The organism is Janibacter sp. RAF52 (assembly GCF_052114035.1).
Taxonomy (GTDB): Bacteria; Actinomycetota; Actinomycetes; order Actinomycetales; family Dermatophilaceae; genus Janibacter; species Janibacter hoylei.
In genome coordinates this window covers 396547-442446 of record NZ_JBFRDY010000003.1, presented here as the reverse complement: position 1 = coordinate 442446, position 45900 = coordinate 396547, and the positions used below count along the sequence as shown (strand labels likewise).

44 protein-coding genes and 1 rRNA gene are annotated in these 45900 nt (G+C 72.3%); 34 read left to right on the top strand and 11 right to left on the bottom strand.

Going from position 1 to position 45900, the window contains the following annotated elements; all coding sequences use genetic code 11:
- The 17 genes from rrf to AB4Y78_RS06555 form a co-directional block, all read left to right on the top strand.
- A 5S ribosomal RNA gene (rrf, locus tag AB4Y78_RS06635) occupies nucleotides 1-96 on the top strand; the annotation flags it as partial.
- Nucleotides 97-468: 372 nt separating this feature from the next.
- Nucleotides 469-1209: a tetratricopeptide repeat protein gene (locus AB4Y78_RS06630; protein ID WP_259920815.1), complete on the top strand. Its 741-nt coding sequence runs from the start codon at nucleotides 469-471 to the stop codon at nucleotides 1207-1209.
- A complete protein-coding gene (locus AB4Y78_RS06625) occupies nucleotides 1206-2189 on the top strand; it encodes an HAD-IIA family hydrolase (protein ID WP_259920817.1) in 984 nt (327 codons plus the stop codon). The genes AB4Y78_RS06630 and AB4Y78_RS06625 overlap by 4 nt, the downstream gene beginning before the upstream one ends.
- A gap of 29 nt (nucleotides 2190-2218) precedes the next feature.
- Nucleotides 2219-2608 carry a hypothetical protein gene (locus tag AB4Y78_RS06620; RefSeq protein ID WP_441715105.1) on the top strand — a complete coding sequence of 130 codons (390 nt, stop codon included), beginning with the start codon at nucleotides 2219-2221 and terminating at the stop codon, nucleotides 2606-2608.
- On the top strand, nucleotides 2601-2786 hold the full coding sequence (locus AB4Y78_RS06615) for a hypothetical protein (RefSeq protein WP_007928216.1): 186 nt from the start codon (nucleotides 2601-2603) through the stop codon (nucleotides 2784-2786). The genes AB4Y78_RS06620 and AB4Y78_RS06615 overlap by 8 nt, the downstream gene beginning before the upstream one ends.
- 4 nt (nucleotides 2787-2790) lie before the next feature.
- Complete coding sequence (locus AB4Y78_RS06610; RefSeq protein ID WP_441715103.1) at nucleotides 2791-3597, top strand: TlyA family RNA methyltransferase; 807 nt, start codon at nucleotides 2791-2793, stop codon at nucleotides 3595-3597.
- The gene (locus tag AB4Y78_RS06605) at nucleotides 3594-4508 is read left to right on the top strand and encodes an NAD kinase (RefSeq protein WP_007928220.1); all 915 of its coding nucleotides are present in this window, start codon (nucleotides 3594-3596) and stop codon (nucleotides 4506-4508) included. Before AB4Y78_RS06610 ends, AB4Y78_RS06605 begins: the two co-directional genes overlap by 4 nt.
- 1 nt (nucleotide 4509) lies before the next feature.
- Complete coding sequence (gene recN, locus AB4Y78_RS06600; RefSeq protein WP_441715100.1) at nucleotides 4510-6240, top strand: DNA repair protein RecN; 1731 nt, start codon at nucleotides 4510-4512, stop codon at nucleotides 6238-6240.
- A 31-nt stretch (nucleotides 6241-6271) separates the two neighbouring features.
- Nucleotides 6272-7456, top strand: coding sequence for a putative cytokinetic ring protein SteA (gene steA / locus AB4Y78_RS06595; RefSeq protein WP_441715098.1), 1185 nt, complete (start codon nucleotides 6272-6274; stop codon nucleotides 7454-7456).
- Nucleotides 7453-8430 (top strand): copper transporter, encoded by a 978-nt coding sequence (locus AB4Y78_RS06590; RefSeq protein WP_259909387.1) that lies wholly within the window; start codon nucleotides 7453-7455, stop codon nucleotides 8428-8430. Before steA ends, AB4Y78_RS06590 begins: the two co-directional genes overlap by 4 nt.
- Nucleotides 8427-9224 (top strand): hypothetical protein, encoded by a 798-nt coding sequence (locus AB4Y78_RS06585; RefSeq protein ID WP_441715096.1) that lies wholly within the window; start codon nucleotides 8427-8429, stop codon nucleotides 9222-9224. The genes AB4Y78_RS06590 and AB4Y78_RS06585 overlap by 4 nt, the downstream gene beginning before the upstream one ends.
- Entirely contained in the window at nucleotides 9221-10834 is a 1614-nt protein-coding gene (gene murJ, locus AB4Y78_RS06580) for a murein biosynthesis integral membrane protein MurJ (protein WP_387356222.1), read from the top strand. Before AB4Y78_RS06585 ends, murJ begins: the two co-directional genes overlap by 4 nt.
- On the top strand, nucleotides 10831-11868 hold the full coding sequence (locus AB4Y78_RS06575; protein WP_387356220.1) for a glycosyltransferase family 4 protein: 1038 nt from the start codon (nucleotides 10831-10833) through the stop codon (nucleotides 11866-11868). The genes murJ and AB4Y78_RS06575 overlap by 4 nt, the downstream gene beginning before the upstream one ends.
- Nucleotides 11869-11879: 11 nt before the next feature.
- Nucleotides 11880-13625 carry a CTP synthase gene (locus AB4Y78_RS06570; RefSeq protein WP_441715093.1) on the top strand — a complete coding sequence of 582 codons (1746 nt, stop codon included), beginning with the start codon at nucleotides 11880-11882 and terminating at the stop codon, nucleotides 13623-13625.
- Entirely contained in the window at nucleotides 13625-14281 is a 657-nt protein-coding gene (locus AB4Y78_RS06565; protein WP_387356216.1) for an NUDIX domain-containing protein, read from the top strand. The genes AB4Y78_RS06570 and AB4Y78_RS06565 overlap by 1 nt, the downstream gene beginning before the upstream one ends.
- A gap of 79 nt (nucleotides 14282-14360) precedes the next feature.
- Nucleotides 14361-16181 carry an aspartate--tRNA ligase gene (gene aspS / locus AB4Y78_RS06560; protein WP_387356214.1) on the top strand — a complete coding sequence of 607 codons (1821 nt, stop codon included), beginning with the start codon at nucleotides 14361-14363 and terminating at the stop codon, nucleotides 16179-16181.
- A gap of 4 nt (nucleotides 16182-16185) precedes the next feature.
- Complete coding sequence (locus tag AB4Y78_RS06555) at nucleotides 16186-16824, top strand: HAD family hydrolase (protein ID WP_387356212.1); 639 nt, start codon at nucleotides 16186-16188, stop codon at nucleotides 16822-16824.
- Here AB4Y78_RS06555 and AB4Y78_RS06550 read toward each other — a convergent pair.
- From AB4Y78_RS06550 to AB4Y78_RS06540, 3 genes are read right to left on the bottom strand one after another with little or no spacing between them, the layout of a single operon-like run.
- Complete coding sequence (locus tag AB4Y78_RS06550; protein ID WP_387356210.1) at nucleotides 16821-17285, bottom strand: NUDIX domain-containing protein; 465 nt, start codon at nucleotides 17283-17285, stop codon at nucleotides 16821-16823. The two genes, AB4Y78_RS06555 and AB4Y78_RS06550, sit on opposite strands and share 4 nt — an antisense overlap.
- 1 nt (nucleotide 17286) lies before the next feature.
- Entirely contained in the window at nucleotides 17287-18999 is a 1713-nt protein-coding gene (locus AB4Y78_RS06545) for an FUSC family protein (protein WP_387356208.1), read from the bottom strand.
- Nucleotides 18999-19775 carry a GNAT family N-acetyltransferase gene (locus AB4Y78_RS06540; RefSeq protein WP_387356206.1) on the bottom strand — a complete coding sequence of 259 codons (777 nt, stop codon included), beginning with the start codon at nucleotides 19773-19775 and terminating at the stop codon, nucleotides 18999-19001. Before AB4Y78_RS06540 ends, AB4Y78_RS06545 begins: the two co-directional genes overlap by 1 nt.
- Nucleotides 19776-19793: 18 nt before the next feature.
- Between AB4Y78_RS06540 and AB4Y78_RS06535 the strand changes: the two genes are divergently transcribed.
- Nucleotides 19794-21212, top strand: coding sequence for a replication-associated recombination protein A (locus AB4Y78_RS06535; protein WP_387356204.1), 1419 nt, complete (start codon nucleotides 19794-19796; stop codon nucleotides 21210-21212).
- A gap of 4 nt (nucleotides 21213-21216) precedes the next feature.
- On the opposite strand, the gene AB4Y78_RS06530 is transcribed toward AB4Y78_RS06535, so the two are convergent.
- Both AB4Y78_RS06530 and AB4Y78_RS06525 read right to left on the bottom strand, forming a co-directional pair.
- A complete protein-coding gene (locus AB4Y78_RS06530) occupies nucleotides 21217-22251 on the bottom strand; it encodes an LLM class flavin-dependent oxidoreductase (protein ID WP_441715088.1) in 1035 nt (344 codons plus the stop codon).
- 48 nt (nucleotides 22252-22299) lie between these two features.
- Nucleotides 22300-22689 (bottom strand): nuclear transport factor 2 family protein, encoded by a 390-nt coding sequence (locus AB4Y78_RS06525; RefSeq protein ID WP_387356244.1) that lies wholly within the window; start codon nucleotides 22687-22689, stop codon nucleotides 22300-22302.
- 85 nt (nucleotides 22690-22774) lie between these two features.
- Here AB4Y78_RS06525 and AB4Y78_RS06520 point away from each other — a divergent pair, with 85 nt between their 5' ends.
- The 9 genes from AB4Y78_RS06520 to aroB all read left to right on the top strand — a co-directional run bounded on the left by AB4Y78_RS06520 (nucleotide 22775) and on the right by aroB (nucleotide 33535).
- Complete coding sequence (locus AB4Y78_RS06520) at nucleotides 22775-24301, top strand: HNH endonuclease signature motif containing protein (protein WP_387356200.1); 1527 nt, start codon at nucleotides 22775-22777, stop codon at nucleotides 24299-24301.
- Between the two features lie 136 nt (nucleotides 24302-24437).
- The gene (locus AB4Y78_RS06515) at nucleotides 24438-25337 is read left to right on the top strand and encodes a hypothetical protein (RefSeq protein WP_387356198.1); all 900 of its coding nucleotides are present in this window, start codon (nucleotides 24438-24440) and stop codon (nucleotides 25335-25337) included.
- A 174-nt stretch (nucleotides 25338-25511) separates the two neighbouring features.
- A complete protein-coding gene (alaS, locus tag AB4Y78_RS06510) occupies nucleotides 25512-28193 on the top strand; it encodes an alanine--tRNA ligase (RefSeq protein WP_387356196.1) in 2682 nt (893 codons plus the stop codon).
- 7 nt (nucleotides 28194-28200) lie between these two features.
- Nucleotides 28201-28713, top strand: coding sequence for a Holliday junction resolvase RuvX (gene ruvX / locus AB4Y78_RS06505; RefSeq protein WP_007928253.1), 513 nt, complete (start codon nucleotides 28201-28203; stop codon nucleotides 28711-28713).
- Nucleotides 28710-29861: an endolytic transglycosylase MltG gene (mltG, locus tag AB4Y78_RS06500; protein WP_007928254.1), complete on the top strand. Its 1152-nt coding sequence runs from the start codon at nucleotides 28710-28712 to the stop codon at nucleotides 29859-29861. The genes ruvX and mltG overlap by 4 nt, the downstream gene beginning before the upstream one ends.
- Nucleotides 29855-30691, top strand: a complete 837-nt coding sequence (locus tag AB4Y78_RS06495) for a shikimate dehydrogenase (RefSeq protein ID WP_387356194.1) — start codon at nucleotides 29855-29857, stop codon at nucleotides 30689-30691. The genes mltG and AB4Y78_RS06495 overlap by 7 nt, the downstream gene beginning before the upstream one ends.
- A gap of 35 nt (nucleotides 30692-30726) precedes the next feature.
- Nucleotides 30727-31956 carry a chorismate synthase gene (gene aroC / locus AB4Y78_RS06490; protein ID WP_441715082.1) on the top strand — a complete coding sequence of 410 codons (1230 nt, stop codon included), beginning with the start codon at nucleotides 30727-30729 and terminating at the stop codon, nucleotides 31954-31956.
- Nucleotides 31953-32468 carry a shikimate kinase gene (locus tag AB4Y78_RS06485; RefSeq protein WP_441715080.1) on the top strand — a complete coding sequence of 172 codons (516 nt, stop codon included), beginning with the start codon at nucleotides 31953-31955 and terminating at the stop codon, nucleotides 32466-32468. Before aroC ends, AB4Y78_RS06485 begins: the two co-directional genes overlap by 4 nt.
- A complete protein-coding gene (aroB, locus tag AB4Y78_RS06480; protein WP_259909408.1) occupies nucleotides 32465-33535 on the top strand; it encodes a 3-dehydroquinate synthase in 1071 nt (356 codons plus the stop codon). The genes AB4Y78_RS06485 and aroB overlap by 4 nt, the downstream gene beginning before the upstream one ends.
- Before the next feature lie 108 nt (nucleotides 33536-33643).
- On the opposite strand, the gene AB4Y78_RS06475 is transcribed toward aroB, so the two are convergent.
- Nucleotides 33644-34321, bottom strand: coding sequence for a response regulator (locus AB4Y78_RS06475; protein ID WP_259909409.1), 678 nt, complete (start codon nucleotides 34319-34321; stop codon nucleotides 33644-33646).
- The gene (locus tag AB4Y78_RS06470; RefSeq protein WP_387356189.1) at nucleotides 34318-35523 is read right to left on the bottom strand and encodes a sensor histidine kinase; all 1206 of its coding nucleotides are present in this window, start codon (nucleotides 35521-35523) and stop codon (nucleotides 34318-34320) included. The genes AB4Y78_RS06475 and AB4Y78_RS06470 overlap by 4 nt, the downstream gene beginning before the upstream one ends.
- A 142-nt stretch (nucleotides 35524-35665) precedes the next feature.
- Between AB4Y78_RS06470 and AB4Y78_RS06465 the strand changes: the two genes are divergently transcribed.
- Both AB4Y78_RS06465 and AB4Y78_RS06460 read left to right on the top strand, forming a co-directional pair.
- Nucleotides 35666-36562 (top strand): ABC transporter ATP-binding protein, encoded by an 897-nt coding sequence (locus AB4Y78_RS06465; RefSeq protein ID WP_259909411.1) that lies wholly within the window; start codon nucleotides 35666-35668, stop codon nucleotides 36560-36562.
- A complete protein-coding gene (locus AB4Y78_RS06460; protein WP_306512384.1) occupies nucleotides 36559-37350 on the top strand; it encodes an ABC transporter permease in 792 nt (263 codons plus the stop codon). Before AB4Y78_RS06465 ends, AB4Y78_RS06460 begins: the two co-directional genes overlap by 4 nt.
- On the opposite strand, the gene AB4Y78_RS06455 is transcribed toward AB4Y78_RS06460, so the two are convergent.
- Nucleotides 37331-38905, bottom strand: coding sequence for an FMN-binding glutamate synthase family protein (locus tag AB4Y78_RS06455; protein ID WP_441715077.1), 1575 nt, complete (start codon nucleotides 38903-38905; stop codon nucleotides 37331-37333). The two genes, AB4Y78_RS06460 and AB4Y78_RS06455, sit on opposite strands and share 20 nt — an antisense overlap.
- Before the next feature lie 47 nt (nucleotides 38906-38952).
- On the opposite strand from AB4Y78_RS06455, the gene AB4Y78_RS06450 reads away from it, so the two are divergent.
- From AB4Y78_RS06450 to AB4Y78_RS06430, 5 genes are all read left to right on the top strand, one after another.
- Nucleotides 38953-40203, top strand: a complete 1251-nt coding sequence (locus AB4Y78_RS06450) for an alpha/beta fold hydrolase (RefSeq protein ID WP_441736968.1) — start codon at nucleotides 38953-38955, stop codon at nucleotides 40201-40203.
- Between the two features lie 76 nt (nucleotides 40204-40279).
- Nucleotides 40280-40840, top strand: a complete 561-nt coding sequence (gene efp, locus AB4Y78_RS06445) for an elongation factor P (protein WP_007928277.1) — start codon at nucleotides 40280-40282, stop codon at nucleotides 40838-40840.
- Entirely contained in the window at nucleotides 40841-41254 is a 414-nt protein-coding gene (gene nusB, locus AB4Y78_RS06440; protein ID WP_007928278.1) for a transcription antitermination factor NusB, read from the top strand. It begins immediately after the preceding gene.
- Nucleotides 41255-41262: 8 nt separating this feature from the next.
- Nucleotides 41263-42468, top strand: a complete 1206-nt coding sequence (locus tag AB4Y78_RS06435; RefSeq protein ID WP_441715074.1) for an AI-2E family transporter — start codon at nucleotides 41263-41265, stop codon at nucleotides 42466-42468.
- A gap of 5 nt (nucleotides 42469-42473) precedes the next feature.
- The gene (locus AB4Y78_RS06430; protein WP_441736965.1) at nucleotides 42474-43115 is read left to right on the top strand and encodes an NUDIX hydrolase; all 642 of its coding nucleotides are present in this window, start codon (nucleotides 42474-42476) and stop codon (nucleotides 43113-43115) included.
- Between the two features lie 76 nt (nucleotides 43116-43191).
- Here AB4Y78_RS06430 and AB4Y78_RS06425 read toward each other — a convergent pair whose 3' ends face one another.
- From AB4Y78_RS06425 to AB4Y78_RS06415, 3 genes are all read right to left on the bottom strand, one after another.
- Nucleotides 43192-44040: a MetQ/NlpA family ABC transporter substrate-binding protein gene (locus tag AB4Y78_RS06425; RefSeq protein WP_007928281.1), complete on the bottom strand. Its 849-nt coding sequence runs from the start codon at nucleotides 44038-44040 to the stop codon at nucleotides 43192-43194.
- Nucleotides 44041-44101: 61 nt separating this feature from the next.
- Nucleotides 44102-44797: a methionine ABC transporter permease gene (locus tag AB4Y78_RS06420; RefSeq protein ID WP_007928282.1), complete on the bottom strand. Its 696-nt coding sequence runs from the start codon at nucleotides 44795-44797 to the stop codon at nucleotides 44102-44104.
- Entirely contained in the window at nucleotides 44794-45804 is a 1011-nt protein-coding gene (locus AB4Y78_RS06415) for a methionine ABC transporter ATP-binding protein (RefSeq protein ID WP_441715070.1), read from the bottom strand. The genes AB4Y78_RS06420 and AB4Y78_RS06415 overlap by 4 nt, the downstream gene beginning before the upstream one ends.
- Nucleotides 45805-45900: the final 96 nt, after the last annotated feature.

The following is a 45900-nucleotide window of genomic DNA, read 5'->3' as shown; positions in this document are numbered from 1 at the left end:
GAAACGCCCGGTCCCATTCCGAACCCGGAAGCTAAGCCCTTCAGCGCCGATGGTACTGCACTGGGAACGGTGTGGGAGAGTAGGACGCAGCCGGACAAACATTGAAGTCGAGAGCCCCCAACGAGTCGTTGGGGGCTCTCGCACATCCCCGGGCACCACATGTTTGCAATCCACGCTCCATCGGGGGAGTGTTGCCCTGTCAGGGGCCCAGATCGAGAGAGGTTGTTGGTCGTGGACGAGAGGTCGAACCGACCGGATCGTGGTCGTGGTGGACACGGAGGCGGCGGTCGCCCCGGTCGACCCGGTGGACGCCCCTCCGGTGGTGGCCGACCGTCCGGCGGTCGTCCACAGGGTGGTCGGCCCGGCGGTGGCCGGCCAGCGGGCGGCCGTGAGGACCGATCTGCTCGTCCGGAGCGCGGCGGGACGAACCGCAACGGTGACGACAACACGCGTGGAGGCTCTCGGCTGGTGCCCAAGGAGGGGCGCAAGCCCGAGCCGGCGATCGCGCCGGACGTCACCGGGGCCGAGATCGAACGCAGCGTCCGTCAGCAGCTGCGGACCCTGAGCAAGGAAAACGCCGAGGGCGTGGCCCAGCACCTCGTCATGGTCGCTGCACTCCTCGAGGCGGAGGACCTGGACGGTGCCCTGGCGCATGCCGAGACCGCCGTGCGACGGGCGGGCCGGGTCTCGGCGGCTCGCGAGGCCCTGGGCTTCGTGGCCTATCGGATGGGCGACTTCGCGCGCGCTCTCACCGAGTTTCGGACCGTGCGTCGCCTGAGCGGCTCGTCGCACCTGCTGCCCCTCATGGTCGACTGCGAGCGTGGCCTGGGCCGTCCGGCGCGGGCGCTCGAGCTCCTCGGGTCGCCGGAGGCGCGCCAGCTGGGCCAGGAGGAGCAGGTCGAGCTGCTCATCGTCGGGTCCGGGATCCGTCGTGACATGGGTCAGCCGCAGGCCGCCGTGCTGGCACTGCAGGGTCAGGTCGACAAGGTCGGCAACAAGCCCTGGGCGGCCCGCGTCTGGTATGCGTACGCTGACGCGCTCCTCGAGGTCGGCCGCGACGACGATGCCCGGGCTTGGTTTGCCAAGGCAGCAGTGGCCGACCAGGACGGCGAGACGGACGCGATCGAGCGGGTCGAGGAGCTCGACGGTGTCCGCCTCGAAGAAGTCGCCATCGCCGAGGGTGAGGGCGAGGCGCCGGGGTCGGCGTGACCCCCTTCGGCTTGATCTCCGGCTATGACGGCCTGGTCTGTGATCTCGACGGCGTCGTCGTCGCCGGGCCCACGGCGATCGAGCACGCGGTCGAGGCGATCAACGCCCTGCCCGTGCCCGTGGTCTTTGCCACGAACAATGCCTCGCGCAGTCCGCATGCGGTGGGCGAGGCACTGCGGTCTCTCGGGGTGCAGGTCCGTGACCAGCTCGTGCTGACGTCGTCGCGGGCGGCCGCGCAGGTGCTCGGAGAGCAGCTCCCGCCGGGGAGCGCTGTCATGGCCGTGGGCGGCCCTGGGGTGGCGAAGTCCCTGGGCGAGGTCGGGCTGCTCCCGACTGTTGCCGGTGACGGCACCGCCGTCGTCGCCGTGCTCCAGGGATACGGAGCCGGGGTGACCGCCGCGGACCTCGGCGAGGCCGCCCACGCCGTGCGCGCCGGCGCACGGTGGGTCGTGACGAACGAGGACGCCACCCTGCCGACCGAGCGTGGGCCGGCTCCGGGCAACGGAGCGCTCGTGGCTGCAGTGCGTCGCGCCGTGGAGGTCGACCCCGAGGTGATCGGCAAGCCCCACCCGCCGATGTACTCGATGGCGGCGCGAGGCCTGGGCGTCGAGCCGGCCCGACTGCTCGCCGTGGGAGACCGGCTCGAGACCGACATCGCGGGTGCGCACGCCACGGGGATGGACGGAGCTCTCGTGCTGACCGGAGTGCACTCGGTGCGAGATGCCGCATCGGCTCCGCCGGAGAGGCGGCCCACCCACGTCATCGCCGACCTGCGGGGTCTGCTCGAGGAGTACCCGGAGGCGCGGCGCGACGGCTCATGGTGCATCCGTGGCACCGGGCGAGCGACGTGGGACGGCGGTCTCGTCGTCGAGGGGGAGGGCCTCGACGCGATGCGAGCAGCACTCGACGTGCTCTGGCAGGAGGTCGACGCCGGCCGCATCGGTGCTGACACCGCGGGAGCGCTCCTCGGCAACGGGTAGCGTGGTCCCACCCGACCCCGAGGAGTGACGTGGACCCCCTACGCGGACTCATCCACCTGGGACTGAAGGTCACCGAGACCACCCTGGACCGTGCGCTGGACGTCGTGCGCCTCGCCGACACCCTGCTCGTCACCACGGCTGCGACGCCGCCGAGTGACCGGGAGACGGGCGAGTCGGTCTGGCCCGAGGAGGAGCAGGCCGATCTCGACGCGCTCAGCTCGACGCTGCGAGCACGAGACGAAGGGGGAGCCGGCGCCGCCACGAAGGCACCGTCGAAGAAGGCTGCAGCCCAGAAGACCGCGAAGAAGGTGCCGGCGAAGAAGACCGCGGCGAAGAAGACCGTCACCCGGAAGACCCCGGTGAAGAAGGCGCCGGTGAAGAAGACCGCGGCGACCCCGGAGGTGGACCCCGGTGCCTGAGGACCAGACCGACACGACCTCTGAGGTGACGCCGGCCCCGGAGACGGGGGACCTGGTCGTCGACTCCGCACTCACCGACCTCGACGCCGTCGACACCGCAGACCTCGATGCCGTGCTGGCGGCGGGCGAGGCCGTCCACGCGACCCTGACCTCACGGCTGTCGGACCTCGGGTCCTGATCGCGTGACCGAGACGTCGAGGCTCGACCAGGCCCTGGTGGAGCGAGGTCTGGCGCGCAGCCGCACCCGGGCACGTCAGCTCGTGGAGGCCGGCGAGGTCACGGTCGACGGCGTGCCCACGACGAAGGTCTCGGCGCGCATCTGCGCCGGTGCCGACCTGCGCGTCACCTCCGACGGCGACCACTGGGTCGGTCGAGCCGCCGCCAAGCTCCTCGGCGCGCTGGAGAGCTTCGACCCGGTCGTGGCCGGGCGCCGCTGCATCGACATCGGCGCGTGCACCGGGGGCTTTACCCAGGTGCTGCTCGAGCACGGGGCGGCGCACGTCATCGCGCTCGACGTCGGCCACGACCAGCTCGCCCCGCAGCTGGCGGCCGACCCGCGGGTACGGGACCTGAGCGGCACATCCATCCGCGGGCTGACGAGCGAGGACATCGGCGGGCGTGTCGAGCTGGCCGTCGGAGACCTGAGCTTCATCTCCCTTCGACTCGTGCTGCCGGAGATCCACGGGCTGCTCACGGACGAGGGAGAGGCGGTGCTGCTCATCAAGCCGCAGTTCGAGGTGGGCCGGCACGGGCTCGGCCGTCGCGGGGTCGTCACCGACCCCACAGCGCGACGAGAGGCGATCGAAGGGGTGCTCGCCGGGGCCGCCAAGGCCGGCTTCGCTGTGCTGGGACTGGCTCGTAGCCCCCTGCGCGGGGGAGAGGGCAACCACGAGTACCTGGTGCACCTGACCCGCCGGAGCGGTGTCGGGCTGACGTGGCAGGCTCAGCAGGTGATCGCCGAGGACCTGGCCCAGGAGGAGGCACGATGAGCGCGACCCGACGTCGGGTGCTGCTGCTCGCGCACCCCGGACGACCCGAAGCGCTGGAGGTCGCGATCGGCGTGGCCGACCGCCTGACCGAGGCCGGGATCGAGGTGCGCCTGCCGGCGGGCGAGCTCGCGGACACCACGCTGGGCCGCCACCCCGTCGTCGTCGTCCACGACGGCGACGACCCGGCCGCCGACGTCGAGCTCGTCGTCGTGCTCGGCGGTGACGGCACCATCCTGCGCGGGGCCGAGACGGCCCGCAGCGCCAACGTGCCGGTGCTCGGGGTCAACCTCGGGCACGTCGGCTTCCTGGCCGAGGCCGAGCGCGAGGACGTCGAGGCCACGGTCGACCACATCGTCGAGCGGGCCTACGACGTCGAGGAGCGGATGGCGCTCGACGTCGTCGCGACCCTCGACGGGCGGGAGATCGCTCGCAGCTGGGCGCTCAACGAGGTCACGGTCGAAAAGGCCTCGCGCGAGCGGATGCTCGTGCTCACGGTCGAGATCGACGGCCGTCCCCTGTCGACGTGGGGCTGCGACGGGGTCGTCATGGCCACCCCGACCGGCTCGACGGCCTATGCCTTCTCGGCCGGCGGACCGGTCGTCTGGCCCGGGGTCGAGGCGATGCTCGTCGTCCCGATCAGCGCCCACGCGCTCTTCGCCCGGCCGCTGGTCGTCGCGCCGACCTCGGACCTGGCGGTCGACCTCGTGCCCGGTACCGAGGGTTACGGGGTCCTGTGGTGCGACGGGCGCCGCGCCGTCGACCTGCCCCCCGGCGCGCGGATCGAGGTGAGCCGCTCGGCCCAGCCGGTGCGGCTCGCCCGGCTCAGCCGTTCACCCTTCACCGACCGACTCGTCGCGAAGTTCGACCTCTCCGTCCACGGGTGGCGCGGCCGCTCCCGCCAGGGCGGCTGACATGCTGCGCGAGCTGCACATCCGCGACCTCGGCGTCATCGAGGACGCGACGCTGACGCTCGACCCCGGCCTGACGGTCGTCACCGGTGAGACCGGAGCGGGCAAGACGATGGTCGTCACGGGGCTCGGTCTCGTGCTCGGAGGGCGGGCCGACGCCGGTCTCGTGCGCTCGGGGAGCGACGAGGCCGTCGTCGAGGCCGAGCTCGAGCTCGACGCGGACCACCCCGCGCGACGGACCGCCGAGGAGGCCGGGGGCGTCGCCGACGAGCCCGAGCTGCTGCTCAGCCGCACGGTCTCTGCCGTCGGGCGTTCCCGCGCCCACGTCGGCGGCCGCCGGGCCCCCGTCGGCGTGCTGACCGACCTCGGCGAAGGCCTCGTCGCCGTCCACGGACAGGCGGACCAGTGGCGCCTGCGGCGCCCGGCGCAGCACCGGGCCCTGCTCGACGTCTTCGGCGGCGATGCCGTGGCCGGCCCCGCCGAGCAGGTGCAGGAGGCCTTCGCGGCATGGCAGGACGCGAAGGGGGAGCTCGACGAGCTCGTCGAGGGCGAGCGCACCCGCCTGCGCGAGGTCGAGCTGCTCACCCACCAGCTCGAGCAGATCGACGAGGTCGACCCGGCTGCGGGCGAGGACGTCGAGTTGGCCGCCGAGGCGCAGCGCCTGGGCCACGCGGAGGAGCTGCGCACCGGCGCGGACTCCGCGCACCGACTGCTGTCCGACCCGGACAGCTTCGCCGGTGACGACGTCGTCGGCCGGATCGCCCGGGCCGCGGACGAGATCGGCCGGATCGCCGAGCACGATCCGCAGCTCGCCGACGTCCAGCGGCGTCTCGGGGAGGTCGGTGTGCTCGCCGCCGACCTGGCCACCGACCTGTCGGCCTACGCGGCCGACGTCGAGGCGGACCCGACGCGCCTGGCCGGGGTCCAGTCCCGCATCGCAGCCCTCCGGGAGCTGACCCGACGCTACGGCGACGACATCAGCGCCGTGCTCGCCCACCGCGACGAGTCCCGCCAGCGGCTGCTGCGCCTGCAGGGAGCCTACGAGCGCATCGAGGAGCTGACCGAGCAGGTCGCTGCCTCGGCCGCGCTGCTGGCCGAGCGGGTCGTCGCGCTCACCCACGCGCGGACCGAGGCCGCTGAGCGGCTGTCCGCAGCGGTCGAGCAGGAGCTCGGCCACCTCGGCATGGCCAAGGCCCGGGTCGAGATCGTCGTCGAGCCCCGCGCCGACGGCGGGCTCGAGCTGCCCGGTCCCAGCGGCGAGACCCTGCGCGTGTCCCCCGAGGGCGCCGACACCGTCGAGGTGCGGGTGGCCGCCAACCGGGGTACGCCCGCGCGCTCGGTCGCCAAGGCGGCCTCCGGGGGAGAGCTCAGCCGGATCATGCTCGCCATCGAGGTGGCGACGGCGGGGTCGGGACGCAGCCAGGTCCCCACCTTCGTCTTCGACGAGGTCGACGCCGGGGTCGGCGGACGGGCCGCGCTCGACGTGGGTGCGCGGCTGGCCGCGCTGGCCCGGACGAGCCAGGTCATCGTCGTCACCCACCTGGCCCAGGTGGCGGCGCACGCCGACCGTCACCTCGTCGTCCACAAGGCCCACGCTGACCAGGTGACGTCGAGCGGGGTGCGGGTCGTCGAGGGCCGGGAGCGCCTCTCCGAGCTCTCCCGGATGATGGGTGGAGACGACTCGAGCGTCGGTCTGCGGCACGCTGAAGAGCTGCTCGAGCAGTGTCGGCGATGAATCCGCGGCGCTTCATGGGACGATGCACCGGATGGCCCTTCGACTGACCCGCGACGCGTCCCGTGAGCCGGTACTCCCCGGACTCCACGGTCCCGTGAAGGTCGACCGACGCACGAAGGACCTCACGAAGCGTCTGCGGCCCGGCGACATCGCCGTCATCGACCACACGGACATCGACCGGGTGAGCGGCGAGGCGCTCGTCGCGTGCCGCCCGCTCGCCGTCGTCAACGCGGGCCGGTCCATCAGCGGTCGCTACCCCAACGTCGGCCCGAGGATCCTCGTCGACGCCGGGATCCCGCTGCTCGACATCGAGGACGAGACGATCATGTCCCGGCTCAAGGACGGGGCCCGCGCCGGTCTCGACGGGGACACCCTGCACCTCGAGCGCGGGGAGAGCATCACCGGCCGGCTCTGGGAGGACGCCACCCTCACGCCGGCCATGGAGGCCGCCCGGGCCGGGCTGAGCGACCAGCTCGAGGCCTTCGCGGCCAACACGATGGAGTACATCAACCAGGAGCGGGACCTGCTCTTCGACGGGGTCGGTGTCCCGAAGATCGCGACCGACCTCTACGAGCGTCACGTGCTCATCGTCGTGCGGGGGTACCACTACAAGGAGGACCTGGCCGCCCTTCGCCACTACATCCGCGAGTACAAGCCGGTCCTCATCGGCGTCGACGGCGGGGCCGACGCGCTCGTCGAGGCCGGGCACCGGCCCGACCTCATCGTCGGCGACATGGACTCCGTCTCCGACGCCGTCCTCACCAGCGGTGCGGAGGTCGTCGTGCACGCCTACCGTGACGGCAAATCGCCCGGGGTCACCCGGGTGGAGTCGCTCGGCGTGACGCCGGTGCTCTTCCCCGCCATGGGCACGAGCGAGGACATCGCGATGCTGCTCGCCGACGACAAGGGAGCCACGCTCATCGTCGCCGTCGGGACCCACGCGACGCTCGTCGAGTTCCTCGACAAGGGGCGGGCCGGCATGTCGAGCACCTTCCTCACCCGGCTGCGGGTGGGGAGCAAGCTCATCGACGCGAAGGGGGTCAGCCGCCTCTACCGCACCCGGATCTCGTCGTGGTCCCTCATCGGCCTCGGCATCGTCTGCCTGCTCTCGCTCTTCGTCGCCCTCTGGGCGACGCCGACCGGACAGGCCACACTGCAACTGCTCGGGGCTCGTTGGGACGACCTCTGGGCCTTCGTCGAAGGACTCCTCACGTGATCGACTTCAGGTACCACCTCGTCTCCCTGGCGGCTGTGCTCATCGCGCTGTCGATCGGGATCGTCCTCGGTGCCGGGCCCCTCAACGACAACATCGGCAGCACCCTGTCCGGCGAGGTCACCAAGCTGCGTCAGGACAAGGAGCAGCTGCGGGCCGAGAACGCCGACCAGAGGCGCCAGATCGAGGGCCGCGACGCCTACGACGAGCAGACCCTGCAGGCGGTCGTCTCCGGCGAGCTGACCGACCGCCGCGTCACCGTGGTCTCCCTGCCCGAGGCCGTCGACGACGACGTCGACGCGGTGCGCACCACGCTCGAGCAGGCCGGCGCGAGCGTCGGCCCGAGCGTCGAGGTCTCGGCCGACTGGGCGCGTGACGACGACGCGGCGACGAGCGAACGCACCGAGGTCGGCGAGGCCGCGCTGGACGACCTCGGGGTCGAGCCCGCGGTGCCCGACGGCGCCCAGCAGATCGACCAAGCGCTCGCCACCGTGCTCACGGCCACGGACCAGCGGGGGAGTGGGACCGTGACGGACGCAGCCCGCGACAAGGCGTGGACGCGGCTCACCGAGGCGGACCTCGTGGACGGGCCCGACGACACGCCGCGGGCGACGGACCTCGTCGTCGTCATCGGCGGACCGGTCCCCGCGACCGACGCCGCTGAGGGGGACACCGTCGACCGGGCCGCCGAGCGGACCGCAGGTGCCTGGGTCGCCCTCGCCCACCTCATCGAGGTCCGTGCGGACGGCACCGTGCTCGCCTCCGCAGAGGCATCGACCGGCACCGGTGACGCCTCCCCGGTCACCATGGCCAGGACCCGCGGCTCCATGGCCGAGGGCGTCTCGACCGTGGACGTCCCCGCCGTCCCGATGGGCCGGGCGGCCATCGTGCTCGCCCTCGTCGAGCAGCACGAGGGCGCCTCGGGGCACTACGGGCTCGGCCAGAGCGTCGACGGGCCGCTCCCGGCCACGTCGTGAGGCACATCGCGGCCGCGACGACCACGGTGGTCGCCGCACGGGCGCTCACGAGCGGGTGGCAGCTGCTGGGGCGACGCACCCGGGCACGCTGGGCGCGCACCAACCACGCGGGCCGTGAGGTCACCCTGCTCGAGGGACCCACGGCCGTCTCGGCCGCTGTCGCCGGAGTGCTCGCCGGACCCCGGCCCACTCCCTCCGCGGTGCTGGTCCTGGTCGTCCCGGGCCTGCTCGGTGCTCTCGACGACCTCGTCGGTGACACCGGCACCAAGGGACTGCGCGGCCACCTGACCGCCCTGCGGCGCGGCCGGGTGACGACCGGTGCGCTCAAGATCGGCGGGATCGGGGCCACCGGCGTGGCCGCGGCCCTGCTGGAGCGGCGGCCAGCGGAGGCGTGGACGATGCCGGCCGTCGACGCGGTACTCGTCGCGGGGAGTGCCAACCTCGTCAACCTGCTCGACCTGCGCCCCGGTCGTGCCCTCAAGGTCACGACCGCGGCCGGACTCGCCCTGCTCGCGCCCGGGCGCTCCCGATCCATGGCCTCGGCCCTCGTGGGGGCGGCCGCCGTGCTGCCGGAGGACCTCGCCGGCGAGTCGATGCTCGGAGACTGCGGTGCCAACGCCCTCGGCGGGCTCCTCGGCCTGGCCCTGGTGCGCGGTCTCGGCCCGCGAGGGCGGCTCGTGGCCGCCGCGACCGTCACCGGGCTGACCCTCGCGTCGGAGCGGGTCAGCTTCACCCGGGTCATCGAGTCGACCCCCGGCCTGCGCGAGCTCGACGCCTGGGGGAGGCCGCGGTGAGCCGGGTCGCCCGGGACGCCGGCACCGTCGCCGTCGTGACCGCGGCGGCCCGCGTCGTCGGCTTCCTCAGGTGGCTCGTCTTCGCCTGGGCGGTCGGGGCCACCGGGGTCGGGACCGTCTACCAGACGGTCAACACCGTGCCCAACATCGTCTACGAGATCGCTGCCGGAGGGATCCTCGCGGCCGTCGTCGTGCCGCTCGTCGCCTACCGGATCGCGACCGTCGAGGGAGCGGGCGCTGATCGCGAGAGCGCCGACGACGTGGCCTCCGCGCTGCTGACCCGGGCCCTCGCCGTGCTCCTCCCGCTCACCCTCGTCATCGGGCTCGGCGCGCCACTCATCAGCCGGGCGCTGCTGGGGGACCTCGAGGTCGACGGGGCCGTCGACCTCGGCACGCGGCTGCTGCTGCTCTTCGCCCCCCAAGTGCTCCTCTACGGACTCGGCATCGTCGTCTCGGGGATCCTGCAGGCGCACCGGCGCTTCCTCGCGGCGGCGCTCGCCCCGCTGCTCTCCAGCATCGTCGTCATCGCCACCTATCTCGCGTGGGCGCTGCTCGTGCCGCCCGGCACCTCACCCGCGGAGGTGACGACCGGCGAGCTGCTGCTCCTCGGCGGTGGGACGACCCTCGGCGTGGTGGCACTGTCGCTGCCGCTCCTCGTCGTGGCGCTGCGTGCCGGCATCCGGCTGCGCCCGCGGTGGCGGCTCACCCCGGAGAGCGCCCACCGGGCGCGTCAGCTCGCCGGGGCCGGCGTCGTCGCCCTCGTGGCCCAGCAGGCCGCCGTGCTCGTCACGCTCGCCGTGGCCAACCGCATCGGAGGGGACGGCACGCTCGTGGTGCAGAACTACGTCCAGGCCCTGTACCTGTTGCCCTACGCCGTGCTCGCCGTGCCGGTGGCGACCGCAGTCTTCCCCGTACTGGCCGCGGCGGCCGACGGGGACCCTTCCGACGGGGCGACCGGCACCCTGGCCGCTGCGCTGCGCGCCGTCGTCGTCCTCTCGGGCGCGGCAGCCGGGGCGCTCGTCCTCGCGGCCGAGCCCATCGGCACGGTCTTCTCCGCCATCGATCGTGACGGCGGCTCGACGGCGCTGACGAGCATGCCGGCCGCGGTGGTCGCCATGGCCCCGGGACTCGTGGGCTTCGGGCTCTCCGCGGTGGCCCTGCGAGCGCTCTACGCGCGCGGGCGGGCCCTGACCGCCGGTGTCGTCATGGCCGTCGGCTGGCTCGTCGCCGCCGGCCTGCCGGTGCTCCTGCTCGAGCCCGGCGCCGGCCCAGAGCGGACCCTCGTCGTCCTCGGTGCGGCCTCGAGCCTCGGCATGTGGGCAGCAGGCGCGGGACTGGTCGTGCGGGTGCGGCACGACTGGGGGCGCCAGGCCCTCCAGCGGCTCACGACCTCGCTCGTGCTCGCCATCGGTGTCCTCGTCGTCGCGGCTGCGGGGCACGTGCTCGCGGCCGACCACTGGCCGACCTCCACCTCGGCGGCCGCACTCAGCGGTGCCCTGGCCGCCGCGGTCCTCGCGGGTGCCACCCTCGCCGTCGGTGCGGCGGGCGATCCCTCCCTTCGTCGACGGGTGCCCGGGATGGCCCGCCTCGCGGGACGGAGGAGCCGATGAGGGTCCTGCTCTGCCTGGCCACCGCCGCCGGCGGCATCGGCACCCACGTCGCCGACCTCGCCCGTTCCCTCGCGGCGGTCGGCCACGACGTGCACGTGGCGACCGACCCCGGGACCCGGGCCCGCTTCGACCTGCCGGGCACGGCCCCTCTGACCGTGGGAGAGGTGCGCCGACACGCGCGCGGCGCCGACGTCGTCCACGCCCACGGCTTCCGTGCCGGCCTCGTCGCCGCGACGGTGGTGGGTGGTCCACCCACCGTGATCAGCCTCCACAACCCCGTGCGCGGCTCCGGGGCCTCGCCGCGACGCCTCGTCGGGCAGGCGATCGCGCAGGCAGTGGTGCGCCGAGCCGACCTCGTCACGGGTGCGAGCAGCGACCTCGTCTCCGACGCCCTGGCCATGGGTGCCCGCCGGGCCGAGCTGGCCGAGGTGCCCTCGCCACGGGTGCCGGCGCTGCTCGCCACGGACCGTGAAGGCTGGCGCGCCGACCACCGGACCGACCTGATGCGCGCCCACGGTCTCGAGCCGGATGTGCCCCTCGTCCTCACCATCGCCCGCGTCGCCCCGCAGAAGGGCATCGCCGTGCTGCAGGCGGCCGCGGAGGGAGCCCCCGGCCAGTGGGCGCTGCTCGGCCCGGGGCAGGAGGCGCTGCCGGCCGGGGGAGAGCTGCACCGGCTCGGGGAGGTCCGCGACGTCTCACCCTGGCTGCTCGCCGCAGACGCCCTCGTCGTGCCGAGCGAGTGGGAGGCCCGAGCGCTCGTCGTCCAGGAGGCGATGGCCGCCGGGACACCTGTCGTCGCCCGACGCGTCGGGGGCCTGCCCGATCTCGTCGACGGTGTCGGCCTGCTCGTCGACGGCGACGACGACCTCGTCGTCGGGCCCCTCGCGCGGGCCGTCACCGCCACGCTCGAGCACCCGGACCGGGCAGCGGCGGCGGCCGCGCGGGCCCGGCAACGGGCTGCGACGTGGGACGGGCTCGAGGAGAGCGCAACTCGGTGGACCGTCAGGTACCGAGCACTGTCCGACGTGACGTAGATTGGAACCCCGTGGTGGCACTGACGAAACACATCTTCGTGACCGGAGGAGTCGTCTCCTCACTCGGCAAGGGTCTGACGGCGTCGAGCCTCGGACATCTCCTGCGGGCACGTGGCCTGAAGGTCACGATGCAAAAGCTGGACCCCTACCTCAACGTGGACCCGGGGACGATGAATCCCTTCCAGCACGGTGAGGTCTTCGTCACCGAGGACGGCGCCGAGACCGACCTCGACATCGGGCACTACGAGCGCTTCCTCGACACCAACCACGACGGCTCCGCCAATGTCACGACCGGGCAGGTCTACAGCCGGGTCATCGCGCGGGAGCGCAAGGGCGAGTACCTCGGCGACACCGTCCAGGTCATCCCGCACATCACCAACGAGATCACCTCGCGGATGCGTGCACCCGCCGCCGGCAGCCCCGGCGTCGGCGACGCTGCCGCGCCCGACGTGATCATCACCGAGATCGGTGGCACCGTCGGCGACATCGAGTCGTTGCCCTTCCTCGAGGCCGCCCGGCAGGTGCGTCACGAGCTCGGTCGCGACAACTGCTTCTTCCTGCACGTCTCGCTCGTGCCCTACATCGCGCCGAGCGGCGAGATGAAGACCAAGCCGACCCAGCACTCCGTCGCCGCGCTGCGTCAGGTCGGCATCCAGCCGGACGCGCTCGTGCTGCGCGCCGACCGCGAGATCCCCGCCGACATCAAGCGCAAGATCTCGATGTCGTGCGACGTCGACAAGGACGGCGTGGCCGCGTGCGTCGACGCCCCGAGCATCTACGACATCCCCAAGGTGCTGCACCGCGAGCACCTCGACACCTTCGTCATCCGCCGTCTCGGCCTCAACTTCACCGACGTCGACTGGGGGAGCTGGGACACCCTGCTGCGCCGGGTCCACCAGCCGCGCCACGAGATCGAGGTCGCGCTCGTCGGCAAGTACATCGACCTGCCCGACGCCTACCTCTCGGTCACCGAGGCCCTGCGCGCGGGTGGCTTCCACAACGACGCCAAGGTGCGCATCCGCTGGGTGCCCTCCGACGACTGCGAGACGCCGGCCGGGGCGAGCAAGGCGCTCGGCGGGGTCGACGCGGTGCTCGTGCCGGGTGGCTTCGGCGTGCGGGGCATCGAGGGCAAGCTCGGTGCGCTGCGCTGGGCGCGGGAGCAGCAGGTGCCCACGCTCGGCATCTGCCTGGGCCTGCAGTGCATGGTCATCGAGTACGCGCGCAATGTCGCCGGCATCGAGGGGGCCAGCTCCACGGAGTTCGACCCGGCGTCGAGCGCGCCGGTCATCGCCACGATGGAGGAGCAGAAGTCCTTCGTCGACGGTGCCGGTGACCTCGGCGGGACGATGCGCCTGGGCTCCTACCCGGCCTGCCTGCGTGAGGGCTCGGTCGCCGCGACCGCCTACGGCTCCACCCAGGTCACCGAGCGGCACCGCCACCGCTACGAGGTCAACAACACCTACCGCGACCAGCTCGAGCAGGCCGGCCTCGTCGTGAGCGGGACGCACCCGCAGCTCGGGCTCGTCGAGTTCGTCGAGCTCCCGCGCGAGGTGCACCCCTACTACGTCTCGACCCAGGCGCACCCCGAGTTCAAGTCGCGCCCGGACAAGGCCCACCCGCTCTTCGCCGGGCTCATCGGTGCCGCGGTCCAGGCGCAGCGCGACTCGCGCCTCGTCGAGGTCGACCCGCCGGAGCAGTCGGCCAGCTCGGACACCGGGCAGGCGGCCGAGCCGGCGACCGCGGACGTCGAGGCCTGATGTCCGACGAGGCGGCGCCGCTGCGCGACGAGCTGCTCATCCGCTCGGTGACCTCCAGCGAGGTGGTCTTCGAGGGGGCGGTGTGGGACGTGCGTCGCGACACCTTCGAGCTCGAGGAGGAGACCCTCGTGCGCGAAGTCGTCGACCACCCGGGCGCCGTCGCCGTCCTCGTCCTCGACGACGAGGACCGCGCGCTGCTCATCCGGCAGTACCGCCACCCCGTGGCGGCCCACGAGTGGGAGATCCCGGCCGGGCTGCTCGACGTCGAGGGTGAGGACCCCCTCGTCGGCGCCCAGCGGGAGCTCCTCGAGGAGGCCGACCTCACCGCCGATGACTGGTGGGTGCTCACCGACTACTTCACCTCGCCCGGCGGGATGAACGAGGCGATCCGCATCTACCTCGCCCGCGGGCTCCACCCCGTGCCCGAGGCCGAGCGGCACGAGCGGGACGGCGAGGAGGCGCACATCGAGTACCGACGGGTGCCCCTCGACGAGATCGCCGCCGCCGTCCTCGCCGGCGACCTGCACAACTCGACGCTCATCATCGCGGCGCTCGCCGCGCGGGCCGCACGAGAGGGCGAGTGGGTCTCCCTTCGTCCGGCGGACTCTGCCTGGCCCGAGCACCCGGCACACCGGGCAGGCCTCGCAACCCGTTAGCGGTGAGCCGACACGTCTTCGTAGGATGGAGCCGCCCGCAGATCGTCGGGCGCCCCGATGGACGAAGGAAGAACACCCCGTGCTCCGCACCCACGAAGCCGGCACCCTGCGTGCCGAGCACTCCGGCCAGACCGTCACCCTCACCGGATGGGTGGGTCGTCGGCGCGATCACGGTGGCGTGGCCTTCCTCGACCTGCGGGACGCGTCGGGCGTCGCCCAGGTCGTCGCCCGCGACGAGGTGCTGACCGGTGCCGCGCACGACCTGCGCAACGAGTACGTCATCAAGGTCGTCGGCGAGGTGACCCCGCGCGACCCCAAGGACGTCAACCCCAACGTCGCCACCGGTGAGATCGACGTCGTCGCCAGCTCCATCGAGGTGCTCTCCGAGGCCGCGCCGCTGCCCTTCCAGATCGACGAGCGCGTGAGCGTCGGCGAGGAGGCCCGCCTCAAGCACCGCTACCTCGACCTGCGCCGCCCGGGCGCCACGAGTGCCGGTGCCGGTCTGCGCCTGCGCAGCAAGGTCAACGCCGCGGCCCGCTCGGTCCTCGCCGATCGCGACTTCGTCGAGATCGAGACGCCGACGCTCACCCGCTCCACGCCCGAGGGCGCCCGTGACTTCCTCGTCCCTGCGCGTCTGGCGCCGGGGGAGTGGTACGCCCTGCCGCAGAGCCCGCAGCTGTTCAAGCAGCTGCTCATGGTCGCCGGCATGGAGCGCTACTACCAGATCGCCCGGTGCTACCGCGACGAGGACTTCCGCGCCGATCGGCAGCCGGAGTTCACCCAGCTCGACATCGAGATGTCCTTCGTCGAGCAGGACGACGTCATCGAGCTCGGCGAGGCGATTGCCAAGGCGGTCTGGGCGACGATCGGTGTCGACCTGCCCACTCCCTTCCCGCGGATGACCTATGCCGAGGCCATGGAGCGCTACGGCTCGGACAAGCCGGACCTGCGCTTCGGGGTCGAGCTCGTCGACTGCACCGAGTACTTCGCCAACACACCCTTCCGCGTCTTCAAGAACGACTACGTCGGCGCGGTCGTCATGCCCGGTGGCGCGTCGCAGCCGCGTCGCCAGTTCGATGCCTGGCAGGACTGGGCCAAGCAGCGCGGCGCCAAGGGCCTGGCCTATGTCACCGTCGGTGAGGACGGCGAGCTCGGTGGCCCGGTCGCCAAGAACATCTCCGACGAGGAGAAGTCCGGCCTGGCCGCCCACGTCGGAGCGACCCCCGGCGACTGCATCTTCTTCGCGGCCGACAAGCCCAAGGCCGCTCGCGCCCTGCTCGGTGCCGCCCGGCAGGAGATCGCGCAGCGCTGCGGCCTCATCGACGAGAGCGCCTGGTCCTTCGTCTGGGTCGTCGACGCGCCGCTCTTCGAGCCGGCCGGTGACGCTGTCGCCGCCGGTGACGTCGCGGTCGGTGCCGGGGCGTGGACCGCGGTCCACCACGCCTTCACCAGCCCCAAGGAGGAGTACCTTGACTCCTTCGACACCGACCCGGGCCCAGCCCTCGCCTATGCCTACGACATGGTCTGCAACGGCAACGAGATCGGCGGCGGGTCGATCCGTATCCACCGCAAGGACGTGCAGGAGCGCGTCTTCAAGGTCATGGGCCTGGACGAGGAGTCCGCGCAGGAGAAGTTCGGCTTCCTCCTCGAGGCCTTCAAGTACGGCGCCCCGCCGCACGGCGGCATCGCCTTCGGCTGGGACCGCATCTGCATGCTCCTGCTCGGTGCCGACTCCATCCGCGACGTCATCGCCTTCCCCAAGTCAGGCGGCGGCTACGACCCGCTGACCGACGCGCCCGCGCCGATCACCCCGGAACAGCGCAAGGAGGCGGGGATCGACGCCACGCCCAAGCGTGACGAGGACGCCGAGGCCGCGGCCGACGACCGGGCAGGCGCCTGATCCGATGAGCCGGCCGGTCGAGGTGCTCCTGTGGGACTGCGACGGCGTCCTGCAGCACGGGCGCTTCGACTGGCGGTCCCGGCTCGACGGTGCGGTCCGGCCGGGCTTCGCCCGGCGGGTCTTCGAGGCCGAGCTGACGGCCCTGCGGGGCGAGCGGCCGCTGCGTGAGGTGCTCGAGGAGCTGCTGCGGCTGGAGCAGGAGCAGTGCGACCACGTGCCGATCTCGGTCGAGGACCTGCTCTCGATCTGGGAGCAGTTCGACCTCGACCCCGAGGCGATCGCTGTGCTCACGGCCGTGCGCGACCTCGGCGTGCCCTGCATGCTCGCGACCAACCAGCAGGACCACCGCGTGCAGCACATGCGTGAGGTCCGCGGCTACGACGACCTCGTCGACGGCTCGTACTACTCGAGCGAGATCGGCGCGATGAAGCCGGACCGGATCTTCTTCGAGCGGGTCCTCGACGACCTCGGGTTGTCGGGGGATCGGGTCGGGTTCGTCGACGACGTGCCGGCCAATGTCGAGTCGGCGCGCTCTGTGGGGATCCGGGCGGTGCTTCATGACCCGGCGTCCGGTGCGGCGGGCCTCGTCGAGGACCTCACCCCGCTCGTGCCGCAGCTGGCCGATCTGGGCGCACGACCTTAAGGAAATGCGGTGGAGAGGCGGTCGAGGAAGGCCGTCTGTGCGGCGACGACGAGGTCTCGGGCGGCGTCGACGTCGTGCCACTCGGCCCGGTCGATCTCCGGGAAGGACTGGCGCCGACCGGACCTCGGTGGCCACTCCATCTCGAAGGTGTTGCTCTCGACGAGGGTGACGTCGGCCCCCTTCGTCACCTCGATCGCCCAGGCGTGGACGACCTTGCCACCGGACTGGCGGACCTGCCCGAGCGGCAGCCGCGGACCGGTGGGCGCGGGAGCGCCGGTCTCCTCGGCGAACTCGCGCTCCGCCGCAGCGAGCACGTCCTCGTCGGGCTCGACCTCACCCTTGACGATGGTCCAGCCGCGGGGCCGGCGGGCCCACAGCGGGCCGCCCATGTGGCCCAGCCACACGCGCACGCCCGACTCCCCACGGACGAAGGGGAGCAGCCCAGCGCTCGTGCGCGGCACGTCAGGCCTCGTCGAGGATCGTCTGGACCCGGCGCAGGTCGGCGGTGATCTCGTCGGCAGAGCGGTGGCGCGTCACCGGGTGGACCGTGAGGCCGGACAGCTCCCCGCGGGCGCGCGCCATGAGCTCGCTCTGGCCCCGGACGCGGGGGTTCCACGTCGCGCCGAGCACCTGGTACCCGATCGCCGCGAGCGACTGCTCCATCCGCCGGTACGGGGCGACGGCCACGGGCGCGTCGGCGTGGGCCCGGGCAGCCACCCGGTCGGACTCGAGGAGCTCGACGTAGAGCTGCTTGCAGTGGTCCAGGTGGGCGGCCATGCCCTCGTCGGTGCGGGTGCGACGCTCCGCGAGGTCGGCGAGCACGTCGTCGAGGGCGAGCACCACGCGGCGGGCGTGGGCGCGCAGCAGGAGCTCCGGCCGGCCGAGACGGCTGGAGACGACGAGCACGACAACGGCCGCACCGACGCCGATGAGGGTGTCGACAGCTCGGTCGAAGACGATCGTGTCGGGGTCCATGCCGGTCACCGACTCCGAGATGAGCAGGGCCAGCGGGGTGAGGAAGACAACGGCGAGCGCGTAGTTGCGCGTGATGAGCAGCTCGACGACGAACTGGAATCCGATGATGATCGCGATGATCCACCAGTGCGTGGGGTCGATCCGCAGCAGGAGGGCGAAGACGACGAGCCCCGCCGCGGTGCCGACCGTGCGCTGGAAGGCTCGGTGGAACTGCACCGATCGGGTGCCGCCGGTGTGGACGATGATCACCGCGAAAGCCGCCGCCCAGTAGGCGTGGGCGTTGTCCAGGGCCAGGGCGACGCCGCCGGCGACGAGGGTCGCGGCGGCGACCCGAGCGGCGACGAGGAGGTCCTCGCTGGGCCAGCGCAGGGCCTGCCGCATCGACCACGCGGCGCGGGGGCGACCGAGGGAGACCTGGCGGACCCTGGCCGCCTCGTGCAGGGCGAGCTCGGCGGTCACCTCGGCGTCGGGGCCGTCGACGGCCCGGGAGACGGCGCTGGCGTAGCGACTGTGCACGCGCTGCAGCCGACCGCCGAAGCGGTCGTCGGAGCCGCCGTCGGTCACTGCCGTCCAGGCGTCGTTGAGCGCCCGGGCGGCGCTGCGGCGCGCAGCGGGGATCCTGGCCGGGTCCCCCTCGTCCAAGTAGGCCTGGACGACGTGCTCGGCGTGGGTCACCGCGGCGTCCTCGACGCCGTGGGCCCGGAGCCAGAAGTCTGAGGTGCCCACGACGATCGCGGACAGGACACCGATGCCCGCGATGCCGAGGAGGGTCGTGGCCGGGGTGCCACCGGTGGCCGCGAGGTTGCCGATGCCGCACACGAGGGCGAAGAAGAAGCCCCCGGGTGGGCCGATCTGGAGCGTGTAGGTGAGCATCGCGGCGACCGTGGCGGCGAGCGCCATCGCGACGATCGCGAGGACGGCGTGACCGGCGAGAGCGATCCCGAGGGCCATCGCGGCCAGCAGTCCCAGCCCCGCGAGGGGCGTGATGACGAAGCGACGGCGGACCGGGGCCGAGGCGCCGTAGAGCACGGCGAAGACGCCCATGCCGGCGAGGAAGGCCTGCTGCGGGTGACCGGCCACGGTGAACCCGATGAGCGGCAGGGCGACGGCCACCGCTGCACGCCCGGCGATCCAGCGGCGCTGCGGTCCTGGGTTCCAGCGGACGAGCGGATGCAGGTACTCGCTGACCACACCGGCCATCAGGCCAACCTCCCGCTGCTCCACTCTGCCTGCACGACGTATCCCAGAGAACGGTAGACCCCGCGCGCCCGGGCGTTGTGCGAGTACATGCCGAGCGTGCACCACCCGTGCTCGGCCACCGCGACCCGGGTCAGGTCGGCGGTCACGGCCCGGCCGAGACCGAGCCCGCGCGCGGCCGGGACGACGGTGATGCCGGCCAGGACGGGGGCACCTGAGGACTCCGCCTCGCAGCAGCCGACCGCCAGCAGCGCGCCGGCGTCGTCGCGCACCCCGACCCACCGCTGCCCGGGGCGGGCGAAGGGCTGCCCGTCGGTGCCGGGGTTGTGCTCGTCGAGCAGGGCCTGCACCTCGTCGCGGTCGGCGAGGGGCAGCTCGACGAGGCCGCGGGGCGCGACCACGGGGATGACCTCGGTCGTCGACATGAACTCCCAGCGCGAGGGCGTGGCGGCGATGAGGCCGAGGTCCTCGGCCGTTCGCGGCAGGGTGACGGCCCGTGCTCCCTTCGCCCGCGCCTGCCCCGACCACGTGACGAAGGGGGCGGAGCCCACCAGCTCGCGGAGGAGGGCATCGTCCCCGCGGAGCATGAGGGAGATCCCGTGCGTGTGGGTGGGGCGCACGAAGGCGACGGCCCAGCGGCCGTCACGGCGCAGCCCGAGGGCGGCCTGCTCCACGCTCGGGGTGGCCTCGGCCCGCACGGCCGGGTCGTCGGAGGTGAAGGTGAGCAGCCGGTCCATCGGGACCTCGGTGGGGGTCGTCAGGGCGGGGTGTCTGCTCACCGGGATAGCGTGCCACCTGTGGTTCCCGACGATCTCTTCGCCTCCGCCCAGGACGACACGGAACCCACCGGCGCCGACCTCAACGCGCCGCTGGCCGTGCGGATGCGCCCGCGCACCCTCGACGAGGTGCGCGGCCAGGGCGAGGTGCTGCGCCCCGGGTCGCCGCTGCGACGGCTCGTGGAGGGCAGCGCCAATGCCGTCGCCGGGCCCATGTCGGCGATCATCTGGGGCCCGCCCGGCACCGGCAAGACGACCCTGGCGCACCTCGTCGCGACGGCCGCGGACCGGGACTTCGTCCAGCTGTCGGCGGTGACCGCGGGGGTCAAGGACGTCCGGGCGGTGATGGAGCGGGCCGCGACCAACCGGTCGATGTACGGCCGGCAGACGGTCCTCTTCCTCGACGAGATCCACCGCTTCAGCAAGGCGCAGCAGGACGCACTGCTCCCCGGCGTCGAAAATCGTGAGGTCGTGCTCGTCGCGGCGACGACGGAGAACCCCAGCTTTTCGGTCATTGGGCCGCTGCTCTCCCGCTCGATCCTGGTGACGCTCGAGTCGCTCACCCGCGAGCAGGTCGGCGAGGTGCTCGATGCAGCCCTGGTCGACGAGCGCGGGCTGGCCGACGGCTACGACCTCGCCGACGACGCCCGGGAGCACCTCGTCGCGATCGCCGGCGGTGACGCGCGTCGTGCCCTCACCTCGCTCGAGGCGGCGGCGGGGGTGGCGAGCGACGACTTCCCCTTCGGTCGTGAGATCCCGGAGGAGGGGATCCCGCTCACCCTCGCGCACGTCGAGCAGGCGGTGGCGCGGGCGGCGGTGCGCTACGACCGCACCGGTGACCAGCACTACGACGTCGCCTCGGCCTTCATCAAGTCGATGCGCGGGTCGGACGTCGACGCCGCTCTGCACTACCTCGCCCGCCAGCTCGAGGCGGGGGAGGACCCGCGCTTCATCGCCCGACGGATCGTCATCTCGGCCTCGGAGGACGTCGGCATGGGCGACCCGACCGCGCTGCAGACCGCGGTCGCGGCGATGCACGCCGTCGCCCAGATCGGCATGCCGGAGGCGCGGATCATCCTCGCCCAGGCGGTCGTCCACAACACGCTCGCGCCGAAGTCCAATGCGGCCTACACCGGGATCAACGAGGCGGTGGCCGACGTGCGCGCCGGCAAGGTCCAGGCGGTCCCGCCGCACCTGCGCGGGTCCGGCTACACCCAGGCGTCCGACCGGGCGAAGGGGGCCGTCGGCGGTGCGAAGGTCGAGGGCTACGTCTACGCGCACGACCAGCCCGATGGGGTCGCCGCCCAGCAGTACCTGCCCGACGATCTGCACGCCGAACTGGCCGACCGGTCGTACTACCGGCCGACCGATCGCGGCTTCGAGGCGCGGCTGCAGGAGCGGTGGGCGTGGTTGCGGGGGCGGCTGCGCGGCAAGGGCTGAGGAGTCAGGCCTCGCCCGTGAGCTCACGGACCCGCGGGACGACCTGCTCGCCGTAGATTCGGATCGAGGACATCCGCAGGTCGTGGGGCAGGCGGCCGTTGCTGTATTTGAGCTGGAAGCGGGTCGCGCCCAGCGTGCGCAGCGTCGTCGCGATCTTGCGCGCCACGGTCTCGGGGGAGCCGCAGTAGACCGCACCCTCCGGGGTGAGTTGCTGACGGGCCTGCGCCTCGGTCATGGGTGGCCAGCCGCGCTCGGCGCCGAGCTTGTGCATCTGCTCGACGAAGTACGGCAGGTACTCCTGCGCCGCCTGCTCGTCCGTCTCGGCGACGTGGCCGGGCGAGTGGACTGCGACCGGAAGGCCCGGGTGGCCGGCCTCCTCGCAGGCGCGACGGTAGAGGTCGGCGAGCGGGGCGAACTGTGCCGTCGCCCCACCGATGATCGCGATGACGATCGGCATGCCGTAGCGGGCCGCGCGCACGACCGACGCGGGCGTGCCGCCCACCCCCACCCACGTCGGCAGGTGACCGGACGCGGTCGGCGGCATGATCCGGTCGACCTCGACCGGCGGGCGGGTGCTGCCCTGCCAGCGGACCGGCCCCTCGCGCAGCACGTGCGCGAGGAGGTCGAGCTTGTCGGAGAAGAGGACCTCGTAGTCCTGCAGGTCGAGGCCGAAGAGCGGGAAGGACTCGACAAAGGAGCCGCGCCCGACGGTGATCTCGGCGCGCCCGTGCGAGAGGCCGTCGACGGTCGAGAAGCGCTCGAAGACCCGGATCGGGTCGTCGGAGCTCAGCACGGTGACCGACGTGCCCAGGCGGATCCGCTCGGTCGTCGTCGCCAGGCCGGCGAGGAGGGTGTCGGGTGCGGAGACGGCGTAGTCGGGGCGGTGGTGCTCGCCGACCCCGAAGACGTCGATGCCGAGGGAGTCGGCGAGCTGACCCTCCGCGAGGACCTCGCGGATGACGGTGGCGGCGGGCAGTGGCTGCCCGTCGGGACCGAAGGCGATGTCGCCGAAGGTGTCGAGACCAAGCTGGAGATCCATGACCCCATCCCAGCACGTCATGGGCCCGGGTGATGTCGATGCATCTGCTCAACCCCCGTGACCTTCTTCGTCAGTCCGGGCGCGTCCCCTCTGGCCGGTGGCCCCGACGTCCGCCCAGACCTCGGTGAGCTCCCCAACCAGACCGTCCCGAGCGGTGATGAAGCTGGCCACCTCGAAGGCGACGGGCGCTCCCTTCGCAGTGCCCGTGACGTGGCAGCGAGCCACGGCCCGGTCGGCTGACCCGACGAGGTCCTCGACGAACATCCGGTCGAACCCCGGGTACTCCGCGTTGAGTCGGACCCAGCCCTCCCGGTCGAAGGTCTCGCCGGTGTGCCCGAGCCGGCAGACGAAGTCCTCGTGCAGCAGGGCGGGGAGGTCCTCCCAGCGCCGATCATCGATCGTGGTGCAGAGGGTCTCGAGGAGCGTCGTCGTGTCCAGGGTCGGACGTTATGCGGCTGCACCGACAACCTCGGCGACGGATCAGCGAAAGAACGTTGTCGGTGCTCGCCCGTAGTGTTCCGTCATGGACCTCACCGCACCCCTCGACACCCTCGACGCCACCGGCGTCACGGGGATGATCGAGCGTCTGCGGGAGCTCGGCGGTCCGGTCGACGAGGCGGAGGCGATCGACGAGATCGCAGCGCTGGAGCGGCTGAAGTCCGCCGCCGCAGCAGCCCAGGCCAGGGTCACCGCAGCCCTGCGTGAGCGTCGCTTGGCGCGCGAGATGGATGCCGGGATGCCCGCCGCGGAGCGGGGCCGCGGGTTGGGGGACGAGATCGGCTTGGCGCGCCGTGAGAGCGCGACGCTCGGCTCCCGCCACCTCGGTCTGGCCCGTGCGCTGGTCGCCGAGTTGCCCTGCACCCTGGCGCACCTCGCCGCGGGGACCGTGAGCGAGTGGGGCGCGACGCTCCTCGCCAAGGAGACGGCGGTCCTGGACCCCGACGACCGCCGGCGGATCGACGCCGAGCTCGACGACCGCCTGGCCGACATGACACCGCGGCAGATCGAGCGGGCGGCCCGTGCCCTGGCGCTGACGGTCGACTCCCGCGCCATCGCCCGTCGCCGAGCGAGGGCGACGGCCGACCGGCGGGTGTCGATCCGCCCGCAGCCCGACACGATGGCCGTGGTCTCCGGGCTGCTGCCCGTCGAGCAGGGGGTGGCGGCGTGGGCCGCCCTGAGGCGCGATGCCGAGGCGGCCAAGGCTGCCGGGGACGACCGTGGCCTCGGACAGCTCATGGCGGACCTCTTCGTCGAGCGCCTGACCGGGCAGACGGCCGCCGATGCGGTGCCGGTCGAGGTGCAGCTCGTCATGTCGCCCGGCAGCCTGCTCGGCCTCGACGACCTGCCGGCCGCGCTGCCTGGGCACGGTCCACTCCCAGCCGGGCTGGCCCGTGACCTCGTCCTCGGGGTCGACGGCGCGGGAGATGGCGGTGCGGGTGACGGCGGCGCGGGTGACGGCGAGGTGTCGGGTCGCGCCTGGCTGCGGCGCATCTTCACCGACGACGTGGACCGCGTCGTCGCCACCGACCCGCATCGGCGTTCCTTCCCGGCCTCGCTGCGGCGGCTGCTGCGCGTGCGTGACGGGGTGTGCCGCTTCCCCTTCTGCGATGCCCCGATCCGGCACGACGACCACGTCGTGGCGGTGGCCCTCGGAGGTGCGACGACCGCCCACAACGGGCAGGGGCTGTGTGCCCGGCACAACCTCACCAAGGCGCGGCCGGGATGGCGCTCCCGCCCCGGGGCCGCCCACGCGGTCGCCGCCCGGACCGCCGGCACCGACGCCGGCGCTGCTGCGGTGAGCAGCACGCCCGACGTCGTCACCACGACCCCGACGGGGCACCATTACCGCAGTCCCGAGCCACCGGTGCTCGAGCGGTTGCCGGACGCATCGCCCGCTCTGCCCGACGCGTCCACCGCCGAGGCTCGGCTGGCGTCGCTGCTGCCGGGCGCGTGCCGCGACAGGCCGGGCCGACGACGGCGCCGGGCCGGCGTGCACAGACCCGATGTCCACCGACCCGACGTCACCATCGAGTTGCTCGACACCGGGTGAGCGGCGTCAGACGGGGCGGGTGCCCTCGGGAGGTGTGAGCCCGAAGCTCCAGGGTGGTTCGCCGACCACGAGGTCGCTGCTGCCGTCGCCCGCGAAAGTCCATGACACGGCGCGACTGGGGCGGCAGACTGCCCACATGTCCGAGCACACGATCGTCGAGCATGCCCGGGTACTGCGTCAGCACCTGACGCAGTACCCGCCGACGGAGGGCTTCCACCTCGTCGACGTGCGCGCCGAGATCGGCACCGAGTCCACGACGGGGGACGAGGTCGCCGTCGCCTTCAGGTGGCGGCGCAACCCGCACACCTTCGTCGTGCGGTTCGGCCGGGACCTCCAGGGGCCGTACAGCGACCACGAGGCCTGGCCTGAGGGGCAGGATCCTCTGGAGGCGTGGTGCGAGGACGTGCAGTTCTGGCTCATGGAGGAGCTCGACACCGGCCTGCTCGCCCGGGCCACCCGGCACAGGGAGGGCGAGGCGATCGTCCTATCCTCTCCGTCGACGACGATCGAGGACGAGGACGGGCTGTGGGTCAGTGATGTCCCGCAGTACGCGCCCGAGGTCCGCTGGCACCCGGGGCGCAGAGTCCGGTTGCCATGGCGCACGCGCCTCAGGGTGGCCCCTGGCATGCTGCTGGCGGTCCTTCGTGGACGGTCCTTCTCCTTCGGGTGGCTGGCCGACGTCGACACCGAGGCCGAGGCAGGTGACGGAGCGAGTGACGGGAGCTGGTTGGCAGGTGCCGGCCTCGACCCTGGCCGGGTGCGCGCCATCCGCGCCGAAGGACGCCTCCTCGTCTGGCTGCAGCTGCTGGGCAAGGACCTCGCTGACGGACCCGCTGGGCAGTGCGCCGTCGTGACCTGCCCGGAACAGGACGTGGCGTGCACCGAGGTGCTCGAGCTCTCCGAGGACGCACCGCACGATGCTCGTCAGCGCATGGTCGACGCCGCCGTGCACGCTGCGGCCGACCTCGGCGTCCGAACGCTGCTCGTCCCCGGTGACCAGGGCGGCCACGAGGCCGTCGACACCGCGCTGTGCTGAGGCCGGGCACCGACCGGTGGGTAAGGTGGGGGCCATGACCGTGCCTCTCGGATGGCCGCGCCGGACCACCGCGCGGCGAGCTACCTCGGGGTCGGCCCGCGCCTGACGCGCCGGTCGCCCCCTTCGCTCCTGCCCCGAGAACCCCACTGCACCACTGATTGGACGCGAACACCCATGGAAACTGCCGAGATCCGGCGCCGTTGGCTCACCTTCTTCGAGGGCAAGGGACACGCGGTCGTCCCCTCCGCCCCGCTGATCCACGAGGACCCCAACCTCCTCTTCGTCAACGCCGGCATGGTCCCCTTCAAGCCCTACTTCCTCGGCCAGGAGACGCCCGCCTGGACCCGCGCCACGAGCGTGCAGAAGTGCGTGCGCACCGGTGACATCGACGAGGTCGGCAAGACCTCGCGGCACGGCACCTTCTTCCAGATGAACGGCAACTTCTCCTTCGGCGACTACTTCAAGCGTGACGCCATCGCCTTCGCGTGGGAGCTGCTCACCACCCCCCAGCCAGAGGGCGGCTACGGGCTGGACCCCGAGCGCCTGTGGGCGACGGTCTACACCGACGACGACGAGGCCGAGCAGCTGTGGCTCGAGCTGACCTCGATCCCCAAGGAGCGGATCGTGCGTCGCGCCGAGGCCGACAACTACTGGTCGATGGGCGTGCCCGGCCCCGGTGGCCCGTGCAGCGAGATCTTCTACGACCGCGGCGAGGAGTACGGCCGCGAGGGCGGGCCGGAGGTCGACGAGGACCGCTACATGGAGATCTGGAACCTCGTCTTCATGCAGTACGAGCTCTCGGCCGTCCGCTCCAAGGCGGACTTCGACGTCGCCGGCCCGCTGCCGGCGCAGAACGTCGACACCGGCATGGGCCTGGAGCGGATCGCGAGCATCCTCCAGGGCGTCGACAACATGTACGAGATCGACGAGGTCTACCCGGTGCTGGAGAAGGCCGCCGAGATGACCGGCCGCACCTACGGCACCCAGTCCGGTCAGACCGCTGGCGACTCGCACCCCGACGACGTCCACCTGCGCGTCGTCGCCGACCACGTGCGCTCCTCGCTCATGCTCATCGGTGACGGCGTCACCCCGGGCAACGAGGGTCGCGGCTACGTCCTGCGCCGCATGCTGCGCCGTGCGGTGCGCGCGATGCGCCTGCTCGGATACGAGGACCCGGCCCTGCCGCACCTGCTTCCTGTGTCGATGGAGCGGATGAGCGCGTCCTACCCCGAGCTGCGCACCGGCTTCGACCGGATCGCGCAGATCGCGTACGCCGAGGAGCAGGCCTTCCGCCGCACCCTCGCGCAGGGCACGACGATCCTCGACACCGCGGTGAGCCGGACCAAGGAGAGCGGCGGCGACATCCTCGCCGGGGAGCAGGCCTTCGCCCTGCACGACACCTACGGTTTCCCCATCGACCTCACGCTCGAAATGGCGGCCGAGCAGGGCCTCAAGGTCGACCGCGACGGCTTCGTCCGCCTCATGGACGAGCAGCGCCAGCGTGCCAAGGCCGATGCCAAGGCGAAGAAGGGCGGACACGCCAACACCGAGGTGTGGAAGGACCTGCGTGCGCTCGGCGCGACCGACTGGCGCGCCTACGAGGAGCTGACGACCAGCGGATCGGTCGTCGGTCTCGTCCGGGACGGCTCCCGGGTCGAGGAGCTCGAGCCGGGCCAGACCGGTCAGGTCGTGCTCGACCGCACGAGCTTCTACGCCGAGTCCGGTGGGCAGATCGCTGACTCCGGCATCATCGTCGTCGACGGAGCGCGGCTGCTCGTGCGCGACGTCCAGCGCCCGGTCAAGGGCCTGGTCGTCCACACGGTCGAGGTCGCCGACGGCTCCGTGCGCGTGGGCCAGGAGTCCTCCGCGCAGGTCGACCCGCAGTGGCGCATCGACGCCTGCCAGGCGCACTCGGGCACCCACGTCGTCCACGCGGCGCTGCGCCAGGTGCTCGGCCCGTCGGCCCTGCAGTCCGGCTCCTACAACAAGCCCGGCTACCTGCGCCTGGACTTCGCGTGGAACCAGTCCCTGTCCGCCGACGCCCGTGCCGAGATCGAGCACGTCGCCAACCTCGCGGTCCGCGACGACCTGCCCGTCTCCGCGGACTGGATGACGCTGCCCGAGGCGCGCGAGCGTGGTGCGCTGGCGCTCTTCGGCGAGACCTACGACGAGCAGGTGCGCGTCATCGAGATCGGCGGCGAGTGGTCGCGCGAGCTCTGCGGTGGCACCCACGTGCGCCACTCGAGCCAGATCGGCGCGCTCACCCTCACCGGTGAGTCCTCCGTCGGCTCCGGCGTGCGCCGCCTCGAGGCCTTCGTCGGCATGAACGCCCTGCAGCACCTGGCGACCGAGCGCGCGCTCGTCGCCGAGCTGTCGAGCATCGTCAAGGCTCCGGCCGCCGACCTGCCCGAGCGCGTCGGTGAGCTCGTCGCCCGCCTGCGTGAGGTCGAGAAGGAGCTGGACAAGGTGCGCCGCGAGCAGGTCGCGGCCTCCGCGGGCTCCCTCACCGACGCCGCGAGCGACGTCGTCGGCGTGACCTACGTCGGCGTGCACGTCGCCGGTGGCGCGCCCGACGACCTGCGGCAGATGGTCACCGACACCCGGGCCCAGCTGGGCGAGGAGCGGCCGACCGTCGTCGCACTCACCGGCGACGGCCCCGGCAAGCCGGTCATCGTCATCGCGACCAACGAGGCCGCCCGGGCGAAGGGGGTCAAGGCCGGCGCTCTCGTGCGGGTCGCGGCCCAGGTCCTCGGCGGCGGTGGCGGTGGCAAGGACGACCTCGCGCAGGGTGGCGGCCAGGACGCCACGAAGGTCGAGGACGCACTCGCAGCCGTCGAGCGGGAGATCGGTGGCTGACCCCGGCATGCGCCGCGGGGCCCGGGTCGGCGTCGACGTCGGCGACGCCCGGGTCGGCGTCGCCTCGAGCGACCCTGAGGGGTTGCTCGCGACGCCCGTCGAGACGGTGCCACGTGATCTCGAGCACGATGCCGACATCGACCGGGTCGTCGAGATCGTGACCGACCTCGCCGCGATCGAGGTGGTCGTCGGGCTGCCTCGCTCCCTCGACGGGAGCGAGGGGCCGGCGGCCGCCAAGGCCCGGGAATGGGCCACCCGCCTGCGTTCGGCGCTCCAGGACGCGCCGATCGACAACACGCCGGTCCGCCTCGTGGACGAGCGGCTCACGACGGTGGATGCTCATCGGGGCCTGCGGGACAGCGGTGTGGCCGGTCGGCGCCATCGGGGCGTGGTTGACCAAGCGGCAGCAGTCCTGATCCTGCAGACTGCGCTGGACACGGAGCGCGCAACCGGTGGACCCCCCGGGGAACGGGTCGGTCGGCCGCGCCGACGCACACCGCGGAAGGGCACGACAGCATGAGTGAGCTGGACGAGGACATCTTCGACCAGGGCCGGTCTCACCGGGGCCACACCCGACGACAGCGCCGGGCACGGGACACCCGTACCGACCGACGGCGAGGTGCGGGGTGCGTGGCGATGGTGCTCGCCGCCGCGGTCGTCGTGGCCGCGATGTTCTTCGCCTTCGGGTCGCTGCGATCGCTGATCCCCGGCGCGGGGGAGAGCACCGACTACGAGGGCACGGGGCACGGCAGCGTCGAGGTCGAGATCACCTCCGGCATGGCGGGGTCCCAGATCGGCGAGACGCTCGTCGAGGCCGGCGTCGTCAAGTCGACGAGCAGCTTCACCTCCGTCGCCCAGTCGCAGCCCGACAAGGCCTCGGCGATCCAGCCGGGCACGTACTCCATGCGCAAGGAGATGTCCGCGTCGAGTGCCTTCGACCGGCTCCTCGACCCCAAGGCGCGGGTCGCCCGGGGGATCACCCTGAGCGAGGGGCTGTGGCGCTCGGAGATCTACACGAAGCTCTCCGAGGGCACCGGTGTCCCCGTCGCGGACTACGAGAAGGCCGAGAAGTCGAGCGACCTCAAGCTGCCCGACGAGGCCGAGGGTGACCTCGAGGGCTGGCTCTTCCCCTCGACCTACGAGTTCGAGAAGGGCACGAGCGCCGTCCAGCAACTCAACCAGATGATCACGATGACGACCGACCAGCTTACCGAGGCCGGCGTCGCCCGCAAGGACTGGGAGCGCACCCTGACCGTCGCCTCCATCGTCGAGGGCGAGTCCGGTGCTGCTGACCGCGGCAAGGTCGCCCGGGTCATCGAAAACCGCCTCGAGGACGTGGACGGCCCGACCGTCGGCATGCTCAACATGGACAGCACCGTCCACTACGTCTTCCAAGAGCGCGGCAAGGCCGGGACGACCGACGAGATGCGCGCGAGTGACAGCCCGTACAACACGTACAAGCACACCGGGCTGCCGCCGGGGCCGATCAACAACCCGGGCGCGGAGGCCATCAAGGCAGCCGGTGACCCGGACGAGGGCGACTGGCTCTTCTTCGTCACCGTCAACCCCGACACGGGCGAGACGAAGTTCGCCGAGACCCAGCGCGAGCACGACAACAACGTCAAGGAGTTCCAGCAGTGGTGCTCGGACAACCAGGACCGGTGCTGACGCCGCTGCACGCGGGTGTCCTCGGCAGCCCGATCGACCACTCGCTGTCCCCGACCCTCCACCGGGCCGGGTACGAGGCGACCGGGCTCGCCGACTGGCGGTACACGGCCCACGAGGTCGACGAAGGGGGGCTGGCCCCCTTCGTCACCGGCCTCGACGTCATGTGGCGCGGGCTCAGCCTGACGATGCCGCTCAAGGTTGCCGCCTTCGACGTGGCCGAGTCGGTGACCGACACGGCCCGCCGGGCCGGTGCCATCAACACGTTGGTGCGCACCGACTCGGGGTGGGCTGCCGACAACACCGACGTGCACGGCGTCACGGCGGCGCTGGCCGAGGCCGGGGTGGCCGACCTCGAGTCCGCGACCGTCATCGGCTCGGGGGCGACCGCACGGTCGGCCGTGCTCGGACTCGTGGCGCTGGGGGCCCGTCAGGTGACCGTCGCGGCCCGCACCCCGGAGCGGGCTGCCGCGCTCGCCGACGTCGCCGACATCGAGCTGCAGGTCGTGCCGCTGCAGGAGTGGGCGAGCACGGGGGACCGGGCGGTCGTCTCGACCGTGCCGGCGGGTGCGGCCAATGCTGCCGCCGGCGAGCACGCCGGGCGCGACCTCACCGGGACGGTCCTGCTCGACGTCGTCTACGCCGACTGGCCGACCCCCCTCGGCCGCGCCGCGGCCACGCACGGGGCGCACGTGGTCTCGGGCCTGGAGATGCTCGTCCACCAGGCGGCGCGCCAGTTCGAGCTCTTCACCGGTGAGCCGGCACCGGTGGCGCAGATGCAGGCCGCGGGTCGGGCGGCGCTGGGGGAGAGCGGTCACACCCCGGACGCGTGACGGCATGGCCCGGGCGGGATGGGAAGATGCCAGACATGTTGCGTTGGTTGACTGCTGGTGAGTCGCACGGCCAGGCCCTCGTGGCGACCCTCGAAGGGCTGCCTGCCGGGGTCGAGGTGACGACCTCGGATGTCGCGGGTGCGCTCGCCCGTCGCCGTCTCGGCTACGGACGCGGTGCCCGGATGAAGTTCGAGCAGGACCAGGTGACCTTCCTCGGCGGAGTGCGCCACGGCAGCACCCTCGGCTCCCCGCTCGCCGTGATGATCGGCAACACCGAGTGGCCCAAGTGGGAGACGGTCATGAGCGCCGACCCCGTCGATGCCGCCGCCTTCGCCGCCTCCGACGACGTCAACGCGGAGAAGGAGATCGCCCGCAACCGGCCGCTGACCCGCCCCCGCCCCGGCCACGCCGACCTCGTCGGCATGCAGAAGTACGGCTTCGACGAGGCCCGTCCGGTGCTCGAGCGCGCCTCGGCCCGTGAGACCGCCGCCCGCGTGGCCCTCGGCGAGGTAACTGAGCGATTCCTCGAGCAGGCCTACGGGATCCGGCTCGTCGCGCACACCGTCGCGATCGGCGAAGGGGAGGCCCCCGCCGACGGTCCGCTGCCGACGCCCGACGACACCGCCACCCTCGACGCCAACCCCGTACGGGCGATGACCCGCGAGGGCACCGATGCGATGGTCGCCGAGATCGAGGCGGCCAAGAAGGACGGCGACACCCTCGGCGGTGTCGTCGAGGTCCTCGCCTACGGCCTGCCGCCGGGCCTGGGCAGCCACGTCCACTGGGACCGCCGCCTCGATGCGCGCCTGGCCGGTGCCCTCATGGGCATCCAGGCGATCAAGGGCGTCGAGGTCGGCGACGGCTTCACGACGGCCCGCCGTCGCGGCTCCGCCGCGCACGACGAGATGGAGCGTGACGGCGACGGCGTGATCCACCGCCGCACCGGTCGCGCCGGCGGTACCGAAGGGGGGATGAGCACCGGCGACGTGCTCCGCGTCCGCGCGGCGATGAAGCCGATCAGCACCGTCCCGCGTGCCCTGGAGACCGTCGACGTCACCGGCAGCGACCCGGCCACCGCGATTCACCAGCGCTCCGACGTGTGCGCCGTGCCGGCTGCGGGCGTCGTCGCCCAGGCGATGGTCGCGCTCGTGCTCGCCGAGGCCTGCGTCGAGAAGTTCGGCGGCGACTCGGTCGCCGAGACCGCGCGCAACCACCGGGCCTACCTCGACTCGATCCCGGAGCTCATGCGGACGTGGCAGGGGTGAGCGGGGCTCCCTTCGTCGTCGTCATCGGACCGCCCGGGGTCGGCAAGTCGACCGTGGCTGCCGAGGTCGCCGCCCGGCTGGGGCGACGGCTCGTCGACACCGACGCGCTCGTCGAGGAGCGTGAGGGGCGGACCATCTCCGACCTCTTCGTCGAGGAGGGGGAGGACTACTTCCGCGCCGCAGAGCGCCGCGCGGTGCTCGACGCCCTGCGCGAGGACGGTGTCGTGCTCGCGCTCGGCGGCGGAGCGCCGATGATCCCCGACGTGACCGCTGCGCTCGAGGGGCACCGCGTGCTCTTCCTCGACGTCGGCATCGCCGATGCCGCCAAGCGCATCGGCTTCGACAAGAGCCGACCGCTGCTGTCGGTCAACCCCCGCCAGAGCTGGATCAAGACGATGGAGGCGCGCCGCCCGACCTACGAGTCGCTGGCCGACCACCGCGTCGACACCGCCGGACGCGACGTGGAGGCCGTCGTCGCCGAGGCCCTGACCCTGCTCGAGGAGAGCGCATGAGTGACGTGACGACGATCAGCGTCGGTGAGGACTACGACGTCCTCGTCGGCCACGGGGTCTCCAGCCGGGTGGCCGAGCAGCTCCCAGAGGGTGTCGCCCGCGTGCTCGTGGTGCACGGCGCACCGCTGGCTGCGCTGGCCGAGCCGGTGATCAGCTCCCTGCGGGCGTCGGGACTCGAGGTCCACGTCGCCGCCGTGCCGGACGCCGAGGCGGCCAAGACCGTCGAGGTCGCAGCCGGCCTGTGGTCGACGATGGGCGTCGCGGGCTTCACGCGCAGCGATGCCGTCGTCGCCGTCGGCGGCGGCAGCGTCACCGACCTCGGTGGGTGGGCGGCCGCGGCCTGGCTGCGTGGCGTGGCGGTCGTCCACGTGCCGACGACGGTCCTGGGCATGGTCGACGCCGCCGTCGGTGGCAAGACCGGCATCAACACCGCCGAGGGCAAGAACCTCGTCGGGGCCTTCCACACGCCCCACGCGGTGCACTGCGACCTCGACCACCTGGCCACGCTGCCCCCGGCGGACCTGTCCGCGGGGCTGGCCGAGGTCGTCAAGGGTGGCTTCATCGCCGACCCGCGGATCCTCGAGATCGTCGAGGCCGACGAGTCCGGGGTGCAGGAGCCGGGCTCGGCCGCACTGCGTGAGGTCATCGAGCGCAAGATCGCCGTCAAGGCGCAGGTCGTCGCCGCGGACCTCAAGGAGTCGCACCTGCGCGAGATCCTCAACTACGGGCACACGCTCGGCCACGCCATCGAGCACCACGAGGGCTACCGGATGCGGCACGGCGAGGCCGTGGCGATCGGCATGGTCTTCGCCGCCGAGGTGGCCCACCGCACCGGACGCATCGACGCCGCGCTGCTCGAGCGGCACCGCTACGTGCTCGGGCTGCTCGGGCTGCCGACGACGTACTCCGGCGCGAGCTTCGACGAGCTGCTCGTCGCCCTGCGCCGCGACAAGAAGACCCGCGGCAGCACCCTGCGCTTCGTCGTGCTCGACGGGCTCGCCGAGCCGACCCGTCTCGAGGGGCCCGACGAGGGCCTGCTGCGGGAGGCGTACGCAGCCCTGGCCTGACCCCCTTCGGCTGACATTTCCCTAGGGAGATGCCGAGGGGAGTACGCATTTCCCTAGGGAAATGCGGTCGGGAGTGCGCATTTCCCTAGGGAGATGCGAAGGTGGAGATCAGGGGCGGGGGTCGAGCTCGGCGTCGTGGACGGTGATCGCGACCTGGACACGGTTGTCCGCCCCGAGCTTGTCGAGGATCCGACCGAGGTGCGCCTTGACGGTCGCGACGCTCAGGTAGAGCTCGCGCGAGATCTCGGCATTGGACATCCCCGCCCCCACTGCCTGCGCGACCTCGAGCTCCCGATCGGTGAGCGCAGCGAGTCGGTCGCGAGCGGCCTGACGGGCGGAGTCGTCGCCGGCCCGACGGGCGTCACGCACGGACGCCAGCACCCCGGCGGTGACGCTCGGCGAGAGGATCGACTGGCCGGCGGCCACGAGACGCACCGCCTCGACGATGCGGTCCGGGGGCGTGTCCTTGAGCAGGAAGCCGTCGGCCCCGTGCTGCAGGGCACGCATGACGTCGTCGTCAGCGTCGAAGGTCGTGAGGACCACGACCTTGCTCGGCGACCCGCTGCGGACCAGCGCGTCGGTCGCGGCCAGACCGTCCAGGCGGGGCATCCGGATGTCCATGAGGACGACGTCGGGGGAGTGCTCCGCGATGACCGACAGGGCCTGTCGACCGTCCTCGGCCTGCCCGACGACCGTGATCTCCGGGGCCGCCCCGAGGATCATCGACAACGCCGTGCGGACCATCGCGTCGTCGTCGACGAGGACGACGGAGATCGGGGCACTCATGCCGGCCACGGTAGCGACACGGCGAGGTGGTGGGTCCCGTCGCCCTGCCAGCCGTGCGTCAGACGTCCCCCGGCGAGCTCGACACGCTCGGTGAGGCCGAGCAGGCCGAGGCCGGAGGTCGGCGCGGACGAGCGGTGCCCCACGGCCCGCGGGTTGTCGACGGTGACGGCGAGCTGCTCGCCGGCCCGCCCGGAGAGCGTCACCGTCACCGCGGCCCCCGGCGCGTGCTTGCGGGCATTGGTCAGACCCTCCTGCACGACGCGGTAGACGGTCCGCCCCAGGGTCTCGGGCACGGCGGCCAGGTCGAGGCCGCCGTCGTCGAGGACGACCCGCGCACCGGCGGACCGGGCGTCGACGAGCAGCTCCGGCAGGTCGAGCAGGGTGTGCTGCGGACGAAGGGAGCCGCCCGCCTCCTCGTCGCGCAGGACCCCGAGCACCTCACGCAGGTCGGTGAGTGCGGCCCGGGCATTGGTGTCGATGGCGGTGACGGCCTCGCGCCGCTGCGCCTCGGGCAGGTCCTCGCGGTAGGTGAGCAGGCCCGAGTGCATGGTGATGAGCGAGATGCGGTGCGCGAGCACGTCGTGCATCTCGCGGGCGATCCGGGCGCGCTCCGCGGTCTGCGCCTGGGCGACCCGTGCGCTCTGCTCCGACTCGGCGGCGCGGGCGCGGTCCACCCAGGAGCGCACCAGGGCCCGACGGGAGCCGATCGAGTAGCCGACGGCGACGACCACGGCGATGACGAGCGCGTTGACCAGGGCCTCGCCCCACAGCGGCAGCGCCTCGGGGTCCGGGTAGACGACCCGGGTGCTGACGACCCCGGCGAGCACGGTCAGGGCGACGAGCGGGCCGATCTCGCGCCAGCGCTGGCGGGTCGCCAGGGAGACCATCGCGATCGTCTGGGCGCCGGCCGCGACCGTGGAGCCCGCCGACATGATCGTCGTCAGGGCCGTGGTGAGCACCGGCCACCGACGTCGGAGCGGCAGCAGGGCGGTCGCGACAAGACCGATGGCCGGGTCGACGAGGACCAACCACGCGGTGCGCAGCCCCTCGGGCAGGTCCTCGTCCGCGTCAGGGAACATCACGGCCACCGTGAAGATCCAGAAGGTGACGCCGAGCAGCAGCGCCGCCCCCATCCGCCACGTGGTGTCCCACCACGTGAGCCGGTCGGGGAGGCGTTCGTCGCGGGGTCGTCCACCAGTCACCGGGCCACGGTAGGCGCACGGGTGACCCGGCGGCATCCGTCCTCGGGCTGACGTCGTCGCCGCCACCCCCGACCAAAGGAGGAGGCACGGTCGAGACCCGCGGCCGATGCCCCCTTCGCGCCCCCGCAGCATCGTGGGAGTCATGATCACCGTGACCCACCTGACCAAGCGCTACGGCGACTTCACCGCCGTCGACGACATCTCCTTCACGGCCCGCCCGGGCAGCGTCACCGGCTTCCTCGGCCCCAACGGTGCGGGCAAGTCGACGGCGATGCGGATGATGACCGGTCTGACGCCTCCGACCTCCGGCGAGGCCCACGTCCTCGGCCGTCGATACGTCGACCTGCCCAACCCGGGTCGACACGTCGGCGTCAGGCTCGACGCCTCCGCCCAGCACCCCGGTCGGACGGGGCGCGAGGTGCTGACCCTGGCCGCCCGGACGATCGGGGTGGGCCCATCGGCCGTCGACGGGGGCCTCGCGGCCGTCGGCCTCACAGACAAGGAGGCCAGCCGGCGGGTGCGCGACTACTCGCTCGGCATGCGGCAGCGGCTCGGACTGGCGGCTGCGCTCATCGGAGACCCCGAGGTGCTCGTCCTCGACGAGCCGGCCAACGGCCTCGACCCGCAAGGCATCCACTGGATGCGGGGCCTGCTGCGCGGCTTCGCCGACCGCGGCGGTACGGTCCTGCTCTCCTCCCACCTGCTCTCCGAGGTGCAGATCGTCGCCGACGAGCTCGTCATCATCGGCAACGGCCGCATCGTCGCCGAGGGCACGGTCGAGCAGCTGCTGCAGCAGCAGGGCACCCGCGTGCGGTCGGTCGACGACGAGGCCCTGCTGGCCGTCCTGAGCCGGGCGGGCATCGACGTCACCATCACCCCGGCCGGCCTGCTCGCCCAGGCGAGCAGCGAGGCCGTCGGCCGCATCGCGCTCGACGCCCGGATCGTCCTCACCGACCTCGCCTCCGGCTCCGCCGGCGGCCTCGAGGATCTCTTCCTCACCCTGACCGCATCCGAGTCCCGAGAGGGGATTGCCGCATGAGCACCGCCACCGCACCCACCGAGTCCACGCAGGCCCCGACCCCAGCGCCCGTCGACGTCACCGGTGACCGGGTGCCCTTCACCCGGCTCGTCGGCATCGAGCTGCGCAAGATGGTCGACACCCGGGCAGGCATGTGGATGCTCGTCGTCATGGCGACCATCGGCTTCCTCATCGCCGGCGGTCTGGTCATCTGGGGCCAGGGCGGCGAGGATCACGCCTTCTCGACCTTCCTCGGCTTCATCTTCATGCCCATGGTCATGCTCCTGCCGATCATGGGCATCATGTCGGCGACCCAGGAGTGGAGCCAGCGGACGGGCCTGGCGACCTTCACCCTCGTGCCCCGGCGCGGCCGGGTCGTGGGCGCCAAGGTCACCGCCGCCGTCGCCCTCTGCCTCGTGCTGCTCCTCGCCGGCGCGCTCGCTGCATCTCTGGCCACGCTCGTCGCCGGCGGGGAGTTCACCCTCACCGGCCTCTCCCTGGCGGGCCTCGTGCTCGCGGCCGTGATCTACACCCTGCAGGGCGTCGCCTTCGGCGCGGCCCTGCTCAGCACGCCGATGGCGATCGTCGCCAGCCTGGCGCTGCCGACGGTCTGGACGATCCTCACGGCGATGATCCAGCGGATGCAGGACGTCGCCGCTTGGCTCGACCTCCAGCTCGTCACCGGGCCCCTGACCGAGGGGACGATGACGGGGGAGAACTGGGGCCATCTCGCCACCGCCACCGCCGTCTGGGTCGGTCTCCCGATGGCGATCGGGACCTACCGGATCCTCACCCGTGAGGTGAAGTGACGGGGAGGTCCTCGTCGTCCTCCGTGGGCGCGGTCTGCGACATGATCTCGATGATCGCGGCCGCGTCCTCGTCGGAGAGCGCACCCCACCCGGGCTCGTACTCGTAGATCTCGCCGAGGGGAGTGGCCTTGCGGTTGCCGAGGAGCAGCTCGACGTCGTCCACCGTGAGCAGACCGGGGTGCCAGACCCCGCAGGCCTCCGAGACCTTGAGCAGGTCACGGCGCAGGGTGCGGATGTAGTTGTCGACCCGGGAGGCCTTGAGCGTCGGGTCCAGGCCGCGCGAGAGCCAGGGGTTCTGCGTCGCCACGCCCGTGGGGCAGTGGTCGGTGTGGCACTTCTGCGCCTGGATGCAGCCCACCGCGAGCATCGCCTCCCGGGCGACGTGCACCATGTCGCACCCCAGGGCGAAGGCGACGAGCGCGTTTTCGGGCAGGCCGAGCTTGCCCGAGCCGACCCACGTCACGCGGTCGGTCAGCCCGGCCCGGGCGAAGACCGCGTAGACGCGGGTGAAGGCCAGTCGGAAGGGCATCGCGACGGCATCGCTGAAGACGAGGGGAGCCGCGCCCGTCCCCCCTTCGCCGCCGTCGATGACGATGAAGTCCACCCCGCGCTCGCCGTCGGCCATGGCGGCGGCGAGGTCCTCCCAGAAGTCCATGTCGCCGACGGCCGACTTGATGCCGACCGGCAGCCCGGTGGCATCGGCCACCATCTCGACGAAGTCGAGCATCGAGTCGACGTCGTGGAACTCGGTGTGACGTGACGGGCTGGCGCAGTCCACGCCCTGGGGGATGCCGCGGGTCTCGGCGATCTCGTCCGAGATCTTCGCCGCCGGGAGCATGCCACCGAGCCCCGGCTTGGCGCCCTGGCTCAGCTTGATCTCGATCGCGCGCACGGGTGCCGACGCCACGACCTCCTTGAGGATCTCGAGGTCGAAGTTGCCGTCCTCGTCACGGCAGCCGAAGTACGCGGTGCCGATCTGGAAGATCAGGTCGCCACCCTGCCGGTGGTGGGGGGAGAGCGAGCCCTCGCCCGTGCAGTGCATCGCGCCGGCCAGGCGGGCGCCATCGTTGAGCGCGTGGATCGCGTTGGCGGACAACGAGCCGAAGCTCATCCCCGAGATGTTGACGACCGACTGCGGGCGGAAGGCGTGCCGACGGCCGCGGGGCCCGCCGAGCACCTTGGCACTCGGCAGCGGGGTCTCCTCGCCGTGGTGGGTGCTCGTCGGTGCGGCGACGTCGGAAAAGGTGCGGTGCTTGAGGATCGGGTAGCCCTCGACCCGCTCGACGTCGTTGTCCGTGCCGAAGCCGACGTAGTTGTTCTCCATCTTCGACGACGCGTACACCCAGGCCCGCTGGTCGCGGCTGAAGGGCCGCTCCTCGTCGTTGCTCGTGACGATGTACTGGCGCAGCTCCGGCCCGATCCGCTCGAGCAGGTAGCGGGCATTGGCCACGACGGGGAAGTTGCGCTTGAGGGAGTGCTGCTTCTGCAGGAGGTCCCGGGCGGCGAGACCAGCGGTCCCGGCAGCGACGGCGGCGAGCAGGGCGGTGGACTTCATGTCCGCCATCCTGCCTCCTCCGGCACCGGTCTGCGAGGATGCGCAGCATGGCGATCGAGGGACGGCGACGACGCGGGATCGTGGGGCTCGCCGCACTGCTCGTCGTGGCAGTGGTGGCCACGGCGCTGCTCTGGCGGTCCCGGGGCGACGGCGACGAGCTGGTGACCGGGCCGTCGGGAGAGGCCTTCTACGAGACGACCGCCGAGCAGCTGGCCGCTGGCCGGCACGGCACGCTCATCTGGTCACGTCGCGTGGTCGACGGGCCGACGATCGGCGGGACGACCCACCTCGTCATGTACCGCTCCACCAGCGCGAAGGGAGAGCCCGTCGCCGTGTCCGGCGTGGTCTCCGTCCCCGAGGGCGAGCCCCCGACAGGCGGGTGGCCGGTCATCAGCTGGGGCCACGGGACGACCGGCACCGCAGACCGGTGCGCGCCCTCCCGGTCCCTCGTCGACGAGCAGACCGGCGTCTACGCGGCCTCGATGGACCAGGCGACGGCCGACCTCGTCGACGACGGCTTCGCCGTGGTGCGCACCGACTACGAAGGGCTGGGCACGCCCGGTCCGCACCCCTACCTCATGGGACAGTCCGCCGGGGCGGCGATGAGCGACATCGTGCTCGCGGCGCACGAGCTCACGCCGGACCTGTCCTCCCGCTGGGTCGCGATGGGGCACTCGCAGGGCGCGCAGGCGGCGATCTTCACCGCGCGCTTCACCGATGCCTACACGCCCGGTCTCGACCTCGTCGGCATCGTCGCCATCGCCCCGCCGAGCCAGCTCGGCGTCGTCGTCGAGATGGCCGACGGCGGGGCACCGGCAGGGACGTCGGCCGACGAGGCCGCAGCAGCCGAAGGGCAGGACGCGGGCTTCCTCGGCCCGCTCGTCGTGGCCGCAGCACGCACCGCCGACGTCCCGCTCGAGCAGGTCGTGAGCCCGCAGGGGCGGCGGCTGCTGCCCCAGCTGGAGCAGCGGTGCATCGCCGAGCTCTTCCGCGACGACTCCTTCGGCGGCATGCAGCTCACCGACTTCCTCCGGGAGGACGCCGACCTCTCCCGGATCCGGCGGACGGTCGGGACCAACGACGCGGCCGAGGTGCGGCCGCAGGTGCCGGTCCTCCTCGTCCACGGCGACCGGGACACGACCGTCCCGGTGCTCCTGAGCGACCGGCTCGCCGAGCAGTACGAGGAGCAGGGGGCCGACCTCGAGTACGAGCGGGTCACGGGGGCCGACCACATCTCGGTCCTCACCGAGGGGGAGGCGCGGGTGCGCGCGTGGGTGGATCGTGCCTTCGCCGGTTAGGATGCTGGGCGGCCCGCGCGCCCTCGGCGCAGCAGTGGCGGACACACCTGACGACGACGCGAAGGCGAGCACACCCGTGGCAACGACGAATGACCTCAAGAACGGCATGGTCCTCAACATCGACGGCCAGCTCTGGAGCGTCGTGGAGTTCCAGCACGTCAAGCCCGGCAAGGGCCCGGCCTTCGTGCGGACCAAGCTGAAGAACGTCACGAGCGGCAAGACCGTCGACAAGACCTTCAACGCCGGCACCAAGGTCGAGGTGTCCAACGTCGACAAGCGCACGATGCAGTACCTGTACAACGACGGCACCGACTTCGTCTTCATGGACCCCGAGACCTACGACCAGATCCCGGTCACCCCGGAGGTGGTCGGCGACGCCGCGAAGTACATGCTCGAGAACCAGGAGGCGGTCATCGCCCGCAACGAGGGCAATGTCCTCTACGTCGAGTTGCCGGCGTCGGTGGTCCTCGAGATCACCTACACCGAGCCCGGCCTGCAGGGGGACCGCTCGACCGGTGGCACCAAGCCGGCCACCCTCGAGACCGGTGCCGAGATCTCCGTCCCGCTCTTCCTCGAGCAGGGCACGAAGGTCAAGGTCGACACCCGTGACGGCTCCTACCTCGGTCGAGTGAGCTGAGTGGGGGCACGCACCAAGGCCCGCCGCCGCGCCGTCGACCTGCTCTTCGAGGCCGAGTCTCGTGGTCTCAACGCAGGTGACCTTGCGAGCGAGCGGGCCGAGCGACCGGTCACCCCGGCACCGCTCAACGAGTACACGATCACCGCGGTCCGCGGCGTCGTGGCCCACTGGACCGACATCAACGACGCGTTGACGACGTACAGCCAGGGCTGGAGCCTGGACCGCATGCCCGACGTCGATCGGGCGATCCTGCGCCTCGGTGCGTGGGAGATCCTCTACAGCGAGGACGTCCCCGACGAGGTCGCGGTCAGCGAGGCCGTCGTCCTCGCGACCGAGCTCAGCACGGACGAGTCGCCGAAGTTCGTCAACGGACTGCTCGCGCGCCTCGTCGAGGTCAAGCCCACCCTCGTGTGAGGAGACACATGAGCACCGAGCACGAGGCGACAGAGCCGACGGCCGACGCGACCCCGGACGCACCGCTCGACCGCGGGGTCGTCATCGGCGAGGGGCTGACGACCCTCGCCCGCTGGTCCTGGCGCCTGCTCCTCGTCGCCGGTGCGAGCGTCGTCCTGTGGTGGCTGCTGGCCAAGTTGTGGGTGGGGGTCTTCCCGATCCTCCTCGCGCTCATCGTCGCCACCGTCCTGTGGCCCCCGACCCGCTGGCTGCGCTCGAAGGGCGTGCCCGACGCCCTGGCTGCGGCCCTGGTGATCGTCGGCTCGCTCGCCATCGTCTTCGGGGTGCTCGGCGCGATCGCCCCCTCGCTCGTCAGCCAGTCGGGTGACCTCGCGCAGCAGGCCAGCGAGGGCCTGACCGAGCTGCAGGAGCGGGCGGCCGAGCCGCCCTTCAACATCGACAACGCGACGATCGACGACGCGGTCGGCAAGGCGACGACCTGGCTGCAGGAGCAGAGCGGGCAGATCGCCACCGGCGCTCTCGCCGGTGCCTCGGCCGTCGGCTCGGGCCTGGTGACCCTCGTGCTCGTGCTCATCCTCGTCTTCTTCTTCATCAAGGACGGGCCGCAGTTTCTCCCCTTCGTCCGGCGGGTCGCCGGGGAGCGCGCCGGCGGCCACCTCACCGAGGTGGCCACGCGCTCGTGGAACACGCTCGGCGGGTTCATCCGGACCCAGGCCCTCGTCTCGGCGGTGGACGCCGTGATCATCGGCATCGGTCTGGCCTTCCTCGGGGTGCCGCTCGCCTTCGCGCTGGCGATCCTCACCTTCTTCGGCGGGTTCATCCCGATCGTCGGTGCCTTCGCCGTGGGCTTCCTGTCCGTGCTCGTCGCACTCGTGGCCCTGGGTCCGGTCAAGGCACTCTTCGTCCTCATCCTCATCGTGGCCGTGCAGCAGCTCGAGGGCAACTTCCTCCAGCCCTTCCTCCAGGGCCGCTCGATGCAGCTGCACGCGGGCGTCATCCTGCTCGCCGTCGCGGTGGGCAGCACGCTCTTCGGCATCGTCGGTGCCTTCCTCGCGGTGCCGGTGGCCGCGGTCGCCGCGGTCGTCCTGCGCTACGTCAGCGAGCAGATCAACCTCCGGGCGGGCCTGGTCTCCGCAGACGAGGTCGAGAGTGAGTCGGCCGAAGGTGATCGGGTCGCCACGGAGGCGGAGGACGAGGCGCCGGCGACGTCGTGACCGCCGTGCCCGTCCGACCGGCCGTCAGCGTCATCCCGCTGCGTGATGGGCCGGCAGGTCCTGAGGTCTTCGTCCAGCACCGCCAGCCGACGATGGACTTCGCCGCCGGCGCCGTCGTCTTCCCCGGCGGGCGGTGCGATCCCGGCGACGTGGCGAAGGGAGCGGCCCTCGCCGTGTCGGACGCGATCCTCGTCGACCACGTCCACCGGTGGCGGCACCTGCCCGTCGCGCAGGACCGGCAGGCCGATGCCCGCACGCTTCTGGCCACCGGGCTGCGTGAGCTGGCCGAGGAGACCGGGCTGGTCGCCGACCCGGAGCTGCTGCTGCCGTGGGACCGCTGGGTCACCCCGGAGGGCTCGCCCAAGAGGTTCGACGTCTCCTTCTTCGTCCTCCCCGTGCCGCGTGAGCACGCGCGGCAGCCCACACACCTGACGACCGAGGCCGTCGGCTCCGAGTGGACCGCGATCCACTCCCTGCTCGACGCCGGAGAGTCCGGCGACCTCTGGCTGATGACGCCCACGCGGGTCATCCTGCGCGAGCTGCTCGACCTCGGGACGGTCGCCGAGGTGGTCCGACGGCGCCCGGTCATCACCGGTGTCCGCGACGACCGCCCGTCCGCGCGGCCGCGAGCATCCGACCCGGTGTGACCCACTGGCACGAACTGGACGACGGGCCGGCCCACACGTGGTGCGTGGACCGGCCCGTCGCGTCGAGAGCGATGTCTCAGAAGGCGGGGAGCACCTCGCCGTTGGGCCAGGTCTCCTCGATGTACTTCTTGACCTCCGGGGAGTGGAGCAGCTCGTCGAGCTTCTCCAGCCCGGCGTTGTCCTTGTTGGACGCCTGCACGGCGAGGAAGTTGGCGTAGGGGCTGTCCTTGCCGTCCTCGACCGCGAGCGCGTCCTTGGTCGACAGGTCGGCCTCGATCGCGTAGTTGCCGTTGATGACGGCGGCGTCGAGGTCCTGGAGGGAGCGCGCCAGCTGGGCCGCGTCGGTCTCCTTGAACTTCAGCTTCTTGGGGTTGTCGTCGACGTCGAAGATCGTCGCGTTGGTGGCGTCCTTGCCCTCCTTGAGCGTGATGACGTCGTTGTCGGCGAGCAGCTGCAGCGCCCGGCCCTGGTTGGACGGGTCGTTGTTGATCCCAATGGTGCCGCCCTGGGGCAGGTCCTTGAGGTCCTTGACCTTGTCGGAGTACAGCGCGAAGGGCTCGATGTGGATGCCCTCGTAGTGCGCGAAGTCGTAGCCGCGGTCCTCCACCTGCTCCTCGTAGTAGGGGAGGTGCTGGTAGTAGTTCGCGTCGAGGGTGCCCTCGGAGAGCTGGACGTTGGGCTGGACGTAGTCGTCGAAGGTCTTGATCTCGAGGTCGAGCTTGGCGTCTGGCGCCAGCTCCTTGTCGACGTACTCGAGGATCTTGGCGTGCGGGGTCGGCGAGGCGCCGACGGTGATCTTGGTGACGCCGGAGTCGTCGGGGGCGGGGCCCTCCGCGTCGCCCTTCGTCAGACCGCAGGCCGTGAGGCCCAGGGCGGAGACGGTGATGAGGGCGACGGCGCGGGCCGTGGTGCGGGCGGTGGACATGAGTTCCTCTCGGTGGTGGCCGGTGGGCCGGGGTCTGCAGGGGAGGGCGAAGGGGGTGGAGTCAGCGTCGGTCGAGGCGGCGGGCGACGAGGTCGCCGACGACCTGGACGACGGTGACGATGACGACGAGCAGCGCCACGCAGACGATCATCACGTCGGACTCGAAGCGGTTGTAGCCGTAGCTCATGGCGACGGCACCGAGGCCGCCGCCGCCGACGGCACCGGCCATCGCGGTGTAGCCGATGAGCGCGATGACGGTGGTCGTGAGGCCGGCGACGAGTCCGGAGCGGGCCTCGGGCAGCAGCACCTTGCGGGTGATCTCGGAGCGGGTGGCGCCCATCATCGTCACGGCCTCGACCTTGCCGCCGGGGACCTCGCGCAGCGAGGTCTCGACGAGCCGGGCATAGAAGGGGATCGCGCCGACGGTGAGCGGGACGACGGCCGCCTGCCAGCCGATCGATGTCCCGACGACGAGCCGGGTGAAGGGAATGATGGCGATCATCAGGATGAGGAAGGGCAGCGAGCGCCCGAGGTTGACGACAGCACCGACGACGCGGTGGACCACCGCGTTGGGCGCGGTGCCGCCGGGGGAACTCGTGAAGAGCAGCACCCCGAGCGGGATCCCGATGAGCGCGGTGAGCGCGCTCGCGACGCCGGTCATCGCCAGGGTCTCCCAGATGGCGGTGGGCACGGCCTGCCGGATGATCTCGTTGTCGAGGTAGCGTCCCTCGCCGACGAGGCTGGTGAGGGCGCTCATGCGGCCACCTCCGGGGAGAGGTGGGCGGCCTCGAGGAGGCGCACGGCCTCGTCGGTACGGGCCGGGTCGACCTCGAGCTGGATCCGGCCGACGCGCCGCCCGCCGATGGTCTCGAGGGTGGCGGCCGCGACCTCGGCGGAGACGCCCCCGTCACGCAGCAGGGCGAGGACCCCGTCGACGCTCGTCGTGCCGGAGCGGACGTCGCCGAGGGCGACCTCGACGTAGCCGCCGTCGTGCTCGAGGGGGAGCGGGGGCAGGGGGATGAGGTCGCGGTGCAGCTGCCCACGGGCATCGGTGACGACGGCGCCGATGGCGCCGGTCTCGACGACGCGGCCGTCAGCGAGCAGGCTCACGGTGTCGCAGACCTCACGGACCACGGACGGCTCGTGGGTGATGATGACGACCGTGATGCCGAGGCGGTCGCGCAGGTCGCGCAGGAGGCCGAGGATCTGGCGCGTCGTGCCGGCGTCCAGGGCGGAGGTCGGCTCGTCGCACAGGAGGATGTCGGGGCGGGTCGCCAGGGCGCGAGCGATGCCGACGCGCTGCTGCTGTCCGCCGGAGAGCTGCGCCGGGTGGTTGTTGGCGCGGTCGGTGAGGCCGACGAGCTCGAGCAGCTCGGCGACCCTGGCCTGCCGGTCGGCCTCGGACCAGCCGGCGATCTCGAGCGGCAGGGCGATGTTGGCCGCGGCCGACCGCGAGTCGAGCAGATTGGCGTGCTGGAAGACCATGCCGAAGCGACGCCGCACGGCGCGCAGCTCGTCCCCGACGAGCGCAGGGATGTCGGTGCCGTCGAGGTCGACGACGCCGGCGGTCGGGTGCTCGAGGCCGGTGAGGCACCGGATGAGCGTCGACTTGCCGGCGCCGGAGCGGCCGACGATGCCGTGGATCGAGCCGCGCGCGATCGACAGGGTGATGTCGTCGAGCGCGACCACCGGTCCGCGGGGAGTGCTGAACTCCTTGCGCAGGCCCGTGAGCTGGAGCAGGGGTGTCTCGGTCACGAGGAACATAATAGGAAGTTATGTTTCACATAACCAAAACCGAGATGTCGCCTTCCGGTGAGCGTCGAGGTGAGACGGGTTCGGGAGGGCGCGGCCCAGACGGTA

What these genes read in the sequence shown, in the direction of transcription:
- AB4Y78_RS06530 (WP_441715088.1), bottom strand. Translation starts at nt 22,251, where the DNA reads ATGGATCTCCAGCTTGGTCTCGACACCTTCGGCGACATCGCCTTCGGT.
- AB4Y78_RS06515 (WP_387356198.1), top strand. Translation starts at nt 24,438, where the DNA reads ATGTCCGAGCACACGATCGTCGAGCATGCCCGGGTACTGCGTCAGCAC.
- AB4Y78_RS06425 (WP_007928281.1), bottom strand. Translation starts at nt 44,040, where the DNA reads ATGTCCACCGCCCGCACCACGGCCCGCGCCGTCGCCCTCATCACCGTC.
- AB4Y78_RS06545 (WP_387356208.1), bottom strand. Translation starts at nt 18,999, where the DNA reads ATGGCCGGTGTGGTCAGCGAGTACCTGCATCCGCTCGTCCGCTGGAAC.
- AB4Y78_RS06565 (WP_387356216.1), top strand. Translation starts at nt 13,625, where the DNA reads ATGTCCGACGAGGCGGCGCCGCTGCGCGACGAGCTGCTCATCCGCTCG.
- AB4Y78_RS06465 (WP_259909411.1), top strand. Translation starts at nt 35,666, where the DNA reads ATGATCACCGTGACCCACCTGACCAAGCGCTACGGCGACTTCACCGCC.
- aroB (WP_259909408.1), top strand. Translation starts at nt 32,465, where the DNA reads ATGAGTGACGTGACGACGATCAGCGTCGGTGAGGACTACGACGTCCTC.
- AB4Y78_RS06450 (WP_441736968.1), top strand. Translation starts at nt 38,953, where the DNA reads ATGGCGATCGAGGGACGGCGACGACGCGGGATCGTGGGGCTCGCCGCA.
- mltG (WP_007928254.1), top strand. Translation starts at nt 28,710, where the DNA reads ATGAGTGAGCTGGACGAGGACATCTTCGACCAGGGCCGGTCTCACCGG.
- ruvX (WP_007928253.1), top strand. Translation starts at nt 28,201, where the DNA reads ATGCGCCGCGGGGCCCGGGTCGGCGTCGACGTCGGCGACGCCCGGGTC.
- AB4Y78_RS06475 (WP_259909409.1), bottom strand. Translation starts at nt 34,321, where the DNA reads ATGAGTGCCCCGATCTCCGTCGTCCTCGTCGACGACGACGCGATGGTC.
- alaS (WP_387356196.1), top strand. Translation starts at nt 25,512, where the DNA reads ATGGAAACTGCCGAGATCCGGCGCCGTTGGCTCACCTTCTTCGAGGGC.
- steA (WP_441715098.1), top strand. Translation starts at nt 6,272, where the DNA reads ATGGCCCTTCGACTGACCCGCGACGCGTCCCGTGAGCCGGTACTCCCC.
- AB4Y78_RS06415 (WP_441715070.1), bottom strand. Translation starts at nt 45,804, where the DNA reads ATGTTCCTCGTGACCGAGACACCCCTGCTCCAGCTCACGGGCCTGCGC.
- AB4Y78_RS06605 (WP_007928220.1), top strand. Translation starts at nt 3,594, where the DNA reads ATGAGCGCGACCCGACGTCGGGTGCTGCTGCTCGCGCACCCCGGACGA.
- recN (WP_441715100.1), top strand. Translation starts at nt 4,510, where the DNA reads ATGCTGCGCGAGCTGCACATCCGCGACCTCGGCGTCATCGAGGACGCG.
- AB4Y78_RS06435 (WP_441715074.1), top strand. Translation starts at nt 41,263, where the DNA reads ATGAGCACCGAGCACGAGGCGACAGAGCCGACGGCCGACGCGACCCCG.
- aroC (WP_441715082.1), top strand. Translation starts at nt 30,727, where the DNA reads ATGTTGCGTTGGTTGACTGCTGGTGAGTCGCACGGCCAGGCCCTCGTG.
- AB4Y78_RS06575 (WP_387356220.1), top strand. Translation starts at nt 10,831, where the DNA reads ATGAGGGTCCTGCTCTGCCTGGCCACCGCCGCCGGCGGCATCGGCACC.
- AB4Y78_RS06520 (WP_387356200.1), top strand. Translation starts at nt 22,775, where the DNA reads ATGGACCTCACCGCACCCCTCGACACCCTCGACGCCACCGGCGTCACG.
- AB4Y78_RS06420 (WP_007928282.1), bottom strand. Translation starts at nt 44,797, where the DNA reads ATGAGCGCCCTCACCAGCCTCGTCGGCGAGGGACGCTACCTCGACAAC.
- AB4Y78_RS06455 (WP_441715077.1), bottom strand. Translation starts at nt 38,905, where the DNA reads ATGAAGTCCACCGCCCTGCTCGCCGCCGTCGCTGCCGGGACCGCTGGT.
- AB4Y78_RS06460 (WP_306512384.1), top strand. Translation starts at nt 36,559, where the DNA reads ATGAGCACCGCCACCGCACCCACCGAGTCCACGCAGGCCCCGACCCCA.
- AB4Y78_RS06555 (WP_387356212.1), top strand. Translation starts at nt 16,186, where the DNA reads ATGAGCCGGCCGGTCGAGGTGCTCCTGTGGGACTGCGACGGCGTCCTG.